General features: G+C 71.1%; 54 protein-coding genes (2 of these 54 cut by a window edge). 24 read left to right on the top strand and 30 right to left on the bottom strand.

The features are described from left to right. Window positions 1–81: the 3' portion of a hypothetical protein gene (locus FPZ12_RS02935; protein ID WP_144748153.1), read on the top strand. Its footprint begins 168 nt before the window's first position; the window shows 81 of its 249 coding nt (coding positions 169–249); its start codon lies beyond the left edge, outside the window; the stop codon is at window positions 79–81. Beyond that, window positions 78–1,316, top strand: coding sequence for an alpha/beta hydrolase (locus tag FPZ12_RS02930; RefSeq protein WP_144748152.1), 1,239 nt, complete (start codon window positions 78–80; stop codon window positions 1,314–1,316). The genes FPZ12_RS02935 and FPZ12_RS02930 overlap by 4 nt, the downstream gene beginning before the upstream one ends. A gap of 11 nt (window positions 1,317–1,327) precedes the next feature. On the opposite strand, the gene FPZ12_RS02925 is transcribed toward FPZ12_RS02930, so the two are convergent. The 6 genes from FPZ12_RS02925 to FPZ12_RS02900 all read right to left on the bottom strand — a co-directional run bounded on the left by FPZ12_RS02925 (window position 1,328) and on the right by FPZ12_RS02900 (window position 7,290). After that, window positions 1,328–1,897 carry a hypothetical protein gene (locus tag FPZ12_RS02925; protein WP_243769644.1) on the bottom strand — a complete coding sequence of 190 codons (570 nt, stop codon included), beginning with the start codon at window positions 1,895–1,897 and terminating at the stop codon, window positions 1,328–1,330. Between the two features lie 107 nt (window positions 1,898–2,004). After that, complete coding sequence (locus tag FPZ12_RS02920; RefSeq protein ID WP_150980174.1) at window positions 2,005–3,426, bottom strand: acetyl-CoA carboxylase biotin carboxylase subunit; 1,422 nt, start codon at window positions 3,424–3,426, stop codon at window positions 2,005–2,007. Continuing rightward, window positions 3,423–3,851 (bottom strand): acetyl-CoA carboxylase biotin carboxyl carrier protein, encoded by a 429-nt coding sequence (locus FPZ12_RS02915; RefSeq protein ID WP_144748150.1) that lies wholly within the window; start codon window positions 3,849–3,851, stop codon window positions 3,423–3,425. The genes FPZ12_RS02920 and FPZ12_RS02915 overlap by 4 nt, the downstream gene beginning before the upstream one ends. A gap of 201 nt (window positions 3,852–4,052) precedes the next feature. Next, entirely contained in the window at window positions 4,053–5,693 is a 1,641-nt protein-coding gene (gene accA / locus FPZ12_RS02910) for an acetyl-coenzyme A carboxylase carboxyl transferase subunits beta/alpha (RefSeq protein ID WP_144748149.1), read from the bottom strand. A gap of 13 nt (window positions 5,694–5,706) precedes the next feature. Next, on the bottom strand, window positions 5,707–6,873 hold the full coding sequence (locus tag FPZ12_RS02905; protein ID WP_144748148.1) for a nucleotide disphospho-sugar-binding domain-containing protein: 1,167 nt from the start codon (window positions 6,871–6,873) through the stop codon (window positions 5,707–5,709). 3 nt (window positions 6,874–6,876) lie between these two features. After that, window positions 6,877–7,290, bottom strand: coding sequence for a nuclear transport factor 2 family protein (locus FPZ12_RS02900; protein WP_208025711.1), 414 nt, complete (start codon window positions 7,288–7,290; stop codon window positions 6,877–6,879). Window positions 7,291–7,424: 134 nt separating this feature from the next. Here FPZ12_RS02900 and FPZ12_RS02895 point away from each other — a divergent pair, with 134 nt between their 5' ends. From FPZ12_RS02895 to FPZ12_RS02860, 8 genes are read left to right on the top strand one after another with little or no spacing between them, the layout of a single operon-like run. Next, window positions 7,425–8,375, top strand: coding sequence for an aromatase/cyclase (locus FPZ12_RS02895; RefSeq protein ID WP_144748147.1), 951 nt, complete (start codon window positions 7,425–7,427; stop codon window positions 8,373–8,375). Then, the gene (locus FPZ12_RS02890) at window positions 8,368–9,873 is read left to right on the top strand and encodes a class I adenylate-forming enzyme family protein (RefSeq protein ID WP_208025710.1); all 1,506 of its coding nucleotides are present in this window, start codon (window positions 8,368–8,370) and stop codon (window positions 9,871–9,873) included. Before FPZ12_RS02895 ends, FPZ12_RS02890 begins: the two co-directional genes overlap by 8 nt. Window positions 9,874–9,891: 18 nt before the next feature. After that, on the top strand, window positions 9,892–10,194 hold the full coding sequence (locus tag FPZ12_RS02885) for an antibiotic biosynthesis monooxygenase family protein (protein ID WP_144748146.1): 303 nt from the start codon (window positions 9,892–9,894) through the stop codon (window positions 10,192–10,194). Further along, on the top strand, window positions 10,191–10,952 hold the full coding sequence (locus FPZ12_RS02880) for an SDR family NAD(P)-dependent oxidoreductase (RefSeq protein ID WP_144748145.1): 762 nt from the start codon (window positions 10,191–10,193) through the stop codon (window positions 10,950–10,952). Before FPZ12_RS02885 ends, FPZ12_RS02880 begins: the two co-directional genes overlap by 4 nt. Continuing rightward, window positions 10,952–11,698 (top strand): SDR family NAD(P)-dependent oxidoreductase, encoded by a 747-nt coding sequence (locus FPZ12_RS02875; protein WP_144748144.1) that lies wholly within the window; start codon window positions 10,952–10,954, stop codon window positions 11,696–11,698. The genes FPZ12_RS02880 and FPZ12_RS02875 overlap by 1 nt, the downstream gene beginning before the upstream one ends. A gap of 22 nt (window positions 11,699–11,720) precedes the next feature. Continuing rightward, a complete protein-coding gene (locus FPZ12_RS02870; protein WP_144748143.1) occupies window positions 11,721–12,869 on the top strand; it encodes a cytochrome P450 family protein in 1,149 nt (382 codons plus the stop codon). Then, window positions 12,866–14,098 carry an FAD-dependent oxidoreductase gene (locus FPZ12_RS02865; protein WP_144748142.1) on the top strand — a complete coding sequence of 411 codons (1,233 nt, stop codon included), beginning with the start codon at window positions 12,866–12,868 and terminating at the stop codon, window positions 14,096–14,098. Before FPZ12_RS02870 ends, FPZ12_RS02865 begins: the two co-directional genes overlap by 4 nt. A 3-nt stretch (window positions 14,099–14,101) precedes the next feature. Beyond that, on the top strand, window positions 14,102–14,872 hold the full coding sequence (locus FPZ12_RS02860; protein ID WP_144748141.1) for a cyclase family protein: 771 nt from the start codon (window positions 14,102–14,104) through the stop codon (window positions 14,870–14,872). A gap of 53 nt (window positions 14,873–14,925) precedes the next feature. Here the strand turns inward: FPZ12_RS02860 and FPZ12_RS02855 are convergent, their stop codons facing one another. Genes FPZ12_RS02855 through FPZ12_RS02845 form a run of 3 tightly spaced genes read right to left on the bottom strand, consistent with a single transcriptional unit; the run spans window position 14,926 to window position 17,662 of the window. Next, window positions 14,926–15,189 (bottom strand): acyl carrier protein, encoded by a 264-nt coding sequence (locus FPZ12_RS02855; protein ID WP_144748140.1) that lies wholly within the window; start codon window positions 15,187–15,189, stop codon window positions 14,926–14,928. Window positions 15,190–15,200: 11 nt separating this feature from the next. Continuing rightward, on the bottom strand, window positions 15,201–16,403 hold the full coding sequence (locus FPZ12_RS02850) for a beta-ketoacyl synthase N-terminal-like domain-containing protein (protein WP_144748139.1): 1,203 nt from the start codon (window positions 16,401–16,403) through the stop codon (window positions 15,201–15,203). Continuing rightward, entirely contained in the window at window positions 16,400–17,662 is a 1,263-nt protein-coding gene (locus FPZ12_RS02845; protein ID WP_144748138.1) for a beta-ketoacyl-[acyl-carrier-protein] synthase family protein, read from the bottom strand. The genes FPZ12_RS02850 and FPZ12_RS02845 overlap by 4 nt, the downstream gene beginning before the upstream one ends. A 183-nt stretch (window positions 17,663–17,845) precedes the next feature. Here FPZ12_RS02845 and FPZ12_RS02840 point away from each other — a divergent pair, with 183 nt between their 5' ends. The 3 genes from FPZ12_RS02840 to FPZ12_RS02830 are packed head-to-tail and all read left to right on the top strand — an operon-like array spanning window position 17,846 to window position 20,321. Further along, complete coding sequence (locus tag FPZ12_RS02840) at window positions 17,846–18,529, top strand: cyclase family protein (protein ID WP_144748137.1); 684 nt, start codon at window positions 17,846–17,848, stop codon at window positions 18,527–18,529. Continuing rightward, window positions 18,526–19,473 (top strand): ABC transporter ATP-binding protein, encoded by a 948-nt coding sequence (locus FPZ12_RS02835; RefSeq protein ID WP_144748136.1) that lies wholly within the window; start codon window positions 18,526–18,528, stop codon window positions 19,471–19,473. Before FPZ12_RS02840 ends, FPZ12_RS02835 begins: the two co-directional genes overlap by 4 nt. Beyond that, complete coding sequence (locus tag FPZ12_RS02830) at window positions 19,470–20,321, top strand: ABC transporter permease (protein ID WP_144748135.1); 852 nt, start codon at window positions 19,470–19,472, stop codon at window positions 20,319–20,321. Before FPZ12_RS02835 ends, FPZ12_RS02830 begins: the two co-directional genes overlap by 4 nt. A 302-nt stretch (window positions 20,322–20,623) precedes the next feature. Here the strand turns inward: FPZ12_RS02830 and FPZ12_RS02825 are convergent, their stop codons facing one another. The 15 genes from FPZ12_RS02825 to FPZ12_RS02755 all read right to left on the bottom strand — a co-directional run bounded on the left by FPZ12_RS02825 (window position 20,624) and on the right by FPZ12_RS02755 (window position 37,019). Next, entirely contained in the window at window positions 20,624–22,234 is a 1,611-nt protein-coding gene (locus FPZ12_RS02825; RefSeq protein WP_144748134.1) for an FAD-dependent oxidoreductase, read from the bottom strand. 42 nt (window positions 22,235–22,276) lie between these two features. Continuing rightward, complete coding sequence (locus tag FPZ12_RS02820; RefSeq protein ID WP_243769643.1) at window positions 22,277–23,491, bottom strand: acyltransferase domain-containing protein; 1,215 nt, start codon at window positions 23,489–23,491, stop codon at window positions 22,277–22,279. Continuing rightward, window positions 23,484–24,473 (bottom strand): ketoacyl-ACP synthase III family protein, encoded by a 990-nt coding sequence (locus FPZ12_RS02815; protein ID WP_144748133.1) that lies wholly within the window; start codon window positions 24,471–24,473, stop codon window positions 23,484–23,486. Before FPZ12_RS02815 ends, FPZ12_RS02820 begins: the two co-directional genes overlap by 8 nt. Then, window positions 24,463–25,293 (bottom strand): SDR family NAD(P)-dependent oxidoreductase, encoded by an 831-nt coding sequence (locus FPZ12_RS02810; protein ID WP_166462542.1) that lies wholly within the window; start codon window positions 25,291–25,293, stop codon window positions 24,463–24,465. The genes FPZ12_RS02815 and FPZ12_RS02810 overlap by 11 nt, the downstream gene beginning before the upstream one ends. Before the next feature lie 52 nt (window positions 25,294–25,345). After that, window positions 25,346–26,362 carry a methyltransferase gene (locus FPZ12_RS02805; RefSeq protein WP_166462541.1) on the bottom strand — a complete coding sequence of 339 codons (1,017 nt, stop codon included), beginning with the start codon at window positions 26,360–26,362 and terminating at the stop codon, window positions 25,346–25,348. Then, complete coding sequence (locus FPZ12_RS02800; protein ID WP_144748130.1) at window positions 26,359–27,381, bottom strand: methyltransferase; 1,023 nt, start codon at window positions 27,379–27,381, stop codon at window positions 26,359–26,361. The genes FPZ12_RS02805 and FPZ12_RS02800 overlap by 4 nt, the downstream gene beginning before the upstream one ends. 31 nt (window positions 27,382–27,412) lie before the next feature. Next, the gene (locus tag FPZ12_RS02795; RefSeq protein WP_144748129.1) at window positions 27,413–29,311 is read right to left on the bottom strand and encodes a KedN5 family methylcobalamin-dependent radical SAM C-methyltransferase; all 1,899 of its coding nucleotides are present in this window, start codon (window positions 29,309–29,311) and stop codon (window positions 27,413–27,415) included. A 96-nt stretch (window positions 29,312–29,407) separates the two neighbouring features. Further along, the gene (locus FPZ12_RS02790) at window positions 29,408–30,514 is read right to left on the bottom strand and encodes a class I SAM-dependent methyltransferase (RefSeq protein ID WP_144748128.1); all 1,107 of its coding nucleotides are present in this window, start codon (window positions 30,512–30,514) and stop codon (window positions 29,408–29,410) included. Then, window positions 30,507–31,361, bottom strand: coding sequence for an SDR family oxidoreductase (locus FPZ12_RS02785; protein WP_144748127.1), 855 nt, complete (start codon window positions 31,359–31,361; stop codon window positions 30,507–30,509). Before FPZ12_RS02785 ends, FPZ12_RS02790 begins: the two co-directional genes overlap by 8 nt. Window positions 31,362–31,483: 122 nt before the next feature. After that, the gene (locus FPZ12_RS02780) at window positions 31,484–32,359 is read right to left on the bottom strand and encodes an ABC transporter permease (protein WP_144748126.1); all 876 of its coding nucleotides are present in this window, start codon (window positions 32,357–32,359) and stop codon (window positions 31,484–31,486) included. Next, window positions 32,356–33,336 carry an ABC transporter ATP-binding protein gene (locus FPZ12_RS02775; RefSeq protein ID WP_144748125.1) on the bottom strand — a complete coding sequence of 327 codons (981 nt, stop codon included), beginning with the start codon at window positions 33,334–33,336 and terminating at the stop codon, window positions 32,356–32,358. Before FPZ12_RS02775 ends, FPZ12_RS02780 begins: the two co-directional genes overlap by 4 nt. Before the next feature lie 81 nt (window positions 33,337–33,417). Further along, complete coding sequence (locus FPZ12_RS02770; protein WP_144748124.1) at window positions 33,418–34,473, bottom strand: long-chain fatty acid--CoA ligase; 1,056 nt, start codon at window positions 34,471–34,473, stop codon at window positions 33,418–33,420. Further along, window positions 34,461–35,411 (bottom strand): acyltransferase domain-containing protein, encoded by a 951-nt coding sequence (locus FPZ12_RS02765; protein ID WP_144748123.1) that lies wholly within the window; start codon window positions 35,409–35,411, stop codon window positions 34,461–34,463. The genes FPZ12_RS02770 and FPZ12_RS02765 overlap by 13 nt, the downstream gene beginning before the upstream one ends. Beyond that, window positions 35,389–35,994: a cysteine hydrolase family protein gene (locus tag FPZ12_RS02760; protein WP_208025709.1), complete on the bottom strand. Its 606-nt coding sequence runs from the start codon at window positions 35,992–35,994 to the stop codon at window positions 35,389–35,391. Before FPZ12_RS02760 ends, FPZ12_RS02765 begins: the two co-directional genes overlap by 23 nt. Then, window positions 35,976–37,019 (bottom strand): isocitrate/isopropylmalate family dehydrogenase, encoded by a 1,044-nt coding sequence (locus FPZ12_RS02755; protein WP_144748122.1) that lies wholly within the window; start codon window positions 37,017–37,019, stop codon window positions 35,976–35,978. Before FPZ12_RS02755 ends, FPZ12_RS02760 begins: the two co-directional genes overlap by 19 nt. Before the next feature lie 166 nt (window positions 37,020–37,185). Here FPZ12_RS02755 and FPZ12_RS02750 point away from each other — a divergent pair, with 166 nt between their 5' ends. Beyond that, window positions 37,186–37,881 carry a TetR/AcrR family transcriptional regulator gene (locus tag FPZ12_RS02750; protein WP_144748121.1) on the top strand — a complete coding sequence of 232 codons (696 nt, stop codon included), beginning with the start codon at window positions 37,186–37,188 and terminating at the stop codon, window positions 37,879–37,881. 175 nt (window positions 37,882–38,056) lie between these two features. On the opposite strand, the gene FPZ12_RS02745 is transcribed toward FPZ12_RS02750, so the two are convergent. Then, complete coding sequence (locus tag FPZ12_RS02745; RefSeq protein WP_166462540.1) at window positions 38,057–38,818, bottom strand: AfsR/SARP family transcriptional regulator; 762 nt, start codon at window positions 38,816–38,818, stop codon at window positions 38,057–38,059. 291 nt (window positions 38,819–39,109) lie between these two features. Here FPZ12_RS02745 and FPZ12_RS02740 point away from each other — a divergent pair, with 291 nt between their 5' ends. Continuing rightward, complete coding sequence (locus tag FPZ12_RS02740; protein WP_144748119.1) at window positions 39,110–39,403, top strand: helix-turn-helix domain-containing protein; 294 nt, start codon at window positions 39,110–39,112, stop codon at window positions 39,401–39,403. A 103-nt stretch (window positions 39,404–39,506) separates the two neighbouring features. Here the strand turns inward: FPZ12_RS02740 and FPZ12_RS02735 are convergent, their stop codons facing one another. Further along, a complete protein-coding gene (locus tag FPZ12_RS02735) occupies window positions 39,507–40,634 on the bottom strand; it encodes an AraC family transcriptional regulator (protein WP_208025708.1) in 1,128 nt (375 codons plus the stop codon). A 162-nt stretch (window positions 40,635–40,796) separates the two neighbouring features. On the opposite strand from FPZ12_RS02735, the gene FPZ12_RS02730 reads away from it, so the two are divergent. From FPZ12_RS02730 to FPZ12_RS02720, 3 genes are read left to right on the top strand one after another with little or no spacing between them, the layout of a single operon-like run. Next, window positions 40,797–41,924 carry an NDMA-dependent alcohol dehydrogenase gene (locus tag FPZ12_RS02730; protein ID WP_144748117.1) on the top strand — a complete coding sequence of 376 codons (1,128 nt, stop codon included), beginning with the start codon at window positions 40,797–40,799 and terminating at the stop codon, window positions 41,922–41,924. Window positions 41,925–41,940: 16 nt separating this feature from the next. Beyond that, a complete protein-coding gene (locus FPZ12_RS02725; protein ID WP_144748116.1) occupies window positions 41,941–42,879 on the top strand; it encodes an alpha/beta hydrolase in 939 nt (312 codons plus the stop codon). Window positions 42,880–42,882: 3 nt separating this feature from the next. After that, on the top strand, window positions 42,883–44,463 hold the full coding sequence (locus FPZ12_RS02720) for a flavin-containing monooxygenase (protein WP_144748115.1): 1,581 nt from the start codon (window positions 42,883–42,885) through the stop codon (window positions 44,461–44,463). Between the two features lie 714 nt (window positions 44,464–45,177). Here the strand turns inward: FPZ12_RS02720 and FPZ12_RS02715 are convergent. The 4 genes from FPZ12_RS02715 to FPZ12_RS02700 form a co-directional block, all read right to left on the bottom strand. Next, window positions 45,178–46,002 (bottom strand): DUF72 domain-containing protein, encoded by an 825-nt coding sequence (locus FPZ12_RS02715; protein WP_144745973.1) that lies wholly within the window; start codon window positions 46,000–46,002, stop codon window positions 45,178–45,180. 82 nt (window positions 46,003–46,084) lie between these two features. Beyond that, on the bottom strand, window positions 46,085–46,864 hold the full coding sequence (locus FPZ12_RS02710) for an enoyl-CoA hydratase/isomerase family protein (protein ID WP_144745795.1): 780 nt from the start codon (window positions 46,862–46,864) through the stop codon (window positions 46,085–46,087). Then, window positions 46,861–47,865: an acyl-CoA dehydrogenase family protein gene (locus FPZ12_RS02705; protein ID WP_144745797.1), complete on the bottom strand. Its 1,005-nt coding sequence runs from the start codon at window positions 47,863–47,865 to the stop codon at window positions 46,861–46,863. The genes FPZ12_RS02710 and FPZ12_RS02705 overlap by 4 nt, the downstream gene beginning before the upstream one ends. Continuing rightward, window positions 47,865–48,992, bottom strand: coding sequence for an acyl-CoA dehydrogenase family protein (locus FPZ12_RS02700; protein WP_144745798.1), 1,128 nt, complete (start codon window positions 48,990–48,992; stop codon window positions 47,865–47,867). The genes FPZ12_RS02705 and FPZ12_RS02700 overlap by 1 nt, the downstream gene beginning before the upstream one ends. Before the next feature lie 101 nt (window positions 48,993–49,093). Here FPZ12_RS02700 and FPZ12_RS02695 point away from each other — a divergent pair, with 101 nt between their 5' ends. From FPZ12_RS02695 to FPZ12_RS02670, 6 genes are all read left to right on the top strand, one after another. Beyond that, a complete protein-coding gene (locus FPZ12_RS02695) occupies window positions 49,094–49,822 on the top strand; it encodes an IclR family transcriptional regulator (RefSeq protein WP_243769642.1) in 729 nt (242 codons plus the stop codon). Between the two features lie 55 nt (window positions 49,823–49,877). After that, window positions 49,878–50,882: a glucose-6-phosphate dehydrogenase (coenzyme-F420) gene (fgd, locus tag FPZ12_RS02690; protein ID WP_144745802.1), complete on the top strand. Its 1,005-nt coding sequence runs from the start codon at window positions 49,878–49,880 to the stop codon at window positions 50,880–50,882. Between the two features lie 148 nt (window positions 50,883–51,030). Next, the gene (locus FPZ12_RS02685) at window positions 51,031–52,584 is read left to right on the top strand and encodes a class I adenylate-forming enzyme family protein (RefSeq protein WP_144745804.1); all 1,554 of its coding nucleotides are present in this window, start codon (window positions 51,031–51,033) and stop codon (window positions 52,582–52,584) included. Continuing rightward, window positions 52,581–54,026 carry an acyclic terpene utilization AtuA family protein gene (locus FPZ12_RS02680; RefSeq protein ID WP_144745805.1) on the top strand — a complete coding sequence of 482 codons (1,446 nt, stop codon included), beginning with the start codon at window positions 52,581–52,583 and terminating at the stop codon, window positions 54,024–54,026. Before FPZ12_RS02685 ends, FPZ12_RS02680 begins: the two co-directional genes overlap by 4 nt. Further along, window positions 54,013–54,339, top strand: coding sequence for a DUF4387 family protein (locus tag FPZ12_RS02675; RefSeq protein WP_144745807.1), 327 nt, complete (start codon window positions 54,013–54,015; stop codon window positions 54,337–54,339). The genes FPZ12_RS02680 and FPZ12_RS02675 overlap by 14 nt, the downstream gene beginning before the upstream one ends. Continuing rightward, on the top strand, window positions 54,336–55,073 hold the 5' portion of the coding sequence (locus FPZ12_RS02670) for an LLM class flavin-dependent oxidoreductase (protein WP_144745809.1). The gene runs 270 nt beyond the window's last position; the window shows 738 of its 1,008 coding nt (coding positions 1–738); the start codon lies at window positions 54,336–54,338; the stop codon falls past the right edge of the window. The genes FPZ12_RS02675 and FPZ12_RS02670 overlap by 4 nt, the downstream gene beginning before the upstream one ends.

Raw genomic sequence — 55,073 nt, 5'->3', positions numbered from 1 at the left:
TATTCGTGCATCGCCGGGGTTTCCCGCGATTCCCGGATCACCCAGCACGACAAGGACGCGCTGCGCGTGGAGCGCCGATGAGCGCTCCGGCCGGCCTCGGGCAAGGCCGGTATCTGCAGGCGGGGGAGCGGCCCGCGCCGACGGTCACCTCCGTGCACGAACTGACCACATCGGACGGTGCGACGGTCAGCGGCGTGCTCGCCACGGTGCCGGGCGCGGAGACCGTGGTGTGCCTGATGCATCCGCGGCAGGACCTGACGCACCACCCGATGGTGCCCCTGCTGCTGCAGGCCGGCGTCGCGGTGTGGACCCAGCACACCCGCTCGGTGAACAACGACCTGAACCTGATCCACGAGCAGGCCCTGCTCGATATGGCCGCAGGTCAGATTTTCTTGCGGGACAAGGGTTTCGACCACGTCGTGCTGCTCGGCCACTCCGGTGGCGGGACGCTGTTCGCGTTCTACGCCGAGCAGGCCGGGCTGCCGGTGTCCGACCGGATCGCGCTCACCCCGGGCGGACGTCCGGTGAAACTCGCCGAAGCCACCATGCCGGAGCCGGATGGCGTCGTGTTCCTCGCACCCCATCCCGGTCAGGGCAAGCTCCTGCTGTCGTGCATCGATCCCTCGGTGGCCGACGAGAACGATCCGCTGTCGGTCGTGCCGGAGCTGGACCCGTGGAACCCCGCGAACGGTTTCGTGGAACCGCCGGGGAGTTCCCGTTATCCGGCGGACTTCCTGCGCCGGTACCGCGCCGCGCAACACGACCGCGTCGCGCGGATCGACGCCGTCGCCCGCGAAGCGCTGGCCCGCACGGCGGAAGCCCGCGCGGCCTTCCGTGAGAGCGGTGCCGCCGCGGACCGGCGACGCGCTCTCGCGCCGAAGATCATGACCATCTTCCGCACCGACGCAGACCCGCGCACCGTCGACCTCTCGCTCGACCCGAGCGAACGGCCGTACGGCTCGCTGTTCGGCAAACGCCCGGACCTGATCGACTACGGCCAGGTCGGTTTCGGCAGGCTCACCACCCCGGAGGCCTGGCTGTCCACGTGGTCGGGCCTCAGCTCGAACGCCGACTTCGTCCGCTGCGCGCCGGGCGTCACCGTCCCGGCGCTGTTCCTCGAACTCACCGGCGACCAGGCGGCATTCCCCGCCGACACGCGACGGATGATCGACGCGCTCGGCGCGCCGGACCGCACTGTCGCGACCGTCCGCGGCCTCCATTTCGGGGGCGCGATCGCCGAGGGTGAACCCACCGGGAACCAGCTCGCGGCGCAGGAGATCGCCGGTTGGCTCGCTGACCGGTTTCCCCTCGCCTGACAACGGAATGTTCAGCGCAGGGTGGCGACGAATCTCTCCAGCTCGCGGCCGAGGACCGGCGAGGCGAAGGTTTCGACGACGTCCATCCTCGCCGGGCACACGGGAAAGTCCCGGCATACCAAGGGAATCGTGACGCGCAGGCTGTGCCACAGGTGCGCGGCCGGGAGCGCGCCGAGGATCTCCTTGACCTCGAACGCGGAACTCCCGGTGAGGATGTCGGCGAGGAACTTCGGGAACCCGAGCCGGAGCAGGGCCGTGCGCGTCGGGATTTGCGCGAGCCGGGCGTAGGCGGCGGGGTCGAGGCTTTTCGACGCCGCGTCGAGGCACACGCACAGGCCGTGATGGCGAACCCGGCGGCGCCACGGGACTTCGTCGATGAGGTCGTCGGCGAGACGGACGTAGAAGCCGTGGTGGTCGAAGACGAAGGCGAGCGCGTCACCGGCGATGACCGACGGGTCCCGGCTGAGCGAGACCCTGGCACGGCGGCGGCGTTCGGCCCTCCGGCCGGTGGGTGGCGGGCCTTCGAAGGCGCGCGCCGGCGGGAGGTCGGGCTCGGGCGATCGGGGCGGGGGAACCGGCATCGGGAGGACAGGATCGGGTGCGCGGAGGGTCTGCCGTCGCCGGTGAGTCGCCACCTCTCAACGTTAGGAATCAGGACGAAGACAGTCACTCACGCATTCCGGTTCGGTCAGCCGCGCGGAAGTGACTCCCCGCGTTGTTCTTCCTGCTTTTGAGGTAACCGCGTGGGTTCCGAACGGGTGGTGCCGTCCTCCGGCCCGGCGAGGAGCCGGGTGTCGTGGCGCGCTTGGACGAACCGCGGATCGGATAGCACCCCGGCGAGGAAGTCCGCGGTGGTGCGGATCCCCGGCCCGGCGACGCGGAACTCGGCCAGCGCCGCCCGCATCCGGGCCAGCGCGGTGTCCCGGTCCGGTCCCCAGGTGATCACCTTCGCCAGCAGGGAGTCGTAGGCCGCCGGGATGCGGTAGCCGGGGAAGGCGTGCGTGTCGACGCGGACGAACGGGCCCGCGGGCGGCGCGAACTCGGTGAGCGTGCCCGGCGCCGGGGCGAAGCCGTGCGCGGGGTCCTCGGCGTTGATCCGGCACTCGACGGCGGCGCCGCGCGGCGTGATGTCCATCTGGGACAGCTGCTCGCCTGCCGCGATCCGGAGCTGCTCGGCCACCAGATCGACGCCGGTGACCTCCTCGGTCACCGGATGCTCCACCTGGATCCGGCAGTTGACCTCCAGGAACGAGAACCGGCCCGCACCGTCCACGAGGAACTCGAAGGTGCCGGCGCCGGTGTAGCCGGTCTCCAGCGCGGCACTCAACGCGGCGCCCGCCATCCGGCCGGTCACCTCGGCGGGCAGTCCCGGTGCCGGGGTCTCCTCGATGAGTTTCTGGTGTCTGCGCTGGACGGAACAGTCACGCACGCCAAGGTGGACGCCGTTGCCGTGACCGTCGCACAGCACCTGCACTTCGACGTGGCGCGCGCCGGTGAGGTACCGCTCCAGGTAGACCCGGCCGTCGGCGAAGAGGGCGCGCGCGTTGGCGGTGGTTTCGGCGAAGGCCGCGGCGAGGTCGCCGGGCCGCCACACCACGCGCAGCCCGCGGCCCCCGCCACCCGCGACGGCCTTGATGATCACCGGGTACCCGATCCGGGCGGCGAGAGCGGTGGCCTCGGTCGCGTCGGCGACGGGTTCGACGGCGCCGGGCAGCAGGGGCAGTCCCGCAGCGGCCATCGCGGCGCGGGCCGCCGACTTCTCGCCGAGGAGGCGCATCACGTCGGCGGACGGCCCGATGAAGGTGAGCCCGCTGACGGCGCAGGCCTCGGCGAAATCGGCGTCCTCGGAGAGAAAACCGTAGCCGGGGTGGATCGCCTGCGCGCCGGTCATCCGCGCGGCCTCGATCAGCGCGGCGGCGTTACGATAGCTCGCGGAGCTCCGTGTCGGTCCGATGTGGACGGTCCGGTCGGCGAGCCGGGTGACGGCGGAGTCGCGGTCGGCGGTGGAGCACACGGCGACCACGGACAGGCCGAGCGCGCGGCAGGTGCGGGCCACGCGGAGCGCGATCTCGCCGCGGTTGGCGATCAGCACGGTGTCGAACCCGGTCACGACGCGGCCAGCTCCAGGAGTGGTTCGCCGTACTCCACGTCCGCGCCGTTGTCCTTGAGCACGCGCAGGATGGTGCCGTCGCGTCCGGCCGCGACGGGGATCGCCAGCTTCATCGCCTCGACGATCGCCACCTGCTGCCCGGCCGTCACCCGGTCGCCTTCGCGGACGAACGGCTCCGCGCCGGGGGAGGGGGCGCGGTAGAACACGCCGACGGTGGGAGCGACGACCAGGTCCTCGCCCGCGGCCTCGGGTTCCTCACGCGGTACGGCCGCCGGGCCGCCGCCGAAGTCGAGTTCGATCGCGACGCCCCCGGCCCGCACATGCAGCGAGCCAGGACGGGACCCGTTGTGCGCCAGCAGTTCGGTGACGGCTCGGGTGGCTTCGCGGAGTAGTTCGCAGGTGGCGTCGGCGGGTTCTCCGGGCATGCGGTGCCCTCCTTCGGTGGTCGTGAGCGGTGGTCGCGGGTGGGGCGCCGGTGGTTTGGTGGCGGGTCGGGTGGTGTCGTGGAGTAGTTGGCGGCTGGGGTCGGTGGGTTTTCGGTTATGCGGTGGTTCGTTCGGCGGTCGTGAGTCGTGGTCGCGGGTGGGGTCGGCGGGATCCTTCCGCCGTTCGTCCTCCTCCGGCGGTCAGGGGGTGACCGGCACGGGCGTGCCGAAGCGGCGGAACCGGTCGTGGCGGCGGGCGGCCAGTTCGGCGCGAGGCAGGGCCATGAGTTCGTGCAGTGCCGCGGAAAGCGCCGCGCGGAGGTTCGCGGCGGTGCCGGCGTGGTCGTCGGGGGCGCTTTCCGGGATCACCCCGTCCACCACCCCCAACCGCACCAACCGTGGCGCGTCCAGGGCCAGGGCGTCGGCCGCGCGCGGGGCCGCGGCGGAGTCGTGCCACAGGATCGCCGCGCAGCCTTCCGGGCTGATGACCGAGTACACGGCATTCGCGCAGAGGAACACGCGGTCCGCGACGGCCAGCGCGAGCGCACCGCCGCTGCCGCCTTCGCCGGTCACCACGGCCACGGTCGGCACCGGCAGGCCCGCCATCAGCCGCAGGTTCTCGGCGATGGCCATCGCCTGCCCGCCCTCCTCGGCTTCGATCCCGGGGTGGGCGCCGGGCGTGTCGACCAGCGTGACGACGGGGATCCCCAGCTTCGCCGCCATCCGCATCAGCCGCGCCGCTTTCCGGTAGCCCGCGGGCGAAGCCATGCCGAAATCGCGGGCGGACAGCTCGGCCGCGTCGTGTCCCTTCTGTGTGCCGACGACCATCACCGGCGTGCGGCCCAGCCACGCGAAGCCGCCGACGACGGCGGGACAATCCTTACCGTGGCGATCGCCGTGCAACTCCGTGAACCCGTCGAAGGCGTGCGCCAGGAAGTCCATTGTGGAGGGACGAGCGAGATCGCGCGCCCGGCGGACCGCTTCCCAGGCGTTCCCCTCCGGCAGCGAAGCAGGATCGGTCACCACACCGTGCCCCGGATCCGGGGGCGGCACTGCGCCGGAGCCCGCCGCGAGCAGCTCCCCCAGCCGCGCGCGAAGCTCGCCGCGCGGGCAGACCAGGTCGATCAAACCGTGTGCCAGGAGGAATTCCGCGGTCTGGAAGCCGTCCGGCAGCGGTTGCCGGATCGTCTGCTCGATCACCCTGGGCCCGGCGAAACCCAGCCGGGCGCCGGGCTCGGCCAGCACGACGTCGGCGAGCGTGGCGAAGGACGCCGCGACACCGCCGAAGGTCGGGTCGGTGACCAGCGAGACGGTGAGCACCCCGGCCTCGTCCAGTTCGCCGAGGACCTGGGCCGTCTTGGCCATCTGCATCAGCGACAGCGCGCCCTCCTGCATCCGGGCCCCGCCGGACGCGGTCACCATCAGCAGCGGGATCCGGTGCGCCAGCGCCAGTTCGCCCGCGCGCGTCACCAGTTCGCCGACCGCGCTGCCCAGGCTGCCGCCGAGGAACCGGAAGTCCATCGCCACGGCCACGACCGGCCACCCGCGGATGCTGCCGGTGGCGCACACGGCGGCCTCGTCGAGACCCGTCCGCGCCCTGGCCTCCGCGCGGCGTCGCGGGTAGGGGACGGTGTCGGTGAACTCCAGCGGGTCGGCGTCGCCGGACGGCGGGCCGGGTACCTCGGCGAAACCCTTGTCCAGCACCAGATCCAGCCGTTGCCAGGCGGTCAGGGGCAGATGGAACCCGCACTCGGGGCACACGTGCAGCGCACGCGCCAGACGCGGCGCGTAACAGATGGTCCGGCATCGCGAGCACAGGATCCACCGGGCTGGCCCAGACATCTCGTCCTTCCTTTCAGACCCACTGGGAGACCGTGTCGGCGAGCGTGGGCTGCTCCAGGATGTGCTGCCGCAACCCCCGTGCCGCCTCGTGCAGGCCCAGTAGTTCTCCGAACTGCGTGGCGATGGCGGCCTCCGTCGCGTCACCGGCGGCCAGCTGCCGCCCGGCGCCCGACGCGGCGAGCTGTTCCCCCGCCAGGATTTGTTCGTGCAGCGCGGGAATCAAGAGCTGCGGAACCCCGGCGAGCGCGGCGGTCAGGAGGGTCCCCGCGCCGCCCTCGTGCACGATCGCGGTGCACGACTCCAGCAAGGCACGCAAGGGAAACCAGCCCGCCGCGGTCACGTTCCCCGGCAGCGCGCCGAGTTCCGCCACGTGCTCGTCGGAGGCCGCCACGACGACTTCCACGTCCTCGCCCGCCAGCGTCCGCAGTACTTCCAGTGCCGGGAATTCGCGGTTGCCCGACAGCTGGTCCACCGTGTTCCCCCAGGTCACACAGACCCGCGGCCGTAGCGGGGGAGCGAGCGCGCGACCGCCGTGGTCCGGCCCGTTGTAGGGCACGTAGCGAGCCGGGGCCGCCGGGCGTGACAGCGGCAGCTGCAGCCGAGGTGGACAGATGTCCAGGCACAGGTCCTCGCGGACGGCTTCCGCCGGCACGCCGTGCTCGGCCAGCAGCGCGTGCAGGCCAGGCGTCCAGTCGTCGTAAAGGCCCAGATGCCCGGCGCTGTCGAGGCCCCACAGGTGCCGCACCGAACGCGCCCCGGCGGCGCGCGCGGCGATCGCCCCGGCGAAGGTGATCGGATCCCAGACCACGACCTCGGCGCCCCACTCCTTCGCCAGCTCCACCGTGTCGCCGGTCATCGCCCGCGCGAGCGCGCCGTAGACGTCGAGCACCATCGTCTTCGGATCGGCCGGCCCGGCGAGCCGCTCCGCGTCGTGCGGATCCATCCCGCTCAACCGGCCTCGCGCGTCCTTCGCCAGCGCGAGCCTGCGCCGGAACTCCCCGGCCAGATCGAAGTCGGTGCCGACATAAGCGGCGGGCAGGCCGGTGGCGGGCAGCAGTTCGCGTAACGCGGGCTGCCCGGCGACGAGCACCTCGTGCCCGGCCGTCCAGCACGCCCACGCCGTCGGCACCATCGGGAAGAAGTGCGAAGGCCACGCCCAGACCACGAACAGCACTCGCATGGGTCAGCCGTCCCTGGTGACCCGGCGGTACCGGACCCGCCAGCCGGAATCCCCGCGGACCAGCACGTCCTCGCAGACGCACGCCTGGTTCAGCCGCGATGGGCCACCGGCCGGGGTCACGATGATCAGCGCGTAGCAGCGCACCCACACGGTGCCGTCCTCGGCGGGCCGGACTGTGAGCATTCCGTGCCAGTGCCGGTGCTGTTCGCCCTTTTCCGCGCGTTCGGCCGCCGCCTTCGCGGCGCCGTCGGCGATGTTCCGGCGGCCGCTGATCACGCGCCCCGGCGGGGGCGGCTCGAAGGTGCCGTCTTCGGTGAAGGTGGCCGCCCACCCGGCCGCGTCGCCGTCGTCGAGCAGGTGCATGTGCTCGGCGTAGAACTGCTGGATTTCGGTGTACCGCTCGGTGTCCCCGTTCACGGCAGCGAGGCTCGCAACCGGCGATCAAGCGCCGCCGGAATTCCGGCCGAACGGCTCTCCGTCACCGCTCGGCGCCCGCTCGACGGCACCGGGCGAGCGTGGCTGCGGCGAACAAGCTCGGACAGGAGGGGTTCATGCCGGAGAACCAGCGCGAGGTCGTGACCGGCGACGTCACCGTCGCCGCGACCGCGGACGCGGCGTACGCGACCGTGGCCGACCTGTCATCGTGGCCCCAGTTCCATCCGCCCGCCGTGCACGCCGAGGTGCTCCGGCGCGATCCGGGCGGCACCCTCGTACGGCACTGGGCGGTCACCGGCCGGGCCTCGGCGCGGACCTGGCAGGCGCGGTGGGAGTTCGACCCGGCGGCACGCCGGATCCGGTTCTCCCACGAGACACCACCGGCACCACTGTCCACTTTGGAGGGCGAGTGGGTGTTCGCCGACGAGCACGAGGGCACCTGCCGCGCCACCCTGAGCCACACCCTGACCTACCCGCCGGGCGACGAAGCCCGCGTCCGCGACCTCGTCCGGGGAATCGCACGGAACACCGAAGAGCTTCTGCAGACGGCCCGCGACACCGCCGCGCGGCGCGAGGAGCTGCGCTCGCTCGTGATCACCTTCGAGGACACCGTGTTCATCGCGGGTTCGGTACACGACGCGTACACCTTCCTGTACGACGCCGCTGCGTGGCCGGACCGGCTGCCGCACGTCGCCCGGCTCGAGCTGGAGGAGCCGACGCCCGGCATCCAGTTCTTCGACATGGACACCAAGGCGCCCGACGGATCCACGCACACCACGCGATCCGTGCGCGTCTGCCGCGCGCCGCACCTGATCGTCTACAAGCAGACGGTCACCCCGGCGCTGCTGGACGCGCACACCGGGCGCTGGTCGTTCGTGGAGACGCCGGAAGGCGTGCTCGCCTCGGCCCGGCACACCGCGACGATCAAACGCTCCGCGCTCGGGCTGCTCGGCGTGGGCACGACTGTCCGGGACGCGCGGCGCTACCTGCGCAAGGCGCTGAGCACGCACAGCGTCCGCAACCTGCAGCTGGCCAAGGAATACGCCGAGGAGCGGGCCGGTGACTGACGTACGTCCCGCCGCCCGGAAGCTGTCCGTGCCGGCGATCCACATCGACCAGCGACTTCGCCAGACGGCGGAGCGGCTGCCGTCGCGGCCCGCGATCCGGTGCGGCGAAACCACTTTCACCTACGCCGAGCTGGAGGCCGCCGTTTCCCGGCTCGCCGCGAAACTGAGCGAGAGCACCGGGCCCGGCGCCGTGATCGGCGTCGCGAACATCCTCGACCCGGCGTTCGCGGTGGCCTACTACGCGATTCTGCGCAGTGGCAACACGGTCGTGATCCTCAACCCGCTGCAGAGCGAGCGAATCCTCACGCACGTCCTGCAAGCCGCCGAGGCCGGGCTCGCCTTCGTGACCGACGAGATGCGCGCACGCCTGTCCGGCGGGGACACCGAGCTGGTGCCCGTTGCGGCGGCACTCGAACCGTCCCAGGTTACAGCCGGAAAACCCCGTCGTACCAAGGCGGAACCTCCGGCGTGCGTGTTGTTCACCAGCGGCACCACCGGGTTGCCCAAGGGCGTGCTGCTCTCGCACCGCAACCTCGTGGCCAACGCCGCCCAGACCGCCCGCGCGCACCGGCTGAGCGCGAACAGCCTGACGGTGAACCATCTTCCCGCGTATCACCTGATGCACCTGAACTCCGCGGTGTGGGCGGGCGCCACCCAGGTGCTGTGCACCGACCCGGATCCCGTCGTGGCCACCCGGCTCGCGGGACAGGTGCAGGCGACGCACTACTACAGCCTGCCGGTGCGGCTGGCCCGGCTTGCCCGCGACGCCCGCCTGCGCGAGCTGCGGCTGGACACCGTGCGGGCGGTGCTGTCCGGCGGGGCCGCGCTGCCACCGGCGGCGGCGAGCGCGCTCACCGACCAGTTCGGCGTGCCGGTGATGCAGGGGTACGGGCTGGCGGAAACCTCGCCCCTGACCCATTGCGACGAACCGCCGTGGCCCCGGTACGGCTCGGTCGGCCCGCCCGTCGCCGGGACGGAATGCCGGATCGTGGACGTCGGCACCGGCGCGGTGCTGCCCGCCGGCGAGAAGGGCGAGGTCCAGGTCCGCGGCCCGCAGGTGATGCTGGGCTACCTGGATCCGGCGCAGCCGTCCCCGGTCGACGCGGAGGGCTGGCTGTCCACAGGGGACATCGGCCGGGTCGACGACGAGGGCTACCTCTTCCTCGTCGACCGGATCAAGGACGTGTTCAAGTACGACAACCACCTCGTGGCCCCGGCGGAGATCGAGGCGGTGCTCGCCGGGCATCCCGGGGTGGCCGACTGCGTCGTCGTGGACACCCCGGACCCGCTGCACGGCGGGGTGGCGAACGCGCTTGTGGTGCCACGCTCGGCGGACGTCGGCGCCGCCGGGATCACCGAGTTCGTGAACGCCCGGGTGCCGGAGTTCCAGCACCTCGCGCGGGTGGTGCTGACCGATTCGATCCCCCGGGGCCCCGGCGGGAAGACCAGGCGCGGGCAGCTGCGGGACTTCTTCCGCGAACCCGCGGCGAGCGACTGAAAGGCGAGGTGCACCACCGTGGTCACATTGGTCAACAAGCTGACGGTCACCGGGGACACCGGTGAGTTCACGCGGATCCTCGAGAAACTGACCGAGTTCATGCGGGCGCAGCCGGGGTATCTGTCCTCGGAGCTGCTGCGCTCAGTGCGGAATCCCCAGATATATCTGGAAGTCGCGCGCTGGGAGACGGCCGGCGCGCACCGCGCCGCGGTCACCAGCGACGGGTTCCGGGAGCGGGTCGCCGGGCTCGGCGCGCTCGCCACCGTCGATCCCGACGTGTACGAAATCCTGCACGAGAACGTGGGAACGGCGGGCCGATGACGGGCGGCCTCGAAGGACGGGTCGCGCTCGTCACCGGATCCAGCCGGGGCATCGGCGCCGCGATCGCGCGGGAGCTGGCGGCGCGCGGCGCGCTCGTCGCGGTGAACTACCGCCGCCGCGAGGCCGACGCGGACAAGGTGGTCGCCGAGATCGAGGCGGCGGGCGGGCGCGCGCTCGCGGTCGGCGCCGACGTGACCAGCAAGGCCGAGGTCCAGGAGATGGTCAAGCGGGTCGGCGAAGAGCTCGGCCCGATCGGGATTCTCGTGCTGAACGCGCACGGGTTCGACGAGTCCATTCGCGACTTCCCGCTGGACGTGGACGTGGAGGATCTGGCGGGCATCGTGTCCGGCCAGATCCGGGCCGCGCTGCTGGCGGTGCAGGCCTGCGTGCCGGGCATGGTCGAACGCGGTTCCGGCTCGGTGGTCATGATTTCGGCGCTGCAGGCGCGGGACCCGTGGATCCGCTCGATCACGCACGGCACGGCGAAAGCGGCGATGGAGGCGATCGCGAAGTTCCTCGCACGCTACCTCGCCCCGGACGGAGTCCGGGTGAACACGGCGATCGCGGGCGTGACCCGCACCGAGTCCTCCGCGCAGATCCGCCCGGAACGGCTGGCGGCCGCCGTCGAAATGGTGCCGATGAAACGCATGGGCGAGCCCGAGGACATCGCCCGGCTCGTGGCCGCGCTCGCCTCGGACGACGCCGCCTACGTCACCGGGGCCTTCGTGCCCGCGTGCGGCGGGGCGCTGATCTTCTGATGGAGCTGGGACTTGCGGGCCGCGTAGTACTGGTGACCGGCGCGACCGGGGAAATCGGCACGGCGATCGCGGAAGCCTTCGCGGGCGAGGGCGCCCGGGTCGCGGTGGCGTACCACCACGACAAGGACGCGGCGGCCGCGCTCGCGTCGCGTCTCGGCGGGACGGCGGTTCCCTACGACCTGGCCGACCCGGATTCGCCGGCCGGCACGTTCGACGCCGTGGCCGAGCGGCTCGGCCCGGTGGAGGTGCTCGTCGCCAACGCCATGCGCTGGGGCCGCCGCCGCGGGCCGGACGAGCGGTTCGAAGACGTCCCGCCCGCGGACTGGATGCCGGTGATCACGGAGAACCTCGCGCCCACCATCCGGACCGCGCAGCTCGCTGTCGGCGGGATGCGGAAGGGCGGCTGGGGCCGGATCGTCCTGGTCTCCTCGCACGTCGCCACCGACGGCCACCGCGGCCAGGAGTTCTACGGTGCCACCAAATCCGGCCTGCACGGCTTTGCGAAAAGCCTGGCCTGGGACGCCGGCCAGGACGGCGTCCTCGTCAACGTCGTCAGCCCCGGGCTCACCCTCACCCGGCGGGTCGCCACCGGCCTGCCCGAAGCCGTGCGGGCGCGGGAAACCGAGCGCACCGCGACCGGGCGGCTCAGCCGCGCGGCCGACATCGCCGCCGCCGTCGTGTTCCTGTGCTCGGCGGCGAACCAGAACATCACCGGAGAGGTGCTCACGGTCGCCGGCGGCCGGTGACACGCCAAGGAGGCCCGATCCCATGCCCACCGCACCCCCGGCGGCCAACGCCTACGGCCCCGGCTTCCAGCTCGACCCGTTCCCCACCCTCGCGCGGCTGCGCGCCGAGGCGCCGGTCAACCGGATGACGCATCCCGAGGTCGGCGAATGCTGGGTGGTGATCCGCTACCCGGAAGTGAAAGCGCTTTCCGCCGACCCGCGGCTGCGCAAACCGCAGAACCCCAAGGACGGCAACTCCCTCAACAGCCCGCCACCCGTGCACACCCGGCTGCGGAAGCTGGTGCAGGCCGCGTTCACCACGCAGCGGATGGAGGCGCTGCGCGGCTGGACCGAGCACATCACCGAGCGGCTGCTGGACGGGATGGCCCGCCAAGGCGAGGTCGACCTGCTGGAGGCGTTCACCGACCCGATGCCCGTCGCGGTGATCAGCAGGCTGCTCGGCGTGCCGGACGAGGAGCTGGCCGAGGTGCACCGCTGCGCCCGCGGCTTCCTGACCGAGACCGAAGCGCTGCGGGACGAGATGTTCGGCGTGGCGCACCAGTACGTGGTCAGCCTGGTGGCGCGCAAGCGCGAAAACCCGGGCGACGACGTGACCAGCGCGCTCATCGCCGCTCGCGACGGCCACGACCGGCTCGACGAGGACGAGCTCGTGCGGATGGTGATGGCGTTGCTGGTCAACGGGTCCATCACCACCACGACCGTGCTCGGCACCGGCACGAACCTGCTGCTGACCCACCCGGACCAGCACGAGCTGCTGCGGCGCCGTCCCGCGCTCGTGCCCGGCGCGGTGGAGGAGATCCTGCGGATGGAGGCGCCGATCGGCGCGATCACCTGGGAGGCCGCCGAGGACATCCCGGTCGGGGACGAGGTGATCGCCGCGGGGGACTACGTGATGACCTCCGTGCAGGGCGCCAATCGCGACCCCGGCTGGTTCACCGACCCCGACCGGTTCGACATCACGCGCAGCCCCAACCCGCATCTGACGTTCTCGCACGGCATCCACCATTGCCTCGGCGCGCCGCTCGCGCGGATGGAGGCGCGGGTGGCCTTGGGCGCGCTGCTGCGCCGGTTCCCCGGGATGCGGCTCGCGGGCGCGCCTTCGTGGCGGGACAGCTACGTGGTGCGCGGCCTGACCCGGCTGCCGGTCGACGTCGGCACTTCAGCGTCATGACCGAACTCGACGCGGACGTGTGTGTCGTCGGGGGTGGCCCGGCCGGGCTGACCCTCGCGCTGTTGCTGGCCCGCAGCGGCGTGAACGTGGTGGTGCTGGAGCGCAGCGCGGAGCTGAACCGGGCGTACTGGGGCGAAATCCTGCAACCGGGCGGGCTGGCGATCCTCGACTCCCTGGGCGTGCTCGGCCCGGCGCGGGAGCGCGGCGGGCACGAGCTTTCCCGGTTCCAGTTCCTGGAGCACGGCAAGGCGTTGCTGGACATCGACTATCGCGCCTTGCCCCGGCCGCACAACTACCTGCTGAGCATGCCGCAACGCCATCTGCTGGCGGCCTTGCTCGACGCCGCCCGGCCGTACGGCAATTTCCGGTACCACGACCGTAACCGGGTCACCGAGCTGATCCGCGAAAACGGCCGAGTGCAAGGCGTCGTGGCCCGTGGCCCGAGTGGCAACACCGTCGTGCGGGCGCGCTGGGTCGTCGGCGCGGACGGCCGGTTTTCCTTGCTGCGGCGCCTCGCCGGGATCCCGCACGGACGCCAGGACGTGTTCGACTTCGACGTGGTGTGGGTGAAACTCCCGGCGGCGGCGGAGACCTTGCCGTACGCCCGGATCCTGCGTTCCGGCGGCAGCCCGCTGCTGACGTACCCCTCGTGGCCGGACAGTCTCCAGCTGGGCTGGACGGTGCCGCACGGCGGGTACGCGCGGATGATGGCCGAGGGCCTGGACCAGGTCAAGGCCGAACTGGCGCGCTCCGCCCCGCCGTACGCGTCGCTGATCGACGCCGCGATCACGAGCGTCGCCGATCTGTCCTTATTGGACGTTTTCGCCGCGCGGGCGCCCCGCTGGTCGGTGCCGGGCCTGGTGCTGATCGGCGACAGCGCGCATACGCACAGCCCGATCGGGGCGCAGGGCATCAACCTCGCCATCCAGGACGCCGCCGTGCTGCATCCCTTGCTGCTGAAGGAACTGCGCGCCCCGGGCGCCGGTGCGGTCGAGGAGTTCGAGCGGCGGCGCGGCCCGGACATCGCGCGCGTGCTGCGCGTGCAGGCCATGCAGGCGCGGGGGATGAACTCGGGCGGCAGGGTGGCGCGGTTCGTGCGCCCGAAGGCCACCCGGATCCTCACGCGCACCCCGTTGTTCGGCCGGATCACCCGCGAGATCGTGCACGGGAACCCCGGCATCCGGGTGGCTGCCGAGCTGTTCCGCCCGCCCGAACCCGCCAAGGAGTAGCCCGTGCGCCTCATCGACCTGTCCAGCCCGGTGGACGCGGCCGGCTTCGAGCCGAACCCCGTCCGGCACGAGATCCTGTCTCCCGCCGAGGGGGCCCGGCACATGAGCGAGGAGATGCGCGCCGGGTTCGGGCTGGAGCTGGCCCCGGAAAGCCTGCCCGATGCGGAGTTCCTCTCCCTCGACACGCTCACCCTCACCACCCACACCGGCACCCATGTGGACGCCCCGTCACACTACGGATCCCGTGCGGCGTATGGGAAACCGCGGAACATCGACGAGCTGCCGCTGGAGTGGTTCACCGGCCCCGGCTGCGTGCTGGACGCGACCGCCGAGCCGGTGGGCGCGCTGGACGCCGGCTGGGTGCGCCGCGAGCTGCGGCGCATCGGGCACGAGGTGCGGCCGGGGGAGATCGTGCTCCTGCACACCGGCGCGTCGGCGCGCGACGGGCAGCCGGAGTACTTCTCGGAGTTCACCGGCCTCGACGCCTCGGCCGTGCACCACCTGCTCGATCTCGGCGTCCGGGTGATCGGCACGGACGCGTTCAGCCTGGACGCGCCGTTCTCCCACATCATCCGGAACTACCGCGACACCGGGGATTCGAGCGTGCTCTGGCCCGCGCATTTCGCCGGCCGCGAGCGCGAGTACTGCCAGATCGAACGGCTCGCGAACCTCGGCGCGCTGCCGGAACCGGCGGGATTCCGGTTCTGCTGTTTCCCGGTGAAGATCAAGGGCGCCGGCGCGGGCTGGGCCCGCGCGGTCGCTTTCGTGGACTGAACGCGCAACGCCGCCGGTGGCCGGGGTTTCCCGGCCACCGGCGGCATTGCGCGTCAGGCGATGGGCGCGTCGGCGAGGACTTCGTTGACCAGCGCCCGGAAATCCGCGACGGTCACCGCCCCGGCGAGCCGGTCCTCCGGGATGGCCGCGCCGAACTCGCGCTCGATCCGGGTGCCGGCCTCGATCAGCACCAGTGAGTCGAACCCGAGGTCGGCCAGCGTGGTCTCGGAGTCGTCCCCGGCCAGTTCCAGGTCCTCGTCCTCGCCCGCCGCCTCGCACAGGATCCGCAACGTGGTCGGTACGTCGATGCTGGTCATGTCCGTTCCTTTCAGTCGGCGTCCGGTGCCGTGAGCACCAGCGCGGAGTGGAAACCCCTGGCACCACGGGCGAGGACGAGCGCGCGTCGCCCCTCCCACGGCCGGGCCCTGGTGGTCACGAGGTCGAGCTCGTAGGCCGGGTCGGCCTCGGCGACGGCCCCCGCCGGAGGCAGCACGCCGTCGCGGAACGCCAGCAGCGCGGTGACCACATCCACTGGCGCGCCACCGGAAGCGAGGCGGCCGATGCCCGCCTTCGGGGCCGCGACCGGCACCCCGCGCGGCCCGAACAGGCCGGTGATCGCGCTCGCCTCCGCCAGGTCCAGCGCCGGAGTTCCGCCGGCGTCGGCGAACACCGCGTCGATGTCGCCCGGCGACAGCCCGGCGTCCGCCAGTGCCTGCGCCGCGGCCCGTCGCAGGCCCGCGCCCGGAGCGCCCGGCCGTCCGTCGAACGCCGCGCCGTGCCCGGTGATCCGGCCGTAAGGCTTCCCGCGCGCGGCGGATTCCGGTTGCACCACAAGGATCGCGCCGCCTTCGCCGGGCACGTACCCGCAGGCGTCCGTGCTGAACGGCAGGAAAGCCCGCTCCGGCCTCGGTTCCCGGCTCACGTCGCGGTTCGCGAGATGCGAAGCGTGGCCGTACGGCGAGCGCGAGCTTTCCATGCCGCCGGTGAGCACCACGTTCGCGCCGGATCGCACCTGGCGCAGCGCGTTCCCGATCGCGTCGAGCCCGCCCGCCTGCTCGCCGACGAACACGCCCGCGGGGCCCCGTGTCGCATGGCGGATGGAGATCTGGCCCGCGTTCACCGCGTAGAACCAGGCAAAGGACATGTAGGTGCTCACGTACTTCGGGCCGTGGCTCCACAGCTCCTGCAGCTGCCGTTGCCCGTACTCGAACCCGCCGAACGCGGCCGCGGTGCTGATGGCCGCCCCGGCGAGGTCCGCCGGCGCGAGCCCGGCTTCGGCCACCGCCCAGTCGGCCGCCGCCAGCGCGAACTGGGTCATCCGGTCGGTCTGCGCGATCAGCCGCCCCGGCAGGTGGTCGGCGGGGTCGAAGGCAGGCGCCTCACCGGCCAGTGTGACCGGCCACCCGGTGGCGTCGAACCGGGCGGCCGGGCGGATGCCGAGCTCCCCGGCGCGCGTGGCACTCCAGAACGCGTCGGTGCCGAGCCCGGTCGGCGCGATCACGCCGAGCCCGGTGACCACCGCCGCGGTCACGCCCGGCCCCGCAGCACCATCGCGCTCTGGAAGCCGCCGAACCCGCTGCCCACCGTCAAGACGGTGCGCAGCAGGGATTCCCGGGCCGTCACCGGGACGTAGTCGAGATCCAGTTCGGGATCCGGTTCGGTGAGATTCGCGGTCGGCGGGATCACGCCGTACTCGAGGGCGAGCGAGCTGGCGGCGATCTCGATCGCGCCGATCGCGCCCAGCGAATGCCCGAGCATCGACTTGACGGAGCTGACCGGCACCGTCGCGGCGTGTGCGCCGAGCGCGCGTTTGATCGCGGCGGTCTCGTGCCGGTCGTTCTGCCGGGTGGCGGTCCCGTGCGCGTTGACGTAGTCGATGCCCCCGGGCGCCGTTTCCGCGGTGGCGAGCGCGGTTTCCATGGCAGCGGCCAACTCCGCGCCGTCCGAGCGCAGCCCGGTCATGTGGTAGGCGTTGCAACGCGTGGCGTACCCGGCGATCTCGGCGTAGACGTGCGCGCCGCGGCGGCGGGCCGCCTCGTACTCCTCCAGTACCAGCACCGCCGATCCCTCGCCGAGCACGAAACCGCTGCGGTTCCGGTCGAACGGGCGCATCGCGTGCACCGGGTCGTCGTTGTGGGGCGAGGTGGCGCGGATGGCGTCGAAGCACGCCACCGTGATCGGCGAGATCGGCGCGTCGGTGCCGCCCGCCAGCATCACGTCGGCGCTGCCTTCGCGGACCAGCTGGCAGGCGTGGCCCACCGCGTCGATGCCGGACGTGCACCCGGCGGAGACGACGGTGGCGGGCCCGAGGGTGCCGAACCGGACGCCGACCTCCGCGGCGAGAGAGCTCGGCACGAAGTAGTCGTACTGGTGCGGCACGACGTAACCGGGGTCGATCTCCCAGCACCGGCCCTGGTCGCTGAGCACCACGTACTCCTCCTCCAGGCGCAGGGTGCAGCCGACGGCCGTGCCGATGCTCACCCCGGTCCGCTCGCCCAGCGCGCCGAAGTCGGCGCCGCTGTCGGCCACCGCCTCGTCGGCGGCGACGAGCAGCAGCTGCGCGGCGCGGTCCAGCCGCCGGATCTCCTGTACGGACAGGCCTTCGCGGGCCGGGTCGAACTCGCATTCGGCGGCCACCCCGGACCGGAACGGCGCGGGATCGAAGAAGCTGATCGGGCCGAACGCGGGGCGCCCGTCGGTGAGCCGCTGCCAGAACGCCTTGCGCCCGGGGTCTCCCGGCGCCACCACGCCGATGCCGGTGATCACGACCCGCCTGTGCGGAATGCCCATCTGGAGTTCTCCCTGCGGTCGATGCGGTGCCTGGCCCGACCGTGCCGCCGCGGCGTCGACGAGCCGTCGGGCGGCGGAAGAACCGGTTTCCGCCCCCGCTCGACCGGACCCGACGCGCGCTTTATCGCCCGTCGAGCCGCCACTGCGAGCGTTGGGCCCGACCACGAGAACCGGGAGGGCCGGATGCCGAACCAGCAACGGACGATCGTCGACCTGAGCCACTCGATCAGCCACGAGATGCTGAGCCACCCGTGGATGCCGAAACCGCGGATCACCGAGTTCATCAGCAGGGAACAGTCCGCGTCGTTCCTCGCGCCCGGCGTCACGTTCGCGCTGACCGAAGTGGAGCTGTGCGGGAACACCGGCACCTACGTCGACGCGCCGAGCCAGTTCCATGTGGACGGTGCCGACGTGGCGGCGCTCGAGCTGGAACGCATGGTGGACATCCCGATCACGGTCGTGCGAGTGTCCACGGAGGATCTGCCGGACGGCCGCTCGATCGGGCCGGAGGTGTTCAAGGGCCTGGAGCTGACCGGGCAGGCGGTGCTGGTCAACACCGGGCACGACCGGCACTGGGGCACCGGCGGGTTCTACAAGGACTCGCCATACCTGACCGCCGACGCGGTGCAGCTGCTGCTGGACGCCGAGCCGGGCATCGTCGGGGTGGACAGCCAGAACATCGACAGCGGCACGGACAACAGCAAGCCGGCGCAGAACCTGTTGCTGGGCGCGGATGTCTACCTGCTGGAATGCCTGACGAGGCTGGACCAGCTGCCCGACACCGGGGCGCGGCTGACCGTGCTGCCCGCGCCGATCGCCGGGGTCGGCAGCTTCCCGGTGCGCGCCATCGCGGTCCTGGACCGATGAGCGCACGCCCGGCCCTTTCGCCGGTGCCCGGGACCGTCCCGGCGGAGGCGGTGATCGACGTCAGCGACCTCTGGATGCGGTACGGCGCAACGGAAGTGCTCACCGGCGTGGGGTTTTCGGTGCGGCGCGGGGAGGTGGTCGCCCTGCTCGGGCCGAACGGCGTCGGCAAGAGCACGACGATCGAGATCCTGGAAGGGTTCCGGGTGCGCTCCGCGGGGCGGGTCGCCGTGCTCGGCGAGGATCCCGAGCGGGGTGGCAGGCGCTGGCGGTCGGAGATCGGCGTGGTGCTGCAGTCGTGGGCGGATCACGGACGGTGGCGGGTGCGTGAGCTGATCGCGCACCTGGGCGCCTACTACACGCCGTACGCCCGGCAGCCGTGGGATCCCGACGAGTTGCTGGAACTGGTCGGGCTCACCGGGCAGGCCCGGCAGAAGTTGCGGCGGCTCACCCAGGGGCAGCGACGGCGGCTCGACGTCGCGATCGGGCTGGCGGGCAGGCCGCGGCTGCTGTTCCTGGACGAGCCGACCGTCGGGTTCGACCCGCGGGCCCGGCACGACTTCCACGGGATGATCCGCAGGCTCGCCGAAACCGAGCAGACCACGATCCTGCTCGCCACGCACGACCTCGCCGAGGCCGAGCGATTGGCGCACCGGATCGTGCTGCTCGCGGGCGGGCGGATCATCGCGGACGGATCCGCGGCCGAACTCGCCCGCCGCGCCGGGGCCGCGGGGGAGGTGCGCTGGACGAGAGACGGGAGGCAGTTCCGGGAATCCACGCCCCGCCCGGCCCGCCTCGTGCACCGGCTCTACGCCGAGTACGGCGCGGACATCACCGAGCTGGAGGTCCGCCGCGCGACCCTGGAGCAGACGTACCTGACGCTGGTCGCGGACTGGGAGTCCGGCGGGGTCGCGACGGCGGACGCTTTCGTCGCGAGGCCACGATGAACGCGACCTGGGCACCGGTGCGGGCCGGGGTGCGGCACGGGCTGATCGAGCTGCGGCAGCTGTTCTTCGACAGTCATCACATCGTGGTCACGGCCATTTCCACCGGGATCTTCTTCGCCGCCATGGTGTTCACCCGCACGGTCGCGGTGCCGGGTACCGGGTTCCCCCTGGGCGTGATGATGCTGCCCGGGGTGCTCGGGATGACCCTCGGCATCAACGGCATCGCGACGATGGCGGGCAGCCTGGCCGTCGAACGCGAGGACGGCACGCTGCTGCGCGCGCGGACGGTCCCGGGCGGGGTCACCGGGTATGTCGTGGGCAAGGTGGTCATGCTGTCCTGCTCCACAGTCGTCACGGCGGCGCTGACCCTCGGCGTGGGTTTCGCGGTGTTCCCGGAGCTGGTGACACACGGGGCGGGAAGCTGGCTGACGCTGGTTGTGGTGTTGGTGCTCGGCCTCGCGGCCACCCTGCCGGCCGGAATCGTGATCGGCCCGCTGCTGCCGAACTCGCACAGTTTCGGGCTGGTGATGTTCCCGCTGTACGCGGTGGCGGCGACGTCCGGCGTGTTCTACCCGCTCACCCGGTTCCCGGAGTGGTTGCAGTACGTCGGGCAGGTGTTCCCGATCTACTGGCTGGGCCTGCTCGCGCGGTCGGCGCTGCTGCCGGCCGACCTGGCGGCCACGGAAATCGGCGGTTCGTGGCGATACGGCGCCGCGGTCGCCGTCCTCGCCGTATGGGCCATCGCGGGCGCGTCGCTCGCGCCGCCCCTGCTACGCCGGATGACGCGCCAGGAGTCCGGTTCGAAACTCCTTTCCCGCCGAGACAAGGCGATGCAGCGGGTGGGGTGAGAGTGTGCGCGACGGGCCGGGGCTCTGGGTGGGCCCCGGCCTATGCGGGGGTTCGGCTTTGCGGGGGTTCGGGTTCGTTTCTCGGGGAATTCCGCGGCGGAGACGGTGCTCCGGGCGGCGGCCGCCGGTTCCGTGCCCTGCGGCGCTCCGCTCCCGCTGGCATCACCCGCCCGGCCCCGGCTTTTGCGAGGGTCGGGTTCGGTCGCGCTCCGCTCCGCCGCGCCCGGACAAAGCCATCCACCGAGGCCGCCCGCCCACGCGAAAGGCCGGGGCTCCACCAGAGCCCCGGCCTCTCCGCGTCCTCAGATCCGTTCCGTCGTCCGGATCAGTCCCAGGCGCGCCGGCAGCGCGTCGAGGGCCTCGCGGTTCAGTCGCTGGCCGCGGGTGGACACGTAGCCGTCCGGTCGCACCAGGATCCAGGCGTCGTCGGGCAAGTGGAGTGAGGCGCGCAGCCTGCCGTCCCGGTCGGGCAGCGAACCGGCGTCCGAGCTGCCTCGCGAATCCATGGTCCGCACGGAAAGCCAAGCGCCATAACGGGTTCTGGCCGTGGCGAGCAACTCCCGCACGTCCTCGCCCGGCTCCGCGACGAGCAGACTCCACTGCGCCGCCCGGAGTTCCGCCGCGAGGGCGCGTTCGGCGGGTGACTCGGCCGGCCCGGCGACGCGGCAGGTGAGGCGCTGGCCCGGACGCGGCACCGGGCCGGGCGCGGAGTCCAGCGTCAGCGCGCTGGCCGAGTACTCCAGGTTCAACCCGGACACCGCGCCCAGCATCTTCGACTGCATCTTCCGGCGCAGCGGGGCGAGGTGGGAGACCGCGGCGAACACCACCGGCAGCGCCAGGTCCGCGACCGGGTTGCTCAGCTGCACGAACCGGGTGGCCTTGTCGGTCGACGTGAGCAGCTCGGCCCCGACTGGGACGCGCTCGGCGCCGTAGGTGTCCAGCAGGGCGTCCGCGGCTTGACCCCGGTGCACCATCGCCAGTTTCCAGCCGAGGTTGTAGGCCTCCTGGATCCCGGTGTTCATGCCCTGACCGGACGCGGGACTGTGCACGTGCGCCGCGTCCCCGGCCACGAAACACCGGCGGTCACGCATCCGCGGCACCATGCGCTGCTGCGCGGTGAACACCGACACCCACGCCGGCGGATGCACGAACGTGTGGCGGCCGAGCCCGGCGGTCAACTTCGTGGTGAGCCGGCCCGCGAGCCGCGCCGGGTCGCCGTCGTAGTCGACGTCGACGGTGTCGAGCATCCGCCACCGGCCCGGCTCGATGAACGGCACCGCCATCATGGTGGTGCGCCGGGCGCGGATCCAGTAGATGCTGTCCGGTGGCAGATCGGTCTCGACCTGCCCGTCCGCCAGCAGCCACGTCTGCCGCGACTCGCCGATCAGCGGCAGCTCCAGCACCGAGCGCACCGTGCTGTGCCCGCCGTCGCAGCCGATCAGCCAGGGCACCCGGCACCGCTCGGCGCGCCTGCCGTGTCGCAAGTGGACAGTCACCTCCTCGTCGTCCTGGTCGAAGGATTCCAGTCGCACGCCCCATTCCGGCTCGACGCCCTGCGCGCGCAGCGCGTCACGCAGGACCTCCTCGGTGACGATCTGGTCGATGGCCACGGTGAACGGGAACGCCGTGGGCATAGCGGTGTAGTCGGCCGCGAGCCGGGCGAGGCGCCGTCCGTCCCGGTACAGCGCGAAGCCGGTGATCCGCCTCCCGCGGCGCAGGATCTCGTCGGCCACGCCGAGCTGCGCGTAGACCTCCAGCGTCCGGGGATGGGTCGCGATGGCCCTGCTGGTGGTGGCCGGCCCGGGCGCGGCGTCCACGAGCCGCACGGCGATGCCGCGCCGGGCCAGGTCGAGCGCGGCGGTCAGGCCGACCGGCCCGGCGCCCGCGATGAGCACTTCGGTGGGAGAATCCATGTGCTGGCAACCCTTTCTCGTTCGCCCGTGCCCGGGCAGCCGTCATCGGTCGATCGCCGTCAGGTCGAGTTCGTGGCCCTCCAGCCAGAGCGCGGCCGCCGCGCGCAGCACGGCGCCCCGGTCGTCGCCGGGCGCCGCGGGCAGCAGCGCCGTGACCGCACTGGCCCCGGAGCGGACCTTCGGATGCCGCCGCGCGAGGGCGGCCAGGCTTTCCGACGGACCCGCATCCACCAGCAGGTGGTCCTGGTCGGCCAGCAGGGCGTCGAGGGCGGGGCCGAACAGCACCGGCTGCGCGGGCTGGTCCGCCCAGAACGCCGGATCGGTCGCCGTACCGGGGGAGAGCCGCCCGCCGGTGTAGCCCGAGTAGAGCGGAATCCCGGGCGCCCGCAAGGAAAGGCTGGCCAGTGCGTCCTTCGAACCGGTCAGCGCGGGGGCGATCACGGGGCTGTGGAAAGCGGTCGTGGCCTTGGCCCGGCGGCATCCGTAACCGGCCGCGCGCAGGGCTGCTTCGGCCTCACGCAGCGGGCCGTCGAGCCCGGCCAGCATCAGTTGCCGCCGGGCGTTGACCGCGCCGACCACGACGTCCCGCAGGAACGGGCGGACTTCGTCGGGATCGGCCGCGACGGCGAGCATCCCGCCGGCGGGCTGTCCCGTCAGCCGGCCGATCCGGTCGCGCATCATCGTGACCGCGTCGGCGACACCGAACACCCCGGCCATGGTCGCCGCGGCGACCTCGCCGACGCTGTGGCCGAGCAGCGCCGCTGGACGCACGCCCCAGCCGCACACCATGCGGCCCAGCGCCCGGTCGACCGCGAACAGCAACGGCTGCGCCCGCCGAAGGTCGTCCGGGTCGATCCGCGGCCGCGAGGAGAGCCAGTCGTCCCGGATCGCGGTTCCCTCCGCGCCGAACAGCTCGAAGACCTCGTCCATGGCGGCGGTGAACACGGGATCTCGCTGGTACAGGCGTGTGCCCATCAGAGCGTGCTGGGCGCCTTGCCCGGGGAACAGGAGCGCGACCGGCCGCTCCCGCCCACGCACCGGCTTCGCCACGTCGAGCCGGGCCAAGGCGTCCTCGCGGTCACTCGCCAGCAGCGCGCCTCGGACCGGACCGGGGCGGCCGGGGCTGCGCCATTTGTCCACGGCGTCACCGAACTCGGGTGGGCCCTCGTGGGTCAGCCATTCACGTAGGGATTCCTTGCTGTGTAGCCAGTCTCGTTCGTCCATTCCGGACCAGGTCAGCAATCTCGGCTCACGCACCAGCCACCTCCGCGTACTCCGGCGTGCTCACAACCTCGACGACGGCGCAGGACCAGGTGAACCCGGCCCCGACGCCCGCGAGCAGACAACGCTGCCCCGGCCGCAGCAGGCCGGCGCTCGCGAGGTGGTCGAGCCCCGCGAGCTGGTCCCCGGCACCGAGATGCCCGACGCCCCGCCCCCAGGGCCAGGTCGTCCGCTCGACGTCGATCGCGAACGGCCGCAGGAAGGTCTGCACCAGGCGGCGCCGGCCGAAATGCGGGAGCACGAACCAGTCGATCTCCGCGAGGGTGACCTCGGCCTCGGCCAGCGCGCGCTTCACGGCCGCGTGCTGGCGACCGGCCACGCGCGCGACCGTGCCGGAGATGTCGGACCCGGCAAGGAAAGCGCGTTTGCAGGCATCGAGGTCGACCCGCCCGCGCACCGAGAACGGGGCGACGCCGAACGGGTCGTCCCCCCGGTGCATCGCCTCGAGACCCGGGTCCGATTCGGTCACCAGACACCGCAACCGGGCGAACCCGCCGCCCCGGGCCAGCACCAGCGCGGCGCCGCCGTCCGCGTACACGGTGCCGGGATCGCTGCGCCACCGGTCGAAACCCGGCGGGCAGAACCGGTCGGCCGCGGTCACCAGCACCGCCGTGCCCTCGCCGAGGAGATGGGTGGCGGCGAGCCCGAGCGCCGCCATCCCGCCGTTGGACAGCTGCCGGACCTCGACGGCCGGGCAGTCGGGCAGCCCGGTGCGCCGCAGGATGAACGACGCCGGCGCCCACAGATCGTGCCCCTGGTAGTAGACATCCGCGTGCAGCAGCAGATCCACGCCGACGGCGGCGTCCATTCTGGACAGTGCCTGGCCCGCCGCGAGCGCCGCCATCTCCGGCGCCGACTCACCCTGGGAGACCGTCACCGACGTGATGCCACCTGCCGACGGTTCGGCGGGCGGCAGCCACCGGCCGGTGGCCGCGACGAAGACGTCCTCAAACCGCATCCGGTTTTCCCTGCGGCGGCCGCACGGGTCGCTTCTGCGGCAGGCCGGCCAGCTCGATCCCGCCGTCCACCGACAGCACCTGCCCGGTGACGTACGCGCTGCCGGGCTCGGCCAGCCGGGTGATCCACGCGGCCACCTCCTCGGGCTCGCCGGGCCTGCCCGCGACCGTCGCCTGCGCGAAGATCTCCTGCGACATCCGCGCGTCCGCCACGCTGAACCCGGCCCGCACCGCGGCATCGGTCCGGGTCACCCCGGGCGCCACCGCGTTGACCCGGATGCCCTTGGCACCCAGCTCCACCGCCCAGGCGCGGGTGAACGCCTCGCCGCCCGCCTTCGACGCCGCGTAGACCGAGGAGCCCAGCGGCGGCGGCCGGTGGCCCTCGACGCTGGTGACGAACACGATCGCGGCGCCGGGGGTGCGGAACCGGGGGAGCAGCTTGTCGGTCAGCATCAGCGGGCCGAGCAGGTTGGTGCCCAGCACGGTCATCACGTCTCCCATGTCGACCCGCCCGAGGTGGGTCTTCTTGGTGATGCCCGCGTTGTGCACCAGGACGTCGAGCACGCCGGGACCGGCGTCCACGGCCGCCGCCACGGCGTCCGCACCGTCCGAAGTGGACACGTCGGCGATCACCGGGACCAGCCGGGGATGCAGGGTGGCGGTCTCCTTCAGCCGCGCCTCGTCCCGCCCGGTGATGAACACCGTCTCGGCGCCCTGGTCGGCGAACAGGAGCGCGGCGGCCCGGCCGATCCCGGAGCTGCCCCCGGTGACCACGACGTGCTTTTTCGCGAAAGGTACTGGGGTGAAAGGGGATTCCGTCATGACCGGAGCATGCCAGCGGCACATAGAACGGCGAGCGAGTCGGCGGCGAGCATCAGCGGGGCACGCATTCGAGCACCGTCCATTCGCCCGCGACCGGCTCGTTGGCGAGGGCGAACCCGGCCGAGGACAGCAGCCGGTCCCATTCGTGGCGGGCCCGTTCCCGGCCGCCCCAGACGGTGAGCATGTCGATGTCCAGCAGCTTCGCGCGGTCCCACGTGTCGAGTCCGGCCACCACCTGTTCGAGCAGGAACAGCACGCCGCCGGTGTCGCCCATCGCCGCCCGTACCTGGCGGAGGATCCTGGCCGCGTCCTCGTCGTACCAGTCGTGCAGCACCATGTTCAGCACGTACGCGTCGCAGCCGGGCGGCAGCGGGCCGGTCAGGAAGTCGCCGCCCACCACGGTCACCCGGTCCGCCAGGCCGTTCGCGGCGATCGTCGAAGTGGCCGGGTCCACCATGGCCTGCCGCTCGAACAGCACGCCCGCGCAGGACGGATACCGCTCGAGCAGCAGGGACAGGAAGATCCCCTTGCCGCCGCCGATATCCGCGACCCGCGAGAACCGGCCGAAGTCGATCCGGTCGAGATAGCGCTTTCCGAGCCGCCGGTTGATCGCCTCCATCGCGTCGTCGAGAATCCCGGTGGAGTCCGCGTTGCTTTCCAGATAAGGCCAGATCGGCATCCCGAAAACGTGGTCGAACGCCGTTTTCCCGGTGCGCACCGTGTGGTCGAGCGCGCCCAATGCACGGTAGAAGAACTCTGAACCGTCCATGACCACGGCGTCTCGCGCGCTGTCCGTGACATCGGTGCGGAGCCCTTCCGCCAAGGGGGACAAGGCGAACGTCTCCGTGCGCACCTCGGTGAACACGCCGACGCAGGCGGCGCACCGCAGCACGCGATACAGCGAGGGCGCGTCGGCCCCGGCCGCGGAAGCCAGCTCTGCCACCGTTTTCGGGCCGCCGGTGAGCAGGTCGGCGATGTTCAGCCCGGCCAGCACGTGGATCGCCCTCGCGATCCGGTCCGCGTTCGCCAGTACGGTCAGCACGTCGCGGGGCGAGGCGATCTCGTTCACGCGGTCTTCTCCGCGATCAGCACGCTGTCGTTGCCCACCGGGAGCCGCCGGGCTTCGCGGAACCGGAACCCGGCGCTTTCGGCCCAGTCCCGGCATTCCGGCACGGTGTATTCGGAGCCGCCGGGCGTGATCAGCCCGACGTTCAGGCTGCCGAGCAGGCTCTGCAGATCGGGGTCGTGCTCGTCGAGCATCTGGTCGTAGACGACGAGCAGGCTGCCCGGCCGCGCCGCCTCGAACACCCGCTTGATGATTTCGCGTCGCCGCGGCACCGGCCAGTCGTGCAGCACGTGCCCGATGATGTAGACGTCGGCCGCGGGGATCGGGTCGGTGAAGAAGTCGCCGGGGTGGAACGTGACGCGCCCGGTGGTGCCGAACCGGTCCATCAGCTCGTCGAAGTATGGTCGTACCAGGGGAAAGTCGAACACCGCGCCGTGCAGGTGCGAGTGCGTCTGCGCCAGGATCCCGGCCACCTGCCCGCGTGAGCCGCCGACGTCCACAAAGGATTCGTACTTCGCCCAGTCGAGGCATTCGTCCAGCTGTGGCGCCACGATGGCGTTGCTGGCTTCCATGTGCGCGAGGAAAACGCGGGTGCGCTCCGGGTCGGCGTAGAGGCGCTCGTAGGCTTTCGCGTCCGCCTCGATGTCGGCCTTCGGCTGCCCGTCGCGCAGCGCGTCGGTGAGCGACAGCCAGGTCCGGTAGTGCAGCTCGCCCCCGATCCGGATCCGCCCGCCCACGTAACCGGAACCGCCGGGCACGAGGAACTTCTTCGCCACCTCGCTGCTGGCGTACCGGCCGTTGTCCTTGTCCAGCAACCCGAACACGACGAGCGCGTCGAGGAAGTCGCGGACCAGCCGCGGATTGAGCCCGAGCGCCGAGCAGATCTCCGCCGGCCCGGCCGGCTCGTCCTGCACCGCCTCGAACAGCCCGATCTCCACGGCGCTGTGCAGGATCCGGGCGGCGGCGTAGGCCGTGCCGAGGCGGAGGATCGAAGGCGCGTCGTCCACTTTGTCCAGAATCATCTCATCTCGCTCCTGTCCGAACGGAAAACCGTCAGCACGGGCCGGCCACCGGGTCGACGCGGAGTGGCTCCGCGGTGTAGTGCGCGGCGGTCTCGTGGTTGTCCATGTGCTCGTAGAACCCCGCCTTCGCGCGGAACTCGTACCAGACCTCCTCGCGCGCCGGGGGCTCGTCGCGGTTCCATTCGCCGCGCTTGAGCAGCTGGCCCATGTCGTGGGTGAAGCGCACCGGCCCGGTCCGGTAGGGCAGCTCGGCCGACGCGCCGTCGGCCCGCCAGCCGGGCGGGAGCCCGCCGCGCGGGTCGGCGTAGACCGGGCGCGTCCAGTGCTCGTAGGTGTACAGCTCTTCGGCGAAGGGACGCCACTGGACAGGGAAGCGGGGGACCACCTCGGCCCGCCACCACGCTTCGACCTCCTGCTCCAGCCGGGGCCTGCTGTAGAGCGCCCGCAGCGAGCCCGCCACCGCGGGCGACTCGGCGATCACCGGGATCGCGGCGCAGAACTCCTGGGCCAGCGGCTCCGAAGAGGACTCGAACCAGCGCATCAGGCTCGTGATCAGCCCGGACTGGGTGAACCCGGCGAGCGCGACGGCCGGGCGCCAGCAATGCCGGAGGAACTGGTTCTCGCCGAGTACCCGCGCCCACAGCACGAACCGTTGCATCTCGATGTGCTCGTTCAGGTCCGCGCTGCGGTTCGCCAGCACGTACTCGAAATCGTCGTGCTCGCCGCGCAGCGTGACGAACCCGTGCACCTCCCGGTGCTCGGTGTAGGACGTGTTCGGCAGCAGCAGGAGCGGGTAGACCGCGATCCGGGACACCTTGCCCGCGAGCCGGTCGTAACCCTCCAAAAAGGACTCCCGTGTCTCGCCCGGCGCGCCCCAGATCAGCTCCGCGTAACAGTCGAGCCCTTCGTCGGACAGCCAGGTCACCAGGTCCTCCCACTGGTTGACCTTCATGTTGCGGCGCTTCATCCCGGTGAGCGCCTCGTCGGAAAGTGTCTGCAGCGCCAGGGTGAACGAGCTTTTGAAGCCGTGCCGCTGCAGTTGGGTGACGATCCGGTGGAACCGCGCGGACTTGTTCTTCGCCCAGCTGGTTTCCAGCGCGCGCGGGAATCCGCGGCGTTCCCGCGTCTTGATGAGGTCCTCGACGAACTCCTCGTCGGCTTCCAGCAGGCCGAAGTTGGCGTCGCAGAGCACCAGGGCCGGTACCTCGTGGAAGGCGAAGAAGTCCAGCTCCTCGGCGAGCCGCTCCCGCGAGAACGAGCGCACCCGCTGGCCGACCGCGCCACCCCAGTAACAGAAGGAACACTTGTACGGGCAGCCGCGGTTGGTCTCCATCAGCGCGACGTCGTAGCGGAACCTGCCGTCGGGGCCGGTCATGGCGATGGCACCGGTGAGGAACGGGGACGGGATGAGGTCCAGGTCTTCGATCCGCGCGGCGTCCTCGGTGGTGTGCACTTCGTGGTCCCTGCGGTAGGACAGGCCCGGGACCGCCGCCGGATCACCCTCGCCGGGGTGCTCCAGCAGATACCGGACGAGGTCGCGGAAGGTGTTCTCGCCCTCGCCGTTGACCACGAAGTCCACGTGCGGCATCTCCCGGAGCACCCGCGCGCCCTGGTTCGCCACGTGGTTCCCGCCGAACACCACGACCCCGCCCGGGTTCAGCTGCTTGAACGTCTCGGCCAGCGCGCCGAAGTTGCGGTAGTTCCAGCCCAGCACGGAAAAGGCGAGCACGTCGGGCCGCCCGCCGGCGAACAGGCCGCGCGCCATTTCGGTGAGCGGCACGCCGCCGCGGAAGTTGTGGATCGTGGCCGTCACCGCGCCCGCGAGGCCGGGATCCGAGTCCAGCACGGCCTTGAGGTAGCCGGCCGCGAGCGGCATCGACTCCAGCGGCATGTCCCAGGCGCCTTGCTGTACGAGACCGATGGTCAGCATCGTCGGTTTTCCTTTCCCCACGCCGGGAAGCGAGGGCTGAGGGGAATACTCGGCGGCGCGCCTAGACCAATGGTGGAGATCCGGTAGACGCGGGGCTCACCGGTCGCCGAGCAGCTCGCGCAGCCAGGCCGGGAAGCCCTCTTCGCCGTTCGTGCCCTTCTCCAGGAAGACGAGGTTGTGGTACACGTGCAGCCCGGTGATGGACTCCTGAACTGGTTGCGGGGCAACGGTTTCCCCGTGCTCGCGGAAATGCAGGCCGTCCACGAGCTGCTGGACCAGGCCCACCGCGGTGTGCGGCTCGCCGGTGGCGCCGCCGAACTCGGGCAGGTACGAGGTCTGCAGGTCCTCGATCACGTAGATCCCGTCGTCGCGCAGAAACGGGAGCAGCGCGTGGAAACTGGTCCGGATGTCCTCGGCGACGTGGCTGCCGTCGTCGATGATGACGTCGAACGGCCCGTACCGTTCGCCGATCGCGGTCAGCTCGCCCGCCACCCGCTGATCGGCCACCAGCGTGGTCAGCCGCGGCTGGTCCAGGACGGATTTGTCGAACAGGTCGACGCCGAACACGAGACCACGGTGAAAATAGCGCTTCCACATCTTCAGCGACGCCCCGCCCGGTTCGTGGTCCTCGCCGCCGATCCCGATCTCCAGCACCCGCACGGCCTGGTCCCGGAACCGGGCGAAATGGCGTTCGTAGTGCGGGACGTACCAGTGGAGGCTGGCCCACTTGTCCGAGCCGTACCGCGCGGCGAGGCTGCCCAGATCCACGGCGTGACTGCCGCAGCCGGCCAGCAAAGTGTTGGTGGCCAAGGAAGTGGGCCGCATGAGGTCCAGCTGCGAGACCCCGGACGGCAGGAACGCGTTGCGGAAGTCACCGGCGCGCCGGTGCCCGGTGGGGCCGAACAGCCGCCGGACGAGGTCGGCCGCCGTGAACTCCAGCACCATCTGGACATCCGGGCTGCCGGTCTCGCGGATCGGTTCGTCGCGCGCCAGCCGGAGCACGGTCCGGCAGCGCTGTGCCCCGTGCGTGACGTCCAGCGCGATCGCGACCGGGACGGTGTTTTCCGATGGCGGACAGCGAAAGAGAATCTCGCCGACGAGTGTCTCGGCGACCTTGTCGAGCCCGAGCTCGGCCACGAGCGCGGCGACGGCGTCATCCGGCGCGGGTCCGGCGGCGATCAGCCGCTCGATCAGCTCAGCCACGGCTGCCTGCCGGGGCCAGGCGCCGCGCGAGGAAGCCGTCGATGACGCGGGTGGGCAGCAGCGCGATGGTGAGCCCGCGCAGCCGCGCGTCCCAGCCGACCCGATGACGGGCCGGTGGGCGGCGCAGCGTCAGCAGCCGGACGATGGCCTCGGCCACTGACTCCGGAGACCGGCCCGCGCTCCGCCCGCGGTCGGCGACCGCCGCGACCCCGGCCAGGAAGTCCTGATAGGACGGATGACTCGGCCAGGCGCGCTCACCGGGGTTTTCGGTGATCCGGTCCCACAGCCGGGTCTTCACGGTGCCGGGCTGCACCGCCACCACGGTGACTCCCTGCGCGCCGACCTCCCGGCGCAGCGCCACGCCGATCGCCTCGAATGCCGCCTTCGACGCCGCGTACGGCCCGACGATCGGGAGCGTGAACTTCGCCGCGTCGGAGCCGATGTTCACGATCCGGCCGCCTGCCTTGCGCAGCAAGGGAAGCGTGGCCTGGATGACCGCGATCTGGCCGAGCACGTTGACCTCGAACAGGTACCGCAGATCGTCCAGGCAGACGTGTTCGACGGGCGCGAGCCCGAACACGCCCGCGTTGTTCACGAGCACGTCCAGGCCCGCGTCGCCGGTCTCCGCTTCGAGCCGTTTGCGGACCGCGTCGATGTCGTCCTGTTCGCAGATGTCCAGCCGGACCGGCGTGATCGTGCCGCCCGCGCCGTTGAGCCGGAGCCGGTCCGGTTCCGACCGCACCCCGGCGTACACCCGCATCCCGCGCCGGGCCAGTGCCAGCGCGATGCTTTCGCCGATGCCCTGTGACGCCCCGGTGACCAGGGCCGTCCGGCCTGCCAACTCCACAGCGGCTGCTCCTTCGCCCGACGCCGGCGCCGTCCGTCCACTGTGGAGGCGGCGCCGGGAACTCGGGAGTCAGTACACGCCAGGCGGATCGAAGGCCGATCTAGCCGCGACAGACGGCGGGCTCACATCCCGGAGGGCCGCGGCTTGTGGATGAACCGGATGCCGATCGCGGTGAACACGAGCCCCAGCACGGCGACGATGGTCAGCTGGAGCCCGATGGGAACCGGCCAGCTGCCCCAGGAGATCCCGGGGTCCAGCGCGCGCAGCGGCCCCGCCTCGGCCGGGTCGAGCGCGCCCAGCACGGCCTGGCGCATCGGGTCCACGGCGTAGGTGACCGGGTTGACCGCCGTCACCACGGCGAGCCAGGAAGGCAGGCCGTGCAAGGGAAAGAAGGCGCCGGAGACGAACAGCAGCGGCTGGATCAGCATCTGCACCAGCGTCACGAACGACTGCGCCCTGGTCATCCTGGCGGCCAGCATGACGGCGAACGCGGTGACCGCGAAGGAAAGCAGGATCATCTCGCCCAGCAGCGTCAGCATCAGCGTGGCCGAGTACGGCACCCCGCACAGCCCGGCCAGCAGCATCATGATGATGCCCTGCGCGACCGCGATCGACATCCCGCCGAGGATCTTGCCCGCGATGATGGTGCCGCGGCGCACCGGCGCGACCAGCACCTCGCGCAGGAAGCCGATCTCCCGGTCGAACACCAGCGAGCCCGCGGTGATCACCGCGCTGGTCACCACCGTCATCGCGAGCACGCCGGGGTAGATGAACGTGCGGTAGTCCACGCCGAGGCCGGACGTGACGGTGGCCAGCCCGGTGCCGAGGATCAGCAGGTACAGCGCGGGCTGCAGGAACAGCGAGGCGATCCGGGTGCGGTCGATGAGGTAGCGCGCGATGTCGCGCTCCCACACGATCTTGACGGCGGCCACCTCGTGCCGCAGCCTGCGGACCGGCAACCCGGCGGCGGGCGGCCAGGTCTGGGTGGCGGTGGTCATCGGGGTCCTCCCATCATCATGCGCAGCGCGGCGCCTCGGGCGTCGGGCGCGTCGGCGTCCCGGATGGTGCGGCCGGTGTAGCTCAGGAACACGTCGTCCAAGGTCGGGCGGGTGACCCGCACCGAATGGATCCCGACGCCGAGCCCCTCGAACAGCCGCGGCACGAACTGCTCCCCGTCCGCCACCGCGAAGGTGAGCGCCCCGTCGTGCATCCCGGCCTCGATGCCGAACCGCTCCCGCAGCTGCGCGCGGGCCAGTTCGTCGTCGTCCGTGGTGATCTGCATCCGGTCCTCCGCGACGCTCGCGCGCAGCTTGTCCGGGGTGTCCACGATGACGATCTCGCCGTGGTCGATGATCGCGATCCGGTCGCAGATGTGCGCCTCCTCCAGATAGTGCGTGGTGAGGAAGACGGTCACGCCCTGCTCGCGGCGGAGCCGGTCGACGTGCTCCCAGACCGCGGCCCGCGACTGCGGGTCGAGCCCGGCGGTCGGCTCGTCGAGGAAGAGCACCTTGGGGGAGTGCAGCAGCGCCCTGGCCACTTCGAGCCGGCGCTTCATGCCGCCGGAGAACCGGCCGACGATGTCGCGGCGGCGCTCCCACAGCCCGGCCATCCGCAGCGCCGCTTCGATCCGTTCGGCTCGCTGCGCGCGGGGGACGGCGTACAGCTCGGCGTGCAGGCGGAGGTTGCGCGCGGCGGAGAGGTAGCCGTCGAGCGCGGAGTCCTGGAACACGAGCCCGATCGCGAGCCGGACCCGGTCCGGGTCGGTGACCACGTCGTTCCCCGCGACGGTGGCGGAGCCCGACGTCGGCTCGGCGAGCGTGCACAGCATGTTGATCGTGGTGGTCTTGCCGGCGCCGTTCGGGCCGAGGAAACCGAAGATCTCCCCCTGCTCGACCTCGAGATCGACGTCGCGCACTGCGTCGGTGGCACCGAACTTCTTGGACAGGCCCCTGGCTCGGATCGCGGGCTCGGGCATCCGTCCGCTCCTCTCGTTGAGCCGATAACAGTAATAGGACGGTACCAGAAACAGTATCCGTCTACTACTGGTACGGTACTTTCAGTACAGGGTTTCGGGCGCCCCGCTGGTGTCCTGGAGCGGGCGGACGTCGGCGACCCCGTCGCACGGCCAGTCCGGGCCGGTGTCGTACCTGCTCGCCTGATCGCGCTCGAGCACGTTGGGCAGGAAGAGGTCCTCGTGCAGCACGGTCAGCAGCACCCGGCCGACCGCGCCGTAGCCGACCGTCCGCCGCCAGTCGGCCTTGCTGGTGACGGTCATCGTGATCTGCGGATAGTTCGGGATGTAGGGCAGCACCGAGCCGTCCGGCGGCGCGGGCAGGCCCGCGGCGACGCCGAGCGTGTTCCCGTAGGTGCGCCCGACGATCCCGTCGAGCAGCGCCGCGCGGAAGGATACGTACATGGCCGGGGTGATCTGCGTGCCCGCCACGCGGATGCCCCGCAGCGAACCGGCCAGATCCGGCTCGGCACGCAGGAAAGCGCGGAACAGCGCCGGGGTCGTGCTCAGGTAGTCGATCCGCCGGTGCCCGACGAGGTCCGCGATCTGGCCGACGAGATGCGCGGTGTAGGCGTCGGCCTCGGCCAGGCGGCCTTGGCGCACCAGGCGTTTGACCCACCTCGGGTCGAAGTCGATCGCGTACACGCGGGCGCCGTAGCCGACCAGTTCGGTGGCGCCGTGCCCGACGATGTGCGGCCCGGCCGGGGTCGCCTGCAGCCACACCCTGCCGCGCTCGAACCCCTCCGACCGGAACGACCAGTGCCGCCAGATTCCCCGCTGCCGCAGCATTTTCCCGGTGTAGAAGATCCGGCACGGCGGCCCCGTCGTGCCGCCCGAATCGAACACGCACCCGTGCAGCGGCGCGGATCCGGACGCCGGCACGAGGGACGCGGGATCGATCGTGCGGAGGTCCTCCAGCGGGAACGGGCCGAACTCGGCCAGCTCCGCGTAGCGGGTCACGTCCCTCGGGTCGAACGGGAGCCCGGCCGCGCGCCCCAGCCAGTACGGGCTCCCGCCCTCGGGGTCGAAATGCCGTGCCACCACCCGGCGTGTCCAGTCGTCGAGGTCCTGTTGCAGCAACGGGGCGATCAGGGCGTCCACGAGGTTCTCCCGAACTCGTGGAGCGCCTCGAAGGCCTCCGCGAGATGCTCCCGGTTCTCGACCTGGACGACCTCGTGCGCCACGCCGCCGGTGTAGAGGTCCGCCGCGGCGGGGCCGAGCAGGAAGGACAGCTCGACGTCCTGCTCGCCGAGGCGGCCGAGCATCCGCGGCAGGCTGACCGGATCCGTCTGGTTCCGCAGGACCATCTCGCGCACCTGGTCCGCGGTCTCGTACCGGATGGGCTCCATGCCGCCGTACAGCGGGATTTCCGGGGCGTGGAAGTCCATCGCCGCGATCCGCGGTTCGAGGAGCTCGCGCACGTGCGCCCGCAAGGGGGAGTGGAAGGCGACGAAACTTTCCGGCGGCAGCTGGAGTTTCTCCTCGTCCGCCACCTGCGCGGCGAGCTTCCGCAAGGCGTCCTGCCGTCCGGACAGCTGCACGAGCCGCGTCGCCCCGCCGTGCACGGGCCCGATCTCGACGGCCACCCAGACCCCGTCCGGGAACCCGCCCGCGAACTCCTCCGGGTCCACGCCGGGTGGCACGAAGAGCGTCGCCATCCCTTGGGGCGGACCGGACACCAGCGGCGCCTCGCGCAATCGCGCGAGCAGTTCGAACAGCTCCCGGCGGGACACGGCACCGGCGATCGCGGCCGCGGTGAGCGCCCCGACGCTCATGCCCGCCACCGCGTCCGGCCGGATTCCCTTTTCCGCCAGCACATCGCAGAGCCCGAGGACCACCGCCGACCGTCGGATCGCGCCGACCTCCCGGTACTCCGTCAGCGGATCCGGCCCCCACGAAAGCAGCCTGTCCACCGGCGCGCCCGTCCACGCCGACGCCTGCCGGTACACCTCGCGCACGGCGGGGCAGTGCTCGTGGAGATCCGTGCCGAGCCCGGGCCGGTCGTGCAGCCCGCCGTCAACGAGATACGCCAGCGTCATGATCCTGTTCCTCCCGGTGGGCCCACCCGCCGGTGCGGGCGAGCTCCTCGCCCGTCGTGATCCGCGCGCCGTAGAGCACCGCCATGAACCGCAGGACGGCGCCCGGATCGAGATGCAGGCTGGTGGTGCAGTCGGCCGGCACGGTGATGTGGTAGCCGCGCTGGAACGCCGTCCGCGCGGTCGTGTCGACGCAGACGTCGCTGAACAGCCCGGCCAGCACCAGGGTGTGCACGCCGAGCGTCGCCAGGTACTCCCCGAACCCGGCGGCCAGGAAGGCGTCGAACTTCGCGTACTTGGTGAACACGCGCTCGCCCGGTGCCGGGCGCACCGAATGGAACCGGGCGCCCGCGGTGTCCTCGCGGCAGCGGGTTCTCTTGCCCAGCAACCGGTTCCGCGCACGCCAGCTCGGCCCCTGGTACCGCTCGTCGCCGAGGAACCGGACGAAGATCACCTCGACGCCCGCTTTTCTCGCCGCCGCAACGGTTTTCCCGGTCTGCTCGGCCACCCCCGGCACGCCTTCGCAGAAGTCGTTCTGCAGATCGACGACCACCAGCGCGGCGCCGCTCAGCCCAGCTGCTCGCACAGTGCGTTCACCACCGACGTCGTGGTGCCGCGGCCGCCCATGTCCGCGGTCATCAGGCCCTGTTCGGTCAGCCGCCCGAGCGCCTGCTCGACCCGTTCCTCGGCGCCGGCGCAGCCCGCGTGGCGCTCCATGATCGCGGCCGCGGCACGCACCGTCGCGGTCGGGTTGACCATGTCCTTGCCTTCGAGATCGTCCGCGGAGCCGTGCACGGTCTGGAACTCCACGAGCCGGGACAACCCGGGATGCAGGTAGACGTTGCGCGTGAACCGGGTCTCCTGGCGGCCGAGACCCAGCCAGTCCAGCAGCACCACGTGCATGATGTCGGCCCATTCGTTGCCGCCGATCACGAGCAGCCGCCCGGACAGGCCGCCCGCGAGGAAATTCCGGTTCGCGGTGTCCGGCTGGCACAGCTCGATCGCGACGCCGTACCGCCGCGAAATGTCGTTCACCCAGTTGCTGAGCGCGCCGTCGAAGAGGTGGAACTTGTACGGCATGAGCACCCGGTCGGGCGGTTCGTCGCCCCAGTGCAGGCGCGCCTGGCCGAGGGCGAAGGACACGATCTTCTCGGTGGTTTCCTTGCTGAACCGGAAAGTCCGGCTCACCGCGTCGTCCTCGTGCGTGTTGGTGCCGGTGTAGAAACCCTGGGACTGGTCGCGCACCAGCAGCAGCGACACCGGCCCGGAGTCGAGCGCGTCCATTTTGACCGCGTGCAGCCGTTCCCGCACGAGGTAGAGGGACTGCGCGTTGATCGCGGTGCGGAAGATCGCCGTGACGCCGCGGGCCGCCTGCGCGCGGCAGAACGCCTCGTAGTGTCCGGCGTCCTCGGCGGTCGCGGCCTTGATCCTGCCGACGTCGAGCTCCGGCAGGAGGGAATGGTAGGTGTCGTAGGTCCGGGGTGATCTCGTGATCACCGGCTTCCTGGCGTAAATGTCCCCGAGCCTGGCGGTGATCCGCTCGAACGTGGCCGCCAGCTCGGCGCCGGTGCCCCGGCCCACCGCCATGCCGATCTCGATCTTCTCGGTCATTTTCCCCTCATCGCTGGTCCGAAGAAGCCCCCGGCACGGCCGGGCGGCCGTCCGTGGCAGGAGCGAACCAACCCGGGTTCGACGGGGGATGCAGGCCGGATCGACCCGGTCGAATGGTGGACCAGTACCAGAGGTGATACCGACCTAAGTGTAGTACGGTACTTGTATGAGCAGCAACCCGGACAGCGGCGACCGGCCGCGGGAAGAAACCGTGGCGACCCGGCACGAGCGGCGCCGCAGGCAGACCAGGGACAAGATCGCGCAGACCGCGCTGACCTTGTTCAGCGAGCGCGGCTACGAAGCCGTGACCATCGCCGAGATCGCCGAGACGGCGGATGTCGCGAAGCAGACGGTGGTCAACCACTTCCCGGCCAAGGAGGACCTCCTGCTGGCCTGGCACCGCCCGGTCGAGGCCGACGTGATCGACCTGATCGACCAGCTGCCGCTGAGCACCTCGCTGCCCGCGTTCCTCAAGGAGGAGCTGCCGCGCATGTTCGCCGGCGTGCCCGCGGCGCCCGAGGGCGGCGGTGATCCGCGCGCGGAGGCCGATCCGCGGATCGCGAACGTCGGCGCCATCATCATGAACAGTCCTGCCCTGCAGGACGCGTTGCGCCGCCGCGGCGGGCGCTACCAGGAGGAGCTGGCGGCCATCCTGGCGGACCGGGTCCCGGCGCACCTCGGCGTCGTCGGGGCGCGCGCGGTCGCGGCCTTCGTGCTGACCACCGTCACCGCCATGGTCGAGGAGGCGGGCAGGCTGATGGCGGCGGGCCAGTCGGGCGAGCAGGTCGCCGAAGCGCTGACCGGCACCGTCGGCCGGGCGCTGGACATCCTGGAGACCGGGATCGGCGGCTCCGCCGGGTAACCGGCCGGGAGCGCGGGATGGGAGAGGATGCGGGCCCGTCCCATCCCGGCCTGCCGGCGGAACCACCCGCACCCCGGTCCCGTACCAGAACCAGTACCGGACCAGTACTGGTACGGAAACAGTCGCCGGATGGCGAATCGCTCGTGCATTCGGAAAATCCCGGCCCCGGTGGGCCCTACTGGAAAACCAGCGTCTGCTGATCGGCGACCAGTACCTGGTAATGCAGCCGCTGCAAGGCCTGTGACGGGTCAAGGCCGAGTTGCGTTTCCATGCCATTCCGGAGATCGGCGTAGACCCCGAGAGCCTCGCCCCGCCGGCCGCACCGGCTGAGCGCGATCATGAGCTGGGCGCTGAGCCACTCGTTGAGCGGATCCCCGGCCACGAGCGAGCGGATCTCGGAGATGAGCTCCCGGTGCCGGCCCAGCCGCATGTCGGCGGTGATCCGGAGTTCCCTGGCTCGTCTTCGCTCCTCTTCGAGGAAGGTGGCGTACGCGCTCAGCGTCAGCCCGAGCGGGACGTTGCCCAGCGCCGGGCCCTGCCACATGCCCAGGGCTTCCCGCAGCGTGACGGCCGCGTCCTCGGGACGGCCGGCGTCGAGCAGCTGCCGCCCCTTGGTGACCAGATCGCAGAAAACGTTGGCGTCGATCGCCTCCGCGGGCAGGCGCAGCAGGTAACCGGGAATCCGGGTCACCAGCAGCTCCGCGCCCGGCGCCCCGAGTCGTTTCACGAAGATCTTCCGCAGGTGGTAGATGTAGGTCCGGGCGGTGGCCACCGAGGTCTTCGGCGGCTCGTTCCCCCAGATTTCGCTGATGATCGTGTCGACGCTCGCGATCCGGTTGACCAGAAGCGCCAGCAGTGCCAGTACCGTCCTTTCCTTCGGCGGATCCGGGGTGAAGCAGGACTTGTCGTCGATCTCGACCTGAAATGCGCCTAGCATGAATACCCTCATGAACGGACACCCCATATTTCGCTGACCGAGCCGGACTGCCTTCGGATTCGCACACAGTGGCGAAGGGCCTGGATCGTCGTTGTCCCAGCGGGTTTCCCATTCGCTCTACCGTCGCTCGTGATCCCCTCAGTCTGCCCACGACGAGGAGATGAGACATCCGGGGTGGCACGGATTTTTCCCGGGTGTACGTCAGGTATCGCGCTACGCCGCGCGTTTACTCTGTACGTACCAGTCAGGCTGATCCACGGGGGGCCGGATGTGTACGGTGAGTAAGCCAAGATGACCTCGACTCGCAGCCACAGTCACGTAATTCCCAGGCACCGCCACCATCCCTTCGCCGGTTTCACCCGGCGCGAAGTGGACGTCCTCATTCTGGTGGCGATGGATTGTGCCAATACCGAGATCGCGGGCCAGCTCGGGATCAGCGTCCGTACCGTGGAGAGTCACGTGCGCAGCATGTTACGGAAGGCCGGCCGCAAGAGCCGGGCCGGGCTGGTCGCGCACTGTTATGCGTCGGGAATACTGCAGCACGGAGTGTGGCCACCCCAATGGGCGGACGTGTTGTCGTATTAGTCCTTTTTATGACCAATTCCGGGGCTGGCTCGCCGACGGGTGGACGCACCGTCCTGAGTGGACACTTCGGCGAGCGGACTGTCCACAGTGGTCTGATCGCCCGTCAGCGGCCGGCCGCCGGGGACCCGGCCTGCCAACGACGCCGCGCCCGGGCGAGACTCGACCACTCCTGGTACCCCAAACGCCGCGCGATCTCGTACTTCGGCACGGCCGGGTCGCGGAGCAGGTTCTCCGCGACGCTCCGCCGCACCTCGGCGAGGACCGCGCGGAACGTCGTGCCCTCGTGTTCGAGATGCCGCCGCAGCGTGCGCGGCGCGTAGTGCAGGCGCTCGGCGATCTCCTCGAGCGTGAGATCCAGCGAGCTCTGGTCGAGCAGAAACGCGCGGACCCTGGCCGCGACGCCGGTGCGGTGCAGGCGTTCGGCGCGGATCCGTTCGCACTGGGCGGCCATCAGCTGCGCGGTGTGCGGATTCGCCATCGGCGGGATCTGGTCGAGATAGGCCTCGTCGAAGACGATCTCGGTGCGTGGCCGGGACGCGGACACCGGAACCCGGAAGTAGTTCCAGTACACCGGCGGGCGCCGGGCCTCGTCGATGCCGAAGGTGAGCCGCACCTCGCGCAGCGGAACCCGGTGCGGGTGCGGGAAGATCTCGCGCTGGATCTGCACGGTGGCCGCGACGTCGCGCTCGATGACGAACCGCCGCACGTCGGCGGGGATGTCGTCGGCCTCCATCGCCAGGACATAGTGCCCGTGGTCGCCGACATGAGCGGCCATCGTCGAGAAGGCGAAGGTCAGCAGCGCGTACTGCAGCCCTTTCTCGGTGACCTCCCGCACCGACGCGCAGGATGCCAGGAGATAACCGAAGTAGCCGTACGCGGTGAGGTGGTAGAGCCGTCCGAGTTCGACGCCGAGCCCCGGCCGGTCGCCGAACGTGGTGACCAGGTTGCGGATCACCGCGATCTCCTGCTGCGCCTCGATGAGCGCGTGCGGGTCGGCCAGGGTGCCCGGGTCGATGTGGGAGCCGCGAAGCAGCGCCGCGGCGTCGGCTCCGTGTCGCGCGGCCCAATCGACGATGATCGAGACACCCACCATCGTGCGCGGATGGTCCCAGGAATCGGTGATGGCGGCGATCACCCGGTTCGACCTGCCCGTCGCCGGCGAGCTGTCCAAGACGCCGGCGCCGGGATCCATCTGGCCAGTTTCGCCGACCCGCGCGAAGGCGTCAATCATCACCGATCCTGGCAGGTCGCGGTGATTTCCGGACGGGGGGAGCGGGCGGCGCGACTGGCCGGAACGGCCGGGTTGTGGCCGCGATTGCGCTAGGTGCGCCTTGCCCGGTGCTCTTACGTTGGACGAGATCCCTTACCTGTCCAGCGAAGTGCAGGAGGCGGCATGAAGGTGAAGGCAGCGATTCTCGAGGAGATCGGCGCGCCGTGGCGGATCTCCGAGGTCGAGCTCGGCGACCCGGTGGCCGGGGAGGTCCAGGTCCGGCTGGCCGCGTCCGGACTCTGCCATTCGGACGCGCACATCCAGTCCGGCGCGAGCCCGCTGCCGTTCCTGCCGGTGGTCGGAGGGCACGAAGGCGCGGGCGTGGTCACGAAGGTCGGGCCCGGCGTGCGCGGCATCGAGGAAGGCGACCACGTGGTGCTGGCCTTCATCCCCGCCTGCGGCACCTGCCCGGCGTGCGCGTCGGGGCTGCAGAACCTCTGTGACGAGGGCGCGGGTCTGCTGACCGGGCAGGCGATCGCGGACAAGAGCTTCCGCGTCACCCAGGACGGCAGGCCGGTCATCCAGATGTGCCTGCTCGGCACTTTTTCGCCCTACGTCACGGTGAACCAGGCGTCGGTGGTCAAGATCGAGCGGGACGTGCCGCTGGACAAGGCCGCCCTGCTCGGCTGCGGGGTGTCGACCGGCTGGGGCTCCGCGACCGAGATCGGCGGGACGCGGCCGGGGGACACCGTCGTGGTGATGGGCGTCGGCGGGGTCGGGATCAACGCCGTCCAGGGCGCTGCGTTCGCGGGCGCCCGGTTCGTCGTCGCCATCGATCCCGTGGAGTTCAAGCGCAAGAAGGCACTCGCGCTCGGCGCCACGCACGCGTACTCCTCGGTGGAAGAGGCCGCGGCCGAGCTGCCGGAGCTCACCTGGGGCAAGCTCGCGAACACCGTGATCATCACCGTCGGCGAGATCAAGGGCGAGCACATCCAGCAGGCGCTGAGCCTGACCGCGAAGGGCGGCCAGGTGGTGGTCACGGGCATGGGCGACTTCCGCGATCTGACCGTGGACCTCAACCTGTTCGAGCTGACGCTGCTGCAAAAACGGGTCCAGGGCGCGGTTTTCGGCGGGGTGGGGCCGCGCACCCAGATTCCGAAGCTGCTCGACCTCTACCGCTCGGGCCTGCTGAAGCTGGACGAGCTGGTCACCACGACGTACCGGCTCGAAGACCTCAACCAGGGCTACCAGGACATGGCCGACGGCAGGAATCTGCGCGGCGTCGTCGTGTACTCCGAGGCGGACTACTGAGCGGGGAGGTCGCGCGATGCCACTGGAAGCGGTTTCCCAGGCCTTCCTGGCGCAGCTGGCCGAGCCGGGCGACCCGCCGATCCACGAGTCGACGCCCGCGGTCGCGCGGCTGAGCGGGCCGATCTTCGCGGGGATGAGCGGGCCGGGGCCCGAGGTCGCGTCGGTCGAGGACCTGAAGCTCGACGGCAAGGGCGGGCGGTTCCGGGTGCGGGTGCTGCGCCCGGAGGGCGAACCCCGGGCGACGATCGTGTACTTCCATGGTGGGGGCTGGGTTCTCGGGGACATCGACCTGCAGTACGACCACCTGGGGCGGCTGCTGGCGAACCTCACGCGGTCGGCCGTCGTGCTCGTGAACTACCGCAAGGCGCCGGAGTATCCGTTCCCGGCCGCCGTCGAGGACAGCTGGACCGGGCTGACCTGGGCGGCCGGGAATGTCGCGCCCGCCGGCACGCCGCTGATCGTCGCCGGGGACAGCGCCGGCGGCAATATCGCCGCGGTGATGACGTTGTGGGCGCGGGACCGCGGAGGCCCGAAGATCGACTTTCAGGCGCTGGTGTATCCCGTCACCGACTGCGACACCGAGCGTCGTTCGTATGTCGCGCCGGAGAACCAGTTGCTCCTCGGCAGGGAGACGATGCTCTGGTTCTGGAACCACTACCTCCCGGACACGCAGGCGCGCGCGCATCCGGACGCCTCGCCGTTGCGCGCGGCCGACCATACGGGTCTGCCACCCGCGCTGGTGTACGTCGCCGAGTACGACCCGCTGCACGACGAGGGGGTCGCTTACGCGAAAGCCCTTGAAGCAGCGGGGGTTCCGGTCGCGCTGGAGCGGGCCGAAGGGCAGATGCACGCGTATTTCCAGATGGTGAACATCCTCCCCGGCGCGAGCGAGGGCGTCCGGCTCGTCGCCGGCCACATCGGCCGGTTCGTCGCCGGGTACGGCAAGGAGGGGTGAACGATGCCCGACCACGACGTGATCGTCATCGGCGCCGGGTTCTCCGGCCTGTATCAGCTGAAGTGCCTGCGGGACCAGGGTTTCGACACGTGGGTCGTCGAAGCGGGCGACGAGGTCGGCGGCACGTGGTACTGGAACCGCTACCCGGGCGCGCGCTGTGACATCGAGTCGCTCGAGTACTCGTATTCGTTCGATCCGGCGCTGGAGCAGGAATGGGACTGGAGTGAGCGGTACGCGGCCCAGCCGGAGATCCTGGCGTACCTGAGGCATGTCGCCGATCGCTACGACCTGCGCCGGGACATCAGCTTCCGTACCCGCGTGGAGCAGCTGGACTGGGACGGTACACAGTGGACGGTGACCACCGACGACGGCGCGTCCCGGACGGCCCGGTACGTCATCGCCGCGACCGGGTGCCTGTCGATGCCGTCGCGGCCGGAGTTCGACGGGATGGCGGAGTTCGCGGGCGAGGTGTACTGGACGTCGAGCTGGCCGCACGAGGGCGTCGACCTGGCGGGCAAGCGCGTCGCGGTGATCGGCACCGGCTCGTCGGGGCTGCAGACGATCACCGCCATCGCGCCGATCGTCTCGCGGCTCACCGTTTTCCAGCGCACGCCGACCTACGCCGTGCCAGCCCACAACAAACCCATCGCCGACCGGCTCGCCGCGCTCCGCCCGCGTTATCCTGATTTCCGCGAGGAAAGCCGCCTGACTCGTGCGGGCTTCCATTGCGGCGAAGAGAGCACGGCCTTTTATGCCGACACCGAGCCCTCACGTGTCCGTGCGGAGTTCGAACGGCGCTGGCTCGACGGCGGATTGTGCTACACGCAGGCATTCCGCGACATCCTGACCGATGTGGACGCCAACGAGGCGGCGGCGGAGCACGTGCGCGAGCAGATCCGGCTGAAGGTGGCGGACCCGGAGCTCGCCGAACGGCTGACCCCGCGGACCTACCCGATCGGCGCGAAGCGGATGTGCGTGGACACCGGGTATTTCGAGGTCTACAACGAGGACCATGTGTCCCTTGTGGACATCGAAACTGACCCGATCCGCCGGATTACCCCGCGCGGCATCCTGGCGGGCGAAACCGAGCATGAGGCCGAGGTGATCATCCTGGCGACCGGCTTCGACGCGATGACCGGTGCCCTGAACGCGATCGCCATCCGCAACGGCCGCCGGACCCTGCGGGAGAAATGGGAAGCCGGCCCGCAGACGTACCTCGGTCTGATGTCGGCGGGGTTCCCGAATCTGTTCTTCATTACCGGGCCACAGAGTCCGTCTGTGCTGTCGAATATGGTGACCTCGATCGAGTACCACGTCGACTGGGTCACCCGCGCGCTCGCCCACCTGCGGTCGAAAGGGTTGCGGCGCATGGAACCCGACCCCGCGGCGGAGGAGAACTGGGTCAACGCCACCAACGACATCGCCGACCTGACCGTCATGCCCCGCGCGGCTTCCTGGTACATGGGCGCGAACATCCCCGGCAAACGTCGCGTCTTCCTCCCGTTCGTCGGCGGTGTCGGCACGTACAAACAAATAGCGGACGGCGTGGCTGTCGCCGGCTACCACGGGTTCGAGCTGAGCTGAGGTTGGGGCGGTTGGGGGCATGTCCGGGAGGCGGAGGTCGATCCGGTATCCGCGCTCGCCGTGGGTCAGTTCCGCCTCGCACAACGGCCGGCTGCCGCTTTGCTCCGCGCCCACGACCAGGGGCCGGTAGCGGGAACTCATCGCCGCGGGCAGCTCGCCGGTTCTCCAGCACCAAGGCGGCGGGATCCGCTAGGTGCGAGTAGATCCCGTAGTGATCCGCGCCGGGCAGGTTCCGACGTAACCTAACTCGCGCAGCGCAAGGAGCGCGGGTTGGTACGTGCGTGCTTCGGAGCATGCGACTCGCCCACGACCGTGACCCGGCCCTGTGCCGACAGGCGGCGCCGGGGGAGCGAGGCCAGGGGCCGGGAGGGTTCCGAGACGCCGGCGGGAGCCTGCTCGAGTTTGACCACCGACGGGGGAGGACTGCCGACCCGGACATGGTTCTGGGCGGGAGGGTTCGAGGGAAGTGGCGAGGCGACCATCACACGGAGAGATCCCTCCCATGCCGAACTGGCTCGCGGAGTCGAAAGTCGAAGATCGCGTGGTACCCGTGCGCGGCGGTCAATGTCAGCCGCCCGTACCGCAGGATCGGGAGCTGCCGGTGGTATTTGAAGCGCCGATCGGCCCGCCTTTGACGTTCACGTAGCGCCAGGTGTGCCCGAGTACCACGGAATCCTTCGACACCGCGCCGGCCGCGACGACTTGCCAGGCGCCTCAGAAAAGTGTGGCGGGCTCGACCGGCTCCGGCTCGGGGAGGGGGTCGAGGCCGGGCACCAGTGCTCGTACGTCGTCGTGGAAGTGGCGGGCTAGTGCGGGCGCGTCGGCGTTGTCGGGGGTGTGGACGAAGACCGTCGGCGAGCGGCCCTCGCCTAGCCAGTCGGCGGCCACCGTGGCCCACGGCTGCCAACCGGTGACGGTTTCCTCGTTCGAATCGCGGCCCAGATAGCGGACGATCGGGTGGCCGGTCAACGCCCGCGTTCGCCGTGGCAGCCTCGGTTTCTTGGCCCAGGCTTCCTGTTCGGCCTCGCTCGCGGGCGGGCGCTGGAAGAAAACGGTGGTGTCGAACGGAACCCACTCGGAGTTCGCGCCGGCGAGTGCCCCCTCCAGGACCGACGTCGCCCCGGCATCGGTGAAGAACGCAGGATGGCGCACCTCCACGGCGCGCTGCCGGTCGGCCGGGAGCCGGCGCAGGAAGCGGGCGAGGGCATCGACGTCCGAAGGGCCGAAGGAGCCGGGCAACTGGGTCCACAGGACCGCCCGCTCACCGAGCGGTTCGATCGCGTCCAGGAACGCCCGCATCTCACGCTCGACGGCGACGAAGCGACGCTCGTGGGTGACGACCTTGGGCAGCTTGACCACGAACCGGAAGCCGGGGCCGGTCTGGTCGGCCCAGGCCAGGACGGTTTTCCGGGCGGGGGTCGCGTAGAAGGTGGTGTTGCCCTCGACCGCATTGCACCAGCCCGCGTAGGCCCGCAGGCGCTTGTCCGCCGGCAAGGACTGCGGCACGAACCGCCCGGACCACGCCTTGTGGGTCCACATCGCGCAGCCGACCTGAAGACGCGCCACTCCGTCAGCTCCCCTCGCTCGGGACCCAACGCTACTACCGGGCAAGCAGACCAGGCTATTCGCCGGTGAAGACCGGGGCGCGCTTCTCCCGGAAGGCTGTGAGTGCTTCGGCGGAGTCCTTTGTGGACTGGATCACCGCCTGTTCCGCGGCGACCATCGAGAGCGACGTGCGGAAGTCCGTGTGTTCGCCTTGGCGTACCAGGCGTTTGATGGCCTGGATGGCGAGCGGCGGCCCGTCGGCGAGGCGGCGGCACAGGCGCGCGGCTTCGGCGGCCAGCTCCTCCGCGGTGTGCACGGACAGCACGAGGCCGAGGCCGAGAGCTTCCCGGGCGTCGACGAAACGGCCTGTCCACAACAGTTCCAGCGCGCGGGCCTGCCCGACGATACGCGGCAGCAGATGCGCGCCGCCGTCGCCGGGGATCAGGCCGACGCGGACGTAGGCCTCGGAGAACCGGGCGCGATCCGAAGCCAGCCGGATGTCGCAGGCGAGCGCCATGTCCATGCCCGCGCCGACGGCCACCCCGTCGACGGCCGCGATCAGGGGTTTCTCCAGTTCCAGCGCGGCGGCCGCGACGCGGTGCACGCGCTGGGTGAGTACCTGCCGGCGCCCGAGCGTCGAGGTGATCTCGCCGAAGTCGTCCAGGTCCACGCCGGAGCAGAAGGCGCCGCCCGCACCGGTGACGAGCACGACGCGCACTTCCGGATCCGTGCGGGCGGAGCGCAGGGCCGCGGCCCACTCGTCGAGCATGGCGAGGGTGAAGGCGTTCTTGCGGTCCGGGCGGTTGAGCAGGATCGTGCCGATCCCGTCCTCGACGGTGTAGGTGAGGGCGCTCATGCGGAGGCCCTTCCGGTAGAGACGAGCTGCCACAGGTGGTCGCGTCCGGCGGCCGTGGCGAGGTCGGTGAGCAGGGAGTCCCAGTGCTGTACCGAGCCGAATTCCGAGCGCCAGGCGAGTGCGGCGGTGGTGAACTCGTGCAGCCGGTGTTCGCGGGTGGTGCCGATCGCGCCGTGCACCTGGTGGGCGTTGCGCACGACCGTCGCCGCGGCGTGTCCGGCGCAGGAGCGGGCGACGGCGATCCGGTAATCCAGGGACAGGGCGCCCCATCCGTTGTTCACTGCTTCGCGGAGCGCGGCTTCCGTGGCCGCGCGGGCGAGGGCGGCTTCGGCGGCGATGTCGGCCACGAGGTGTTGCACCGCCTGGAGTTTCGCCAGCGGGCGGCCGAACTGCGTCCGCTCGCTCGCGTGCGTGACGGACAGTTCCAGAATACGGTCGAGCGCGGCGCAGACCTGCAACCCCCGGGCGAGCGCGCCGCGCCGGAAAAGGTGGCGCACCAGGGTTTCCGGGATCTCGGTGCCCGGCAGACCGGTCGCGGACACAATGTCGCGCGGTTCGCCGGCGATGCCGGTGCCCGGGGTGATGGTGACGTTGTCGGTGTCGGCGATCCGCCACGTCCCGTTCTCGGCCCAGACGACGACCACGCGCTCGGCCCACGAAGCCCACGGAACCTCGGTGGCAGTCCCGTTTTCGAGCACGCACACGGTGCGGCGGGCATCCCCGGTTTCGAGCCCGGCGGCGTCCAGCAGCCAGCAGGCGAGCAGGTCGTGTTCGGCCAGGGGAGCGCGGACACCGTGGTATGCGGCCGCGCGCAGGAGCTCGGCGGCTTCGAGCCAGCTCGCGCCGCTACCGCCGCGGTCTTCGGCGCCGGTGAGCCGGGTGAGGCCGAGTTCGCCGAGCTGGCCCCACAACGTGTCGTCGCACAGCGCCCCGGTTTTCTCGCGATGGTGCTCGAACACGTCCGACATCATCCCGGTCAATGTGCTGTCCACAGTGGACATCAGCGCATCCCCAATCCGCGCGCGATGACCCCGCGCAGTACTTCGTTGGTGCCGCCGCGCAGCGTGAACCCGGGACGCTGCAACGCGGCTTCGTCCACCAGCTTCCGGTACTCCGCCGGCGCGGCCGAATCGGTGAGCGCACCGGCGAATTCGGCGATGTCGCCTTCGGTGGTGGTGCCCAGTACCTTGACCACGGCCGCGGCGGTGTCGGCCGGTTCCCGCCGCTGCAGGGCTCCGGCGACGGCGAGGGACATCTCGTGCAGACCGGCCACGCGGGCGAGGTTCCGGCCCAACCCTGTGTCGCGCGGGAGCGTGCCCTCGCGCATCAGCTCCGCCGTTTCGGCCAGCAGCGGAAACGTGGACAGGAAGCGCTCCGGGCCGCTGCGTTCGAACGACAGCTCCGAGGTCACCTGCTTCCAGCCTTCGCCGACGGTGCCGAACACCTGCTCGTCGGGGACGAAGACGTCGTCGAGGATGACCTCGTTGAAATGGTGCGCCCCGGTCATCGAGATGATCGGGCGGATGTCCACCCCGGGCGAGCGCAGGTCGACCAGGAACTGGCTGAGCCCGTCGTGCCGGTGCTCGCGGTCCAGCGGACTGTTGCGGGCCAGGCAGATGAACGCGTCGGCGAGATGGGCCCCGGAGGTCCACACCTTGGTGCCGGTGACCCGCCAGCCGCCGTCGGCCCGGACCGCTTTGGTGCGGACGCTGGCGAGGTCGGAGCCGGAGTCGGGTTCGCTCATGCCGATCGCGAAGAAGCATTCGCCGCGGGCGATCGACGGCAGGTAGCGGCGTTTCTGGTCCTCGGTCCCGTATTTGAGCAGTGATGGCACGATCTGCCGGTCGGCGATCCAGTGCGCGGCCACCGGTGCTCCGGCGGCGAGCAGTTCCTCGGTCACCACGAACCGTTCGAGGTGGCTGAGCCCGTGCCCGCCGTACTCGGCAGGCACGGTCATGCCGAGCCAGCCCTTCGCCGCCAGCGCGCGGGTGAACTCTTCGTCCCAGCCCGTCAGCCAGGAGTCCACGCGCGCCGGGAGTCCTTGCCCGGCAAGGAACTCGCGCACCTCGGCCCGGAGCCGGTCAAGCGCGGGGGAGTCCTCGGGGACCGCCGGTACGAGCCGGGTCATGACGCCGTCCTTTCCGCGGGGGAGTCTCCGAGCACTATCGCAGCCTCGCCCCCGGTTACGCAATAGTGGACAGAGTTACGTATATCGGTAAGATGGGCAAAGTGGACGACGAACCCCGCGGCCGGGCAAGGCATCGGACAGTGGACCGCATCGCGGCGATCCTCGAACTGGTCGCGCGCTCGCGAAGCGGGCTGACGCTCAGTGAGCTGGCGGAATGCCTCGGCGCGCCGGTGAGTTCCACGCAGGGGCTGGTCAACGGCCTGGTCGCCACCGGCTACGTGGAGGAACGCGGGCGCCGCTACTTCCTGGGCAGCGCGCCCTATCTGCTCAACCGGCTGGCGGGGCGAGCGCCGGTTCCGGCGGTGACGCACGCTGATCTGGAGCGCATTCACGAGCGCTCCGGGCTCACGACCGTGCTGTCCATCGTGGTGGGGCCGGCCCTGTTCTACGTGGATTACTGTTCGTCGGACCCGAAGTTCGCCTATCTCGCCGAAAACCACGTCCGCCGCTCGCTCATCCGCACCTCGGGTGGCTGGATCCTGCTGGCGGACATGGAGAAACGCGATCTGTGGGCCTATCTGCGTGGCTTGCCCGATGCCGACCAGGAGCTGATCGAACCGTTCCTGGCCGCGCTCCCGGAGATCCGCGAGAGCGGCGTCTGCGCGGCACCCCACGCGTCGGTGGACGGTGACGGGGTGTCCATCGCCGTGCGGGAGAGTGGCAAGGCGGTGGCGGCCGTCGGGATCATCGGGTCTCATCCGGTGATTTCCCGGCGGCGGGGCGAGCTGACCTCGATCCTGCGTGAGCAGGCCTCGACGTGGCCCCGTTAGACCGGACAGCGCACCATGGTGACAGGTGTTCCTGACGAAAGGCGGAAGAGCGACAGTGGAGCTCAAGGTTGGCTACAAGGCGTCCGCGGAGCAGTTCGGGCCGCGTGACCTGGTCGAGTTCGCGGTGCGGGCGGAGGAGGCCGGACTCGACACGGTGATGGTGTCCGACCACTTCCTGCCGTGGCGCCACGAAGGCGGGCACGCGCCGTTCGCGCTGTCCTGGATGTCGGCGGTGGCGGAGCGCACGAAGCGGGTCCAGATCGGCACCAGCGTGCTCACGCCCACTTTCCGGTACAACCCGGCGGTGATCGCGCAGGCGTTCGCGACGATGTCGCTGCTGTCGAACGGGCGGGTGCTGCTCGGCGTCGGCACGGGCGAGGCGCTCAACGAGTTCGCCGTGTCGGGCGACGAATGGCCCGAGTTCAAGGAACGCTTCGCGCGGCTGCGTGAGGCCATCGCGCTGATGCGGGAGCTGTGGACCAAGGACGACGTCTCGTTCGACGGCGAGTACTACAAACTGGTGCACGCGAAGATCTACGACCGGCCCGAGCAGCCGGTGCCGGTGTATGTCGCGGCGGGCGGCCCCGTCGTGGCGCGGTACGCGGGCCGCGCGGCCGACGGGTTCATCTGCACCTCGGGCAAGGGCATGGAGCTCTACACCGAAAAGCTGATACCGGCGGTCGCCGAGGGCGCGGAGAAGGCCGCGCGCGACGCCGCCGGCATCGACCGGATGATCGAGATCAAGCTGTCCTACGACCGGGATCCCCAGCAGGCGCTGGAAAACACCCGCTTCTGGGCGCCGCTGTCGCTGAGCGCCGAACAGAAGCACACCGTCAACTCGGCGGAGGAGATGGAAAAGCTCGCCGACGAACTGCCGCTCGAGCAGATCGCCCGCCGCTGGATCGTGGCGTCCACCCCGGACGAGGCCGTCGCCGGCATCAAGCCCTACCTCGACGCGGGCTTCAACCACCTGGTGTTCCACGGCCCGGGCCACGACCAGAACCGCTTCCTCGGCCAGTTCGCCGAAGACGTCATGCCGCGCCTGCGCGCACTCGCCTGACGCCCTGGTTCCCGCCGAAGCCCCGGCGCGCACCGCGTGCCGGGGCTTCGTCTCGTGCGGACCTCGCCACGCGGCCCTTGACACCGGGATCGATAACACGCTAAACATACGCATAGTTAAATGCGGTTCGTGACGCCCGGGAGGTTCGATGAAGAACGAGGCGGCCGGAGCCGTCGCCGGGCTCCTCCACACCGGCGACTCCGGGCTGTGGCTGGCAATCGGGCCCGGTCAGGCCGACCGCGTTGTTCTCCGGCACGGCGGTCTCGCACTCACGGCGGGTCAGCTGGAGCTGTCCGCCCGGCGGGTCGCGGGCGGGCTGGCGAGGGCGGGCATCCAACCTGGCGACCGTGTGGTTGTGGTGCAGCGCAACGGGATCGAGCTGATCGAGCTGCTACTGGGGTGTACTTACGCGGGGGCGGTGGTCGTGCCCGTCAACTGGCGGCTGGCTCCCGCGGAACTCGCGGCCGTGGTGCACGACGCCGGGCCTGCCGCGCTCATTGCTCAGGAAGGAATCGGGGGAGTGCCGCGCGATCTCGGCGGCGTGCGGCTGCGGCTGTGCCTCGACGCGGGCTACCGCTCGTGGCGGGACGCCGAAACGCCCGCCGCTACGCCGCGCCCGGCGCCCGGCGGTGTGGTCGCGCAGGTCTACACGTCGGGCACCGGCGGGGTTCCCAAAGGGGTTCAGCTCACCGCGGCCAACATCGGTGCCAAGGTCGCTCACGTCGCGCGAGTCTGGGACTTCACCGCTTCCTCCGTGAGCCTGCTGGCAACTCCGCTGTTCCACATAGGTGCGCTGAGCTGGGCGCTGGTCGGCCTGCACGCCGGTGCGACGACCGTGGTCGCGGAGTCGGTGAGGGCGGACGTGCTCGTCCGCGCCTTCCGCGACGAGGGCATCTCGCACGCTTTCCTGGTGCCGACCCTGCTGCAGCGGCTGTGTGAGTCGCTGGAGGCGGGCGAGACTTTGCCGGAGCTGCGCGACATCGTGTACGGCGCGGCGCCGATCACACCGGCCGAACAGCGTCGCGCGGCCGGGCGTCTCGGCTGCCGCCTGCACCAGCTTTACGGTCTCACTGAAACCACCGGCGGCATCACCCAGCTCGACGTCGACGCCGATTCGGTGTCCGCGCCGGAGTCCCTTTCGGTCGGAAAGCCCTATCCCTGGGTCGAGGTGGAGATCCGCGACCCGGAGTCCGGGGCGCCGGTCGCCCCTGGCGAGACGGGCGAGGTGTGGACTCGTTCGCCACAGAACACCCCGGGCTACGCGGGCAGGCCGGACGAAACCGCGGCCCTGCTCACCCCGGACGGCTGGCTGCGGACCGGCGACGGCGGGCGCCTCGGGCCACAGGGGCATCTGTTCCTCACCGACCGAATCAAGGACATGATCGTGACCGGCGGGGAGAACGTGTATCCCGCCGAGCTGGAGCGGGTGCTCCGTGAACACCCCGGCATCGCCGACGCCGCCGTAGTCGGCATCCCGGACGAGCGATGGGGCGAGCTCGTCACCGCCGTGGTCGTGCCCCGGCCAGGGAGCGGCCTGACCGAAACGGAAGTCGCCGATTTCACCGCCGGCCGGATCGCGGGCTACAAGCGCCCGCGCCGGGTGGTGCTCACCCAGGACCTGCCGCGCAACGCGACCGGCAAGGTCCTCAAGCGGTCCCTGCGGCGAGAACTCGCCGCGGGGCAGGAAGGAGTGGCGCGATGACCAGCGCCCGAACGACCCCGGGTAAGGTCCGGATCCTAGGGTTCGTCAACCACATCGCCCCGGGGCCCGAGATCGCGGCGAGCATCGACCGTGCCTTCGAATGGGGCGTCGACGTGATCGTCGCGCAGGGAACGGGCAGCGACTGGGGCCCGTATTGGCTCGGCTCCGGTGAAATGCCCGCCGCGGATGTGGCGGCGAACGTCGAACCGTACGTGGCGGCCGCCGTGCGTCACGGCGTCCCGTTCGTCTTTTCCTTCGGCATCGCCGGTTCGGACGTGCATCTCGAACGCGACCTCGCGCAGTTCGATGCGCTGTGCGAACGCCGTGGCTGGGACCTCCGTGTCGGCGTCGTCCGGTCCGAAGTGGACAAAGACCTGCTCAAGCGCGCGGTCGAGGACGGGCCTGCGGTCGTGGCTGCGGGGGAGGACCCTCAGCTGCCGGCCGAACTCGGCACGGCCGATGTGGACGCGGCCGAGCGGGTGGTCGCGCTCATCGGGCCGGAGCCCGTCATGGCGGCGCTGGCGGACGGGGTCGACGGCGTGCTCACGGGCCGCGCGCTGGACATCGGGTTGTTCATGGCGCTGCCGATGCTGCGCGGCCTGCCCAAGGCGATCGCCGCGCACGCCGGGAAACTGCTCGAATGCGGTGGTCTCGCCGCGGAGCCGGGGGATTCCGGGCAGTGCCTGTGGGCCGAACTCGGCCCGGACGGGTTCGAGGTGCGTTCACCCAGCCCGGACCATGTCGTCAGCGTGCGATCCCTGGTCTCGCATACCTTCTACGAGCGGTCGCACCCCTCGCTCGAGGAAAACCCGGGCGGGGTACTGGATTTGCGGGAAGCGACCTACCGCCCCACCGAACTCGGCGTGTGGTGCGAAGGCGCGGCCTGGATCGAAAAACCCTATACGGTCCTGATGGAAGGGGCCACGCGGACAGGGTTCCGCGCGGTGTCGGTGCTCGGCGTCCGGGAACCCGCATTGCTCGCCCGGATACGCGAGTGGGCCGACTCCGCGGAGGGACAGGTCCGCGGCGCCGCCCGCTTCGCGACCGCGTTCGCCGAGGGCAAGGTGGAACTCGGGATCCGGATCTTCGGCCTCGACGGGGTACTGGGAGCGCTGGAACCCCATGACCGGGTGACCGGGCACGAGGCCTCGGTGATCGTCGACGTCGTCGCCGACGACCGCGCGCTCGCCGAGCAGGTCGCCTACTTCGCGTTCATCCGCTTGTTCATCGGGCCCTACCCGGGCCGCAAGACGACGGCGGGCAACGCGGCCGCCCCGTTCATGCCGGTGGTGATCCCGGTGTCGGAGGTCTACCGCTTCGGTATCTACCACCTGCTCCCGCTCACCGATCCGGTGGCGCCCTTCCCGTTCGCAGTCGAGCGGTTCCCCGGGCGCGCGACCGGGACGGGTGCCCGGAAGGAGAAGGCCGATGCGGCTGTCTGAGATCGCGGCGGTGATCCGCAGCAAGAACGCGGGACCGTTCTGCGTGACGATCGACCTGTTCTTCGACACCCGCGAGGACTACGAACTCGCCCGGGCCAGCCGCCTCCTGACACCGGCGGGAGTGGCCGGGGCGTACGGCGTCTCGGAGGACAAGGTCAAGGGCGTGCACTGGGACGAACGAGTCCTCGGCGCCAAGGTGTCCGTGCTCCGGTGGTCGTCGAGCTCCGACCCGTTCTGCACCGACTACTTCGGTGCCCATCTGCACCACCCGCTCGCCGCGGGTGAACTCGACCCCGCGGAGGTCTTGGCATGAAGTTCGGGATCCTGCTGACGTCGATCTACGATGGTTCGACGCCCGCGCGACGCCAGCGCGACGAACACGCCGAACTGGTCGCCACCGCCGAACAGGCCGGCTTCTCGCTCATGGTCGCCGGCCAGCATTTCCTCGGCGCGGAGCTCCGCTACTTCCAGCCCGTCCCGTGGCTGACGTACATGTCGCGGCACGCGCCCTCGATGGACGTCGCCACCGGCATCATCCTGCTGTCGATGGTCAACCCGGTCGACACCGCCGAGCAGTTGTCCACTTTGGACGTCCTCACCGGAGGCCGTGCGCGGTTCGGCGTCGGCCTCGGCTACAGCCCGCACGAGTTCGACGCGTTCGGCGTGGCCAAGGGCGAGCGGGTGCCCCGGTTCGAGGAGTCGCTCGAGCTGATCCGGCAGCTGTGGAGTGGTGAGAAAGTGACCTTCCACGGCCGTTTCACCGGGGTGACCGACGCGCGGCCCGCGGTGCGCCCGCTTCAGGCGGGCGGGCCCCCGGTCTGGATCGGCGGCCAGGCCGCCGGCGCGGTGAAGCGCGCGGCCCGGCTGGGCGACGCCTGGTACAGCCCGCCGTTCCCGACCCACGACGAGCTTTACGCCCTGCACCGGCTTTTCACCGACACCCGTGCCGAGGCGGGCAGCCGTCCGGCGAAGGAGTTCCCCGTGCGGCGGGAGCTGCTGATCGCGGACTCGCGCGAGGACGCGATCGAAGCGGCGCTCGTGCGGTAC

This window comes from Amycolatopsis acidicola, assembly GCF_007713735.2.
Lineage (GTDB): Bacteria > Actinomycetota > Actinomycetes > Mycobacteriales > Pseudonocardiaceae > Amycolatopsis_E > Amycolatopsis_E acidicola.
Note: the sequence above shows the minus strand (reverse complement) of the source record. Positions and strands in the feature narration are given on the sequence as shown.

What these genes read in the sequence shown, in the direction of transcription:
- FPZ12_RS02930 (WP_144748152.1), top strand. Translation starts at nt 78, where the DNA reads ATGAGCGCTCCGGCCGGCCTCGGGCAAGGCCGGTATCTGCAGGCGGGG.
- FPZ12_RS02925 (WP_243769644.1), bottom strand. Translation starts at nt 1,897, where the DNA reads ATGCCGGTTCCCCCGCCCCGATCGCCCGAGCCCGACCTCCCGCCGGCG.
- FPZ12_RS02915 (WP_144748150.1), bottom strand. Translation starts at nt 3,851, where the DNA reads ATGCCCGGAGAACCCGCCGACGCCACCTGCGAACTACTCCGCGAAGCC.
- accA (WP_144748149.1), bottom strand. Translation starts at nt 5,693, where the DNA reads ATGTCTGGGCCAGCCCGGTGGATCCTGTGCTCGCGATGCCGGACCATC.
- FPZ12_RS02905 (WP_144748148.1), bottom strand. Translation starts at nt 6,873, where the DNA reads ATGCGAGTGCTGTTCGTGGTCTGGGCGTGGCCTTCGCACTTCTTCCCG.
- FPZ12_RS02895 (WP_144748147.1), top strand. Translation starts at nt 7,425, where the DNA reads ATGCCGGAGAACCAGCGCGAGGTCGTGACCGGCGACGTCACCGTCGCC.
- FPZ12_RS02880 (WP_144748145.1), top strand. Translation starts at nt 10,191, where the DNA reads ATGACGGGCGGCCTCGAAGGACGGGTCGCGCTCGTCACCGGATCCAGC.
- FPZ12_RS02875 (WP_144748144.1), top strand. Translation starts at nt 10,952, where the DNA reads ATGGAGCTGGGACTTGCGGGCCGCGTAGTACTGGTGACCGGCGCGACC.
- FPZ12_RS02870 (WP_144748143.1), top strand. Translation starts at nt 11,721, where the DNA reads ATGCCCACCGCACCCCCGGCGGCCAACGCCTACGGCCCCGGCTTCCAG.
- FPZ12_RS02865 (WP_144748142.1), top strand. Translation starts at nt 12,866, where the DNA reads ATGACCGAACTCGACGCGGACGTGTGTGTCGTCGGGGGTGGCCCGGCC.
- FPZ12_RS02855 (WP_144748140.1), bottom strand. Translation starts at nt 15,189, where the DNA reads ATGACCAGCATCGACGTACCGACCACGTTGCGGATCCTGTGCGAGGCG.
- FPZ12_RS02845 (WP_144748138.1), bottom strand. Translation starts at nt 17,662, where the DNA reads ATGGGCATTCCGCACAGGCGGGTCGTGATCACCGGCATCGGCGTGGTG.
- FPZ12_RS02840 (WP_144748137.1), top strand. Translation starts at nt 17,846, where the DNA reads ATGCCGAACCAGCAACGGACGATCGTCGACCTGAGCCACTCGATCAGC.
- FPZ12_RS02835 (WP_144748136.1), top strand. Translation starts at nt 18,526, where the DNA reads ATGAGCGCACGCCCGGCCCTTTCGCCGGTGCCCGGGACCGTCCCGGCG.
- FPZ12_RS02830 (WP_144748135.1), top strand. Translation starts at nt 19,470, where the DNA reads ATGAACGCGACCTGGGCACCGGTGCGGGCCGGGGTGCGGCACGGGCTG.
- FPZ12_RS02825 (WP_144748134.1), bottom strand. Translation starts at nt 22,234, where the DNA reads ATGGATTCTCCCACCGAAGTGCTCATCGCGGGCGCCGGGCCGGTCGGC.
- FPZ12_RS02815 (WP_144748133.1), bottom strand. Translation starts at nt 24,473, where the DNA reads ATGCGGTTTGAGGACGTCTTCGTCGCGGCCACCGGCCGGTGGCTGCCG.
- FPZ12_RS02810 (WP_166462542.1), bottom strand. Translation starts at nt 25,293, where the DNA reads ATGACGGAATCCCCTTTCACCCCAGTACCTTTCGCGAAAAAGCACGTC.
- FPZ12_RS02800 (WP_144748130.1), bottom strand. Translation starts at nt 27,381, where the DNA reads ATGATTCTGGACAAAGTGGACGACGCGCCTTCGATCCTCCGCCTCGGC.
- FPZ12_RS02795 (WP_144748129.1), bottom strand. Translation starts at nt 29,311, where the DNA reads ATGCTGACCATCGGTCTCGTACAGCAAGGCGCCTGGGACATGCCGCTG.
- FPZ12_RS02780 (WP_144748126.1), bottom strand. Translation starts at nt 32,359, where the DNA reads ATGACCACCGCCACCCAGACCTGGCCGCCCGCCGCCGGGTTGCCGGTC.
- FPZ12_RS02775 (WP_144748125.1), bottom strand. Translation starts at nt 33,336, where the DNA reads ATGCCCGAGCCCGCGATCCGAGCCAGGGGCCTGTCCAAGAAGTTCGGT.
- FPZ12_RS02765 (WP_144748123.1), bottom strand. Translation starts at nt 35,411, where the DNA reads ATGACGCTGGCGTATCTCGTTGACGGCGGGCTGCACGACCGGCCCGGG.
- FPZ12_RS02755 (WP_144748122.1), bottom strand. Translation starts at nt 37,019, where the DNA reads ATGACCGAGAAGATCGAGATCGGCATGGCGGTGGGCCGGGGCACCGGC.
- FPZ12_RS02750 (WP_144748121.1), top strand. Translation starts at nt 37,186, where the DNA reads ATGAGCAGCAACCCGGACAGCGGCGACCGGCCGCGGGAAGAAACCGTG.
- FPZ12_RS02745 (WP_166462540.1), bottom strand. Translation starts at nt 38,818, where the DNA reads ATGCTAGGCGCATTTCAGGTCGAGATCGACGACAAGTCCTGCTTCACC.
- FPZ12_RS02740 (WP_144748119.1), top strand. Translation starts at nt 39,110, where the DNA reads ATGACCTCGACTCGCAGCCACAGTCACGTAATTCCCAGGCACCGCCAC.
- FPZ12_RS02735 (WP_208025708.1), bottom strand. Translation starts at nt 40,634, where the DNA reads ATGATTGACGCCTTCGCGCGGGTCGGCGAAACTGGCCAGATGGATCCC.
- FPZ12_RS02730 (WP_144748117.1), top strand. Translation starts at nt 40,797, where the DNA reads ATGAAGGTGAAGGCAGCGATTCTCGAGGAGATCGGCGCGCCGTGGCGG.
- FPZ12_RS02725 (WP_144748116.1), top strand. Translation starts at nt 41,941, where the DNA reads ATGCCACTGGAAGCGGTTTCCCAGGCCTTCCTGGCGCAGCTGGCCGAG.
- FPZ12_RS02720 (WP_144748115.1), top strand. Translation starts at nt 42,883, where the DNA reads ATGCCCGACCACGACGTGATCGTCATCGGCGCCGGGTTCTCCGGCCTG.
- FPZ12_RS02715 (WP_144745973.1), bottom strand. Translation starts at nt 46,002, where the DNA reads ATGTGGACCCACAAGGCGTGGTCCGGGCGGTTCGTGCCGCAGTCCTTG.
- FPZ12_RS02710 (WP_144745795.1), bottom strand. Translation starts at nt 46,864, where the DNA reads ATGAGCGCCCTCACCTACACCGTCGAGGACGGGATCGGCACGATCCTG.
- FPZ12_RS02705 (WP_144745797.1), bottom strand. Translation starts at nt 47,865, where the DNA reads ATGTCCACTGTGGACAGCACATTGACCGGGATGATGTCGGACGTGTTC.
- FPZ12_RS02700 (WP_144745798.1), bottom strand. Translation starts at nt 48,992, where the DNA reads ATGACCCGGCTCGTACCGGCGGTCCCCGAGGACTCCCCCGCGCTTGAC.
- FPZ12_RS02685 (WP_144745804.1), top strand. Translation starts at nt 51,031, where the DNA reads ATGAAGAACGAGGCGGCCGGAGCCGTCGCCGGGCTCCTCCACACCGGC.
- FPZ12_RS02680 (WP_144745805.1), top strand. Translation starts at nt 52,581, where the DNA reads ATGACCAGCGCCCGAACGACCCCGGGTAAGGTCCGGATCCTAGGGTTC.
- FPZ12_RS02675 (WP_144745807.1), top strand. Translation starts at nt 54,013, where the DNA reads ATGCGGCTGTCTGAGATCGCGGCGGTGATCCGCAGCAAGAACGCGGGA.